This is a genomic window from Pseudomonas donghuensis, assembly GCF_000259195.1.
Lineage (GTDB): Bacteria > Pseudomonadota > Gammaproteobacteria > Pseudomonadales > Pseudomonadaceae > Aquipseudomonas > Aquipseudomonas donghuensis.
This window is the reverse complement of the sequence record NZ_AJJP01000193.1, coordinates 1-41,506: the sequence shown is the minus strand read 5'-3', so window position 1 is coordinate 41,506 and position 41,506 is coordinate 1. Positions and strand designations below refer to the sequence as shown.

The 41,506-nt window shown below is 62.7% G+C and carries 34 protein-coding genes; 7 read left to right on the top strand and 27 right to left on the bottom strand.

Annotated features, from left to right (window positions below; translation table 11 throughout):
* Positions 1-37 precede the first annotated feature (37 nt).
* On the bottom strand, positions 38-976 hold the full coding sequence (locus UW3_RS0101740) for a LysR family transcriptional regulator (RefSeq protein ID WP_010220431.1): 939 nt from the start codon (positions 974-976) through the stop codon (positions 38-40).
* Positions 977-1,114: 138 nt separating this feature from the next.
* Here UW3_RS0101740 and UW3_RS0101735 point away from each other — a divergent pair, with 138 nt between their 5' ends.
* Positions 1,115-2,344, top strand: coding sequence for an acyl-CoA dehydrogenase (locus UW3_RS0101735; protein WP_010220430.1), 1,230 nt, complete (start codon positions 1,115-1,117; stop codon positions 2,342-2,344).
* On the opposite strand, the gene UW3_RS0101730 is transcribed toward UW3_RS0101735, so the two are convergent.
* From UW3_RS0101730 to xthA, 3 genes are all read right to left on the bottom strand, one after another.
* Entirely contained in the window at positions 2,338-3,360 is a 1,023-nt protein-coding gene (locus tag UW3_RS0101730) for a TerC family protein (protein WP_010220429.1), read from the bottom strand. The two genes, UW3_RS0101735 and UW3_RS0101730, sit on opposite strands and share 7 nt — an antisense overlap.
* A 165-nt stretch (positions 3,361-3,525) precedes the next feature.
* A complete protein-coding gene (locus UW3_RS0101725; protein ID WP_010220428.1) occupies positions 3,526-4,842 on the bottom strand; it encodes a substrate-binding domain-containing protein in 1,317 nt (438 codons plus the stop codon).
* Positions 4,843-5,040: 198 nt separating this feature from the next.
* Positions 5,041-5,853 (bottom strand): exodeoxyribonuclease III, encoded by an 813-nt coding sequence (gene xthA, locus UW3_RS0101720; protein ID WP_010220427.1) that lies wholly within the window; start codon positions 5,851-5,853, stop codon positions 5,041-5,043.
* Positions 5,854-6,015: 162 nt separating this feature from the next.
* Here xthA and UW3_RS0101710 point away from each other — a divergent pair, with 162 nt between their 5' ends.
* From UW3_RS0101710 to UW3_RS0101700, 3 genes are all read left to right on the top strand, one after another.
* Positions 6,016-6,666: a GNAT family N-acetyltransferase gene (locus tag UW3_RS0101710; RefSeq protein WP_010220426.1), complete on the top strand. Its 651-nt coding sequence runs from the start codon at positions 6,016-6,018 to the stop codon at positions 6,664-6,666.
* Between the two features lie 66 nt (positions 6,667-6,732).
* The gene (locus tag UW3_RS0101705) at positions 6,733-8,475 is read left to right on the top strand and encodes an autotransporter assembly complex protein TamA (protein ID WP_010220425.1); all 1,743 of its coding nucleotides are present in this window, start codon (positions 6,733-6,735) and stop codon (positions 8,473-8,475) included.
* Positions 8,472-12,146 (top strand): translocation/assembly module TamB domain-containing protein, encoded by a 3,675-nt coding sequence (locus UW3_RS0101700; RefSeq protein ID WP_010220424.1) that lies wholly within the window; start codon positions 8,472-8,474, stop codon positions 12,144-12,146. Before UW3_RS0101705 ends, UW3_RS0101700 begins: the two co-directional genes overlap by 4 nt.
* A gap of 12 nt (positions 12,147-12,158) precedes the next feature.
* Here UW3_RS0101700 and UW3_RS0101695 read toward each other — a convergent pair whose 3' ends face one another.
* From UW3_RS0101695 to UW3_RS0101680, 4 genes are all read right to left on the bottom strand, one after another.
* Positions 12,159-12,722, bottom strand: a complete 564-nt coding sequence (locus UW3_RS0101695) for a DUF2589 domain-containing protein (RefSeq protein ID WP_010220423.1) — start codon at positions 12,720-12,722, stop codon at positions 12,159-12,161.
* A 101-nt stretch (positions 12,723-12,823) separates the two neighbouring features.
* On the bottom strand, positions 12,824-13,393 hold the full coding sequence (locus UW3_RS0101690) for a DUF2589 domain-containing protein (protein ID WP_010220422.1): 570 nt from the start codon (positions 13,391-13,393) through the stop codon (positions 12,824-12,826).
* 63 nt (positions 13,394-13,456) lie between these two features.
* On the bottom strand, positions 13,457-13,837 hold the full coding sequence (locus UW3_RS0101685; protein ID WP_010220421.1) for a Mor transcription activator family protein: 381 nt from the start codon (positions 13,835-13,837) through the stop codon (positions 13,457-13,459).
* A gap of 288 nt (positions 13,838-14,125) precedes the next feature.
* Complete coding sequence (locus UW3_RS0101680; protein WP_010220420.1) at positions 14,126-14,590, bottom strand: hypothetical protein; 465 nt, start codon at positions 14,588-14,590, stop codon at positions 14,126-14,128.
* 158 nt (positions 14,591-14,748) lie between these two features.
* On the opposite strand from UW3_RS0101680, the gene UW3_RS0101675 reads away from it, so the two are divergent.
* On the top strand, positions 14,749-14,937 hold the full coding sequence (locus tag UW3_RS0101675) for a hypothetical protein (protein WP_010220419.1): 189 nt from the start codon (positions 14,749-14,751) through the stop codon (positions 14,935-14,937).
* A 37-nt stretch (positions 14,938-14,974) separates the two neighbouring features.
* Here UW3_RS0101675 and UW3_RS0101670 read toward each other — a convergent pair whose 3' ends face one another.
* Entirely contained in the window at positions 14,975-15,361 is a 387-nt protein-coding gene (locus UW3_RS0101670) for a fe2+ zn2+ uptake regulation protein (RefSeq protein ID WP_026001149.1), read from the bottom strand.
* Positions 15,362-15,604: 243 nt separating this feature from the next.
* On the opposite strand from UW3_RS0101670, the gene pvdQ reads away from it, so the two are divergent.
* Positions 15,605-17,896, top strand: coding sequence for a bifunctional acylase PvdQ (gene pvdQ, locus UW3_RS0101665; RefSeq protein WP_010220417.1), 2,292 nt, complete (start codon positions 15,605-15,607; stop codon positions 17,894-17,896).
* Between the two features lies 1 nt (position 17,897).
* On the opposite strand, the gene trhP is transcribed toward pvdQ, so the two are convergent.
* Positions 17,898-19,217, bottom strand: a complete 1,320-nt coding sequence (gene trhP, locus UW3_RS0101660; RefSeq protein ID WP_010220416.1) for a prephenate-dependent tRNA uridine(34) hydroxylase TrhP — start codon at positions 19,215-19,217, stop codon at positions 17,898-17,900.
* Positions 19,218-19,339: 122 nt separating this feature from the next.
* Between trhP and UW3_RS0101655 the strand changes: the two genes are divergently transcribed.
* Positions 19,340-20,404, top strand: a complete 1,065-nt coding sequence (locus tag UW3_RS0101655; protein ID WP_010220415.1) for an AI-2E family transporter — start codon at positions 19,340-19,342, stop codon at positions 20,402-20,404.
* Here the strand turns inward: UW3_RS0101655 and UW3_RS0101650 are convergent.
* The 17 genes from UW3_RS0101650 to UW3_RS0101570 all read right to left on the bottom strand — a co-directional run bounded on the left by UW3_RS0101650 (position 20,401) and on the right by UW3_RS0101570 (position 41,368).
* A complete protein-coding gene (locus UW3_RS0101650) occupies positions 20,401-22,455 on the bottom strand; it encodes a TonB-dependent receptor family protein (RefSeq protein WP_010220414.1) in 2,055 nt (684 codons plus the stop codon). The two genes, UW3_RS0101655 and UW3_RS0101650, sit on opposite strands and share 4 nt — an antisense overlap.
* 165 nt (positions 22,456-22,620) lie before the next feature.
* Entirely contained in the window at positions 22,621-24,090 is a 1,470-nt protein-coding gene (gene nuoN, locus UW3_RS0101645; RefSeq protein WP_010220413.1) for an NADH-quinone oxidoreductase subunit NuoN, read from the bottom strand.
* 7 nt (positions 24,091-24,097) lie between these two features.
* Entirely contained in the window at positions 24,098-25,630 is a 1,533-nt protein-coding gene (gene nuoM, locus UW3_RS0101640; RefSeq protein ID WP_010220412.1) for an NADH-quinone oxidoreductase subunit M, read from the bottom strand.
* A 39-nt stretch (positions 25,631-25,669) separates the two neighbouring features.
* Positions 25,670-27,523, bottom strand: a complete 1,854-nt coding sequence (gene nuoL, locus UW3_RS0101635) for an NADH-quinone oxidoreductase subunit L (protein ID WP_010220411.1) — start codon at positions 27,521-27,523, stop codon at positions 25,670-25,672.
* On the bottom strand, positions 27,520-27,828 hold the full coding sequence (gene nuoK / locus UW3_RS0101630; protein ID WP_010220409.1) for an NADH-quinone oxidoreductase subunit NuoK: 309 nt from the start codon (positions 27,826-27,828) through the stop codon (positions 27,520-27,522). The genes nuoL and nuoK overlap by 4 nt, the downstream gene beginning before the upstream one ends.
* A gap of 4 nt (positions 27,829-27,832) precedes the next feature.
* The gene (gene nuoJ / locus UW3_RS0101625) at positions 27,833-28,333 is read right to left on the bottom strand and encodes an NADH-quinone oxidoreductase subunit J (protein WP_010220408.1); all 501 of its coding nucleotides are present in this window, start codon (positions 28,331-28,333) and stop codon (positions 27,833-27,835) included.
* 9 nt (positions 28,334-28,342) lie between these two features.
* Complete coding sequence (gene nuoI, locus UW3_RS0101620; protein WP_009400993.1) at positions 28,343-28,891, bottom strand: NADH-quinone oxidoreductase subunit NuoI; 549 nt, start codon at positions 28,889-28,891, stop codon at positions 28,343-28,345.
* Between the two features lie 11 nt (positions 28,892-28,902).
* Positions 28,903-29,910: an NADH-quinone oxidoreductase subunit NuoH gene (gene nuoH / locus UW3_RS0101615; protein WP_010220405.1), complete on the bottom strand. Its 1,008-nt coding sequence runs from the start codon at positions 29,908-29,910 to the stop codon at positions 28,903-28,905.
* Positions 29,907-32,621 carry an NADH-quinone oxidoreductase subunit NuoG gene (gene nuoG, locus UW3_RS0101610; protein WP_010220404.1) on the bottom strand — a complete coding sequence of 905 codons (2,715 nt, stop codon included), beginning with the start codon at positions 32,619-32,621 and terminating at the stop codon, positions 29,907-29,909. The genes nuoH and nuoG overlap by 4 nt, the downstream gene beginning before the upstream one ends.
* Positions 32,622-32,754: 133 nt before the next feature.
* Positions 32,755-34,128 (bottom strand): NADH-quinone oxidoreductase subunit NuoF, encoded by a 1,374-nt coding sequence (gene nuoF / locus UW3_RS0101605; RefSeq protein ID WP_010220403.1) that lies wholly within the window; start codon positions 34,126-34,128, stop codon positions 32,755-32,757.
* Complete coding sequence (gene nuoE / locus UW3_RS0101600; protein ID WP_010220402.1) at positions 34,125-34,622, bottom strand: NADH-quinone oxidoreductase subunit NuoE; 498 nt, start codon at positions 34,620-34,622, stop codon at positions 34,125-34,127. Before nuoE ends, nuoF begins: the two co-directional genes overlap by 4 nt.
* 2 nt (positions 34,623-34,624) lie before the next feature.
* Entirely contained in the window at positions 34,625-36,406 is a 1,782-nt protein-coding gene (gene nuoC, locus UW3_RS0101595) for an NADH-quinone oxidoreductase subunit C/D (RefSeq protein ID WP_010220400.1), read from the bottom strand.
* 78 nt (positions 36,407-36,484) lie between these two features.
* The gene (locus UW3_RS0101590; RefSeq protein ID WP_010220398.1) at positions 36,485-37,162 is read right to left on the bottom strand and encodes an NADH-quinone oxidoreductase subunit B; all 678 of its coding nucleotides are present in this window, start codon (positions 37,160-37,162) and stop codon (positions 36,485-36,487) included.
* A gap of 10 nt (positions 37,163-37,172) precedes the next feature.
* Positions 37,173-37,586 (bottom strand): NADH-quinone oxidoreductase subunit A, encoded by a 414-nt coding sequence (locus UW3_RS0101585; protein ID WP_010220397.1) that lies wholly within the window; start codon positions 37,584-37,586, stop codon positions 37,173-37,175.
* 358 nt (positions 37,587-37,944) lie between these two features.
* Positions 37,945-38,607 carry a lysoplasmalogenase gene (locus tag UW3_RS0101580; protein WP_010220396.1) on the bottom strand — a complete coding sequence of 221 codons (663 nt, stop codon included), beginning with the start codon at positions 38,605-38,607 and terminating at the stop codon, positions 37,945-37,947.
* A 181-nt stretch (positions 38,608-38,788) separates the two neighbouring features.
* Positions 38,789-40,114, bottom strand: a complete 1,326-nt coding sequence (aceA, locus tag UW3_RS0101575) for an isocitrate lyase (RefSeq protein ID WP_010220395.1) — start codon at positions 40,112-40,114, stop codon at positions 38,789-38,791.
* Between the two features lie 489 nt (positions 40,115-40,603).
* Complete coding sequence (locus UW3_RS0101570; protein WP_036995151.1) at positions 40,604-41,368, bottom strand: secretin N-terminal domain-containing protein; 765 nt, start codon at positions 41,366-41,368, stop codon at positions 40,604-40,606.
* Positions 41,369-41,506: the final 138 nt, after the last annotated feature.

Here is a 41,506-nt window from a genome sequence, read left to right as displayed (position 1 = left end):
CCTGATCAAGACAGTTGCTCCCACAATGGCTCTGTGTTCACTGCAACGGCACCTCAACCTTGGCCGCCCGCTCATCCTGCGCCACCACGCCCTGGCACAGCTCGATGATCTGTTCGCGCATCCAGCGGTTGGCCGGGTCCTGGTCGGTGCTTTCGTGCCAATACAGATGGGTTTCCAGTGGCGGTACATCCACCGGCAGGCTGACATGGTTGAGCTGGTGGCGACGGGCGAAACGCTCCGGAACGGTCATGACCATGTCGGTCTGCTGCAGCACCTGGGAAGCCATCAGGTAATGCTGGGAGCGCAGGGCAATCTTGCGCTGCACGCCCATCTTGCCCAGGGCCAGGTCGACATAACCCAGGCCGTTGCGCCGGCTGGAGATATGAATGTGGGTCATGCCCAGGTAGTCGTCCAGGCTGAGCGGGTCCTTGAACAGCGGATGGCCCTGGCGCATGGCGCAGACGTAACGGTCCTGCATCAGTTTGACGTGGCGCACCTGCGGGTCGGTGTTGAGCGGCGCATCGACGGCAAAGTCCAGGCGCCCGGCGGCCAGTTCCTTGGTGGTTTCCCGGCGCTTGCACAAAAAGCTTTCGATCGCCACCGCCGGCGCCAGGCGGCGCAGGCGCTGGAACAGCAGTGGCAAGATCACCGCCTCGGTGAGGTCGGTCATGCTGATGCGAAAGGTCTTGTTGGCCTGCAGCGGGTTGAAGATGCGGCTCTCCTGCACCGACACGCGCAGCAGCGAGAGGGCATTGCGCACCGGGCCGATGATGTTTTGCGCCATCGGCGTGGGCACCATGCCCTGGGCGGTGCGCACGAACAGCGGGTCATTGAAGGTTTCGCGCAGGCGCGCCAGGGCGTTGGACACCGCCGGCTGGGTAATGCCGACGATCTGCCCGGCCCGGGTCAGGTTGGCTTCGGTGTAGATGGCATCGAAGACGATGAACAGATTCAGGTCGACCTTGCTCAGGTTCATGGGCGCTGCTCTTATTGGTGTTATCCGTGGATCATATATAGGTTATGAATGTTTATACACGCTGAGAATAGACTAGGTGGATTTTGCCTGCTGATCTAGGATCGATATCAGATCCCTTTTCCACTGAAGGTACTGCCCATGGATTTCGCCTATTCACCCAAGGTCCAGGCGCTGCGTGAACGTGTCACGGCGTTCATGGAGGCCTATGTCTATCCCGCCGAAGCGGTGTTCGAGCGCCAGGTTGCCGAAGGCGATCGCTGGCAGCCGACGGCGATCATGGAAGAGCTCAAGGCCAAGGCCAAGGCCGAGGGCTTGTGGAACCTGTTTCTGCCCGAGTCGGAGCTGGGCGCGGGCCTGACCAACCTCGAGTATGCCCCCCTGGCGGAAATCATGGGCCGCTCGCTGCTCGGCCCCGAGCCGTTCAACTGCTCGGCGCCGGACACCGGCAACATGGAAGTGCTGGTGCGTTACGCCAATGAAGCACAGAAGCGCCAATGGCTTGAGCCGCTGCTGCGTGGTGATATCCGCTCGGCGTTCGCCATGACCGAACCCGATGTGGCTTCGTCCGATGCTACCAATATGGCCGCCCGCGCCGTGCGCGACGGTGACGAGTGGGTAATCAATGGTCGTAAGTGGTGGACTTCCGGGGCCTGCGATCCGCGCTGCAAGATCATGATCTTCATGGGCCTGAGCAACCCGGAAGGCCCGCGTCACCAGCAGCATTCGATGATCCTGGTGCCCACCGACACTCCCGGGGTGAAGATCGTGCGCCCGCTGCCGGTGTTCGGCTACGACGACGCGCCCCATGGCCATGCCGAAGTGCTGTTCGAGAACGTGCGCGTGCCTTACGAGAACGTGCTGCTCGGCGAGGGCCGCGGTTTCGAGATCGCCCAGGGGCGCCTTGGCCCGGGGCGCATCCACCACTGCATGCGCTCGATCGGCATGGCGGAACGTGCCCTGGAACTGATGTGCAAGCGCTCGGTGGAACGTACCGCCTTCGGCCGGCCGTTGGCGCGCCTGGGTGGCAACGTCGACAAGATTGCCGACTCGCGGATGGAAATCGACATGGCCCGGCTGCTGACCCTCAAGGCCGCGTACATGATGGACACCGTCGGCAACAAGGTCGCCCGCAGCGAAATCGCCCAGATCAAGGTGGTGGCACCGAACGTGGCCCTCAAGGTCATCGACCGGGCAATCCAGATCCATGGCGGCGCCGGCGTCTCGGCTGATTTCCCGCTGGCCTACATGTACGCCATGCAGCGCACCCTGCGCCTGGCCGACGGCCCGGACGAAGTGCACCGCGCGGCGATCGGCAAGTACGAGATCGGCAAGTACGTGCCCAGGGAACTGCTCCGTAGCGGTCACTGATGCTTGCCGCGCAAGCCCGTCTCTTTTCCTGGGGCGGGCTTGCCCCGCGAACGGATCGAGTACAGTGAACACAACACCCCAGCGCTAAGCAGGGCAATGGTCACCCCCAGCGACAGCATCGGCGGCACGGCACCGATCAGGCCGTGGTAGAAAATCTTGCCGCCGATGAACACCAGCACCAGCGCCAAGGCGTACTTGAGGTAAATAAAGCGGTGCATCAGCGCCGCCAGGGCAAAGTACAGCGCCCGCAACCCGAGAATGGCGAAGATGTTCGAGGTGTAGACAATGAACGGGTCCTGGGTGATGGCAAAGATTGCCGGCACGCTGTCGACGGCGAACACCAGGTCGGCCAGCTCGATCAGTACCAGGGCCAGGAACAGCGGCGTGGCATAGCGCAGCGCCTTGCTCTGCCCGGCCGGGGTGATGTGCACGAAAAAACGCGGGCCGTGCAGCTCGTCGGTGACCCGCAGGTGTCGGCGGACGAATTTGAGCACCGGATTGTTCGCCAGGTCCGGGTGGAGTTCTGTGCCGGAGAACAGCATTTTCACTCCCGTGCACAGCAGGAAGGCACCGAACACATAGAGGATCCAGTCGAACTCCTGCACCAGCGCACTGCCCAGGCCAATCATGATCGCCCGCAGCACCACTACCCCGAGAATGCCCCAGAACAGCACCCGGTGCTGGTAGCGGCGGGGGATGGCGAAGAAGCTGAAGATCATTGCCATGACGAACACGTTGTCCATCGACAACGACTGCTCGATGAGAAAGCCGGTATAGAATTCCAGGGCCTTCTGCGCGCCCAGCTCGAACCACAGCCATACGCCGAACAGCACGCCAACGCTGAAGTAGCCGGCATACAGCAGCAGGCTTTCGCGCATTTCGATTTCGTGCAATTTGCGGTGCAGTACGCCCAGGTCCAGCACCAGCAGGGTCAGGACGATGCCGAGAAAGGCCAGCCAGAACCACAGGCTGGTGCCGAGGAAGTCGTTATCGAGAAATACCTGTAGAGCTGCCATGAGCCCCTCCTTGATGTCGACGTTGCTGAGCAACAGTGACTCCGACATGGCGGCTTGGCAGCCGTCAGAGGGGCCCGGCGTCACTAAGGACAAGCCTAGCCCCGGGGAGGGTGAGCGCCCAATCGAGCCTGTAACAATTGTTTGCCCAGGCCAGCATTCGGCAGCTCAGTAGACCCACACCTCGACGCGGCGATTGCGGATCCGCCCTTGTTCGGCGGTGTTGGCCGCCACCGGCAGTTCATCGCCCAGGCCGATGATCTCGCGCAGTTCAACGCCGCTGCGGGCCAGTTCCCGACGCACCGCCATGGCTCGCAGCCGCGAGAGCAGGGCGGCGCGCTGCGGGTCATCCTTGGCATCGCCAAACCCCACCAGCACCACCTTGTTGGCCAGCTTGTGCTGCGCCTGCAGGTACTGGACCACCCGTTGCACATCGCGCAGGGCCTTGTTGTCGAGGCTGGCGTTGCCCTCCTGGAAGCGAAAATTCACCGACAGGCGCCGGGCATCGCTGGCCAGGTCAAGGTAGCGGCGGGGCATCTCCTTGCGTGGCTGTACCTTGATGCTCTGCACCTGCTGGCCGACGAAGCCGTTATGGGTAACGATGGCCTGGCCCTGGGCGCTTTGGGCGAACTCGACCAGGGCGCGGGCCAGTGGATTGGCCTGACCGGGCGGCAGATAAAAGAACAACCGTCGCGACAGCGGATAGTCTTCGCTGGCCACCAGGGCCGGTGTCGGCAGCATGGCCTGGGACGCACCGTCGGCAATCGCCACGACCTTGGCGCCATGCACCGTGGCCAGGCTGCTGAAGCCGATGGCCTGGCGATCGCCGAGCACCTGGCTGGCCAGTTGCTCGGCCGATTCGAAGCGCCGGGCAGTGTCGGCCAGGGGGTGTTGTGCTGGGTCGAGCACCAGGGCCTTGAAGGTTTCGAAGGTCCCGGAGCGGTCATCGCGGGCGTACAGGTTGATGGGGCCGCTGCCGATACCCAATTGCTCCCAATTGCGGATTTGCCCGGAAAAAACCTGTGCCAGCTGGACAGTGGTCAGCTGCGGCAACGGGTTGTCGGGGTGGACGATCACCGCGACACCATCCAGGGCAATGACCTGCTCGGCGGCGGCACTGTTGAGGTCACCCAGGGCTTGCAGCTCGCTCAGCTCAACCGGCTTGATCGGACGGGAGGAGGCAGCCAGTTCCGCCTGGCCGGACTTGAGTGCGGTGAAACCGGTACTGGATCCGTGGGCGGCGATATCGATGCGCAAGGCCTGGCCGTTACTGTCTCGGGCACGGACCTGGCGTTCGTTGGCGGCGTCGCCACTGACGATGCTGATGGCACTGGCGCCTTGTTGCTCGAGCAAGCCTGTGACCAGCGCCGGTGCCAACGCGGCACCGATGGTGTTGGAGCCCTGGATACGCAATTGCGCCTGCGGGGCAGCGGCGCCAATCAGCGGGAACAGGCAAAGCACAAGCAGGGAGAGGTGGCGCAACATGCCGTCTGGCACTCATGGGCAAAGGGTGTGCCGGGAGATTAAGACGGAAGGGTGACCAAAAGATGACAGCGTTTTTGCCAACCTGCGCCCAATCCTGTGGGAGCCGGCTTGCCGGCGATGCTTTTCCACGGCTGATACCGTGCTTGGCCAGCCGGGTCTCATCGCTGGCAAGCTGCTCCCACAGGGGCTGCGTCTGAACTAGCCCAGCTCAAGCCAGATCGGCGCGTGGTCCGAAGGTTTTTCCATCCCGCGCAGGTCATAGTCGACCCCGGCATCCTTGATCCGTGGCAGCAGCCCCTGGGAGGCCATGATCAGGTCGATGCGCAGGCCGCGTTTGGGCTCGTCTTCAAAGCCGCGGCTGCGGTAGTCGAACCAGCTGAAACGGTCAGCCACTTCCGGGTGCAGGTGGCGGAAGCTGTCGACCAGGCCCCAGCTCTTCAGACGCGCCATCCACTCGCGCTCTTCCGGCAGGAAGCTGCACTTGCCGGTCTTCAGCCAGCGCTTGGCGTTGTCGGCGCCGATGCCAATGTCGCAGTCTTCCGGCGAAATGTTCACATCCCCCATCACCAGCAACGGCTGGTCGTTCTGGAACTGGGTCTCGAGCAGTGTCTGCAGGTCGCTGTAAAAGCGCTGCTTGGCCGGGAACTTGGTTGGGTGGTCGCGGCTCTCGCCCTGGGGAAAGTAGCCGTTCATGATGGTGATCGGGGTGCCATCGGCATCAGCGAAGGTGCCCCAGATGAAGCGTCGCTGGGCTTCTTCTTCATCGGTGCTGAAACCCTTGTGCAGGCTCAGTGGCGCCTGGCGCGAGAGCAGGGCGACGCCGTAGTGGCCCTTCTGGCCATGAAAGTGCACGTGGTAGCCCAGGGCCTGGACCTCAGCGAGCGGGAACTGCTCGTCGCTGACTTTGGTTTCCTGCAGGCCGATGACGTCGGGCTGGTGCTTTTCGATCAACGCCGCCAACTGGTGGGGCCGGGCACGCAGGCCATTGATGTTGAACGAGACGATCTTCATGGGCAGCACAATCCTGGTAAAACCCAGGATCCTAGCCGACATCGGCGACGTCGGCCAGCATGGCGATCCACTCGAGAGGTTGCTAACCTGTGGCACGAGGTGAACGTTGGCACCCCGCACACCTCAAAGGCAATGAATGCCCATTTCCGGAGGTTTGCCAGCATGCCCGAATCGACTGCCGCACCGGCTGAAGTCCGTCTGCTCGATGGCGGCTACAGCCGCGAGGCGCGCTCCCTGTTGTATCACGCCTATCGCCACGAACCGACCTTTGCCTTTCTGTTCGAGGCCCAGCGTCCCGGGTTCGACCAGCGTATTCGCGCCACCGTGCGCGAGCGGGTCAAGCAGCATTTTCTCCAGGATTTACCCGCCATTGGCCTGCTGGTTGAAGACCGCTTGATCGGCATCGCCCTGATTGCCCCGCCGCAGCGGCGTCTGGGCATCACCGAAAGCTGGGCCTGGCGCATGCGCATGGTGCTCAGCACCGGGTTTCGCTGTACCCGCCGCTACCTGGATTACCAGGCTGCGCTGGCGGCCTGTCTGCCCAGTGACGCGGTGCATGTACTGCCGCTGCTGGGGATCCACCCGCAGTTTCAGGGCAAGCACTACGGCGAACAGTTGTTACAGGCTGTGCACGACTGGTGTGCCGTGGATGAGCATTCCCAAGGCGTGGTGCTGGACACCGGCAACGAGCACTACCTGGCGTTTTACCAGCGTCAGGGCTACCAGGAAATTGGCGAGATCGCTGTAGGCCCGGTCCGCGAACACGTGTTCTTTCACCCCAATCCGCAGTCGTCACAGCAGGTATCGGCCTGAATTGCGTAGCAGTGAGGAAAACCTCGGGCTCCATGCTGCCGCCAAGCTCTGGTAGCATCCGCGCCTATGACGTATTCAGGACGATTTACCTGCGGTTTGATTCTATGGGTTGCCAGCATCGGCGCGTATGCGCAAAGCGAGCTGGTTGTCCGGGTCAAACCTGCCAATAACGAACTCAAGGCCAATGTCGAAGGCTATATCGGCAGCCTTGGTAAACGCGATGAAGAGGCGCTGCTGCGCTTCAGTCGCGGCGCAGTCGAGCAGGCACGCAAGGCCTCCCAGGCCCTGGGCTATTACCAGGCGCAGATCGACAGCGAGGTCAAACCGCCGGCCAAGGCCGACAAGGGCCCGCAGCTGGTATTGACGATCGACCCAGGCGAGCCGGTGCACTTGCGTGATGTGACCATTCGCATCGATGGCCCGGCCAGTGAACTCAAGGCCTTCCGCATTCCCGACAGCAAGGCGTTGCGCTCAGGCGCGGTGCTCAACCATGGCCACTACGAAGACGCCAAGCGCCTGATCCAGAACCAGGCCTCGCGCTACGGGTTTTTCAGTGGCCGCTTCGTCCGCCAGCGCCTGGCGGTCGACCCCCAGGCTGGCGTTGCCGATATCGAGCTGATCTACGACAGTGGTCCGCGCTACCGCCTGGGCAAGGTCAGCTTTGCTGGCGATACGCCGCTCGATGAAGACCTGCTGCACCGCATGGTGCCGTTCAAGGCTGACACGCCCTACGACTCCGAGCTGATCGCCGAGCTCAACAATGCCCTGCAGTCGAGCGGCTACTTCGAAGGCGTACGGGTCGATGCCGCGCCCACTGCCGCTATCGAGCAGAGCATCCCGGTGGCCGTTCAGCTCGACACCCGCAAACCGCGGACCATGGGCCTGGGCCTGGGTTTTTCGACCGACGTCGGGCCGCGCGGCAAGGCCAACTGGACTCGCCACTGGGTCAACCCGCAAGGTCACAGCTACGGCTGGGAAACCGAACTGTCGGCGCCACGGCAGAACGTCGGCCTGTGGTACGACATCCCGCTCGACCCGCCGCTGACCGACAAACTGCGTTTTGCCGGTGGTTACCAGAACGAAGAAATCGCCGGCACCGATACCTTGAGCAAGCTGCTCACGGTCGGCCCGGAATGGCACAGCAAGCTGCCCAGCGGCTGGCAGCGGGTCATTTCGCTCAAGTACCAGCGCGAAGAGTACAAGCTCGGTGACGATTCGGGCCTGAGCAACCTGCTGATGCCCGGCATCAGCTATTCCTACCTGCGCAGCGATAATCGCATCGACCCGCACAATGGCTATCGCCTGCAGTTCGATGTGCAGGCGGCCAAGCAGGGACTGGTCTCCGACACCAACCTGCTGCATGCCAATGTGCTGCTCAAGGGCCTGACCACTCTGGGCCAGAATCATCGCTTTCTCGGCCGTGTGCAGTTCGGCGGCAGCGCCACCAACAGCTACAAGAATTCGGTTCCGCCCTCGTTGCGCTTCTTTGCCGGTGGCGACCAGAGCGTGCGAGGCTACGACTACCAGACCCTGTCACCGAAAAACTCCGACGGCGATCGTATTGGCGGCCGTTACCTGGTGGCCGGCAGTGCCGAGTACCAGTATTCGGTTGCAGAAAAGTGGCGGGTGGCGACCTTCATCGACCAGGGCAATTCATTCAATAATCTGGAGCTTCCCAGCCTCAAGACCGGTGTCGGTATCGGTGTGCGCTGGGTGTCTCCGGTCGGACCGCTGCGTCTGGATCTGGCCCGCGCGCTGGATGACGACGGCGGTTTGCGTCTGCACTTCTCCATGGGGCCGGAACTGTGAGTCGCGTTATCAAATTCATCGTTCTTGGCCTGCTGGCCTTGCTCATGCTGGTGGTGCTGGGTCTGGGCCTGGTGCTCGGTACCCAGGCCGGCAGCCGCTGGGCCCTGGAGCAGATGCCGGGGCTGCAGCTGGATAACTTCCAGGGGCGTCTGGCCGGGCAGTGGCAAGCCGAGCGCTTGCTGTGGGCACAAGGCGGCGATCGGGTCGAGTTGGTGGCGCCGGTACTGGCCTGGTCGCCGGCCTGCCTGCTGCGCATGACCCTGTGCATCGATCAGTTGCAAGCCGATCAGGTCAACCTGGCCTTCGCACCCGGCGAGCCGAAGCCTGATAGCGGGCCGTTGCAACTGCCGGCACTCAAGCTACCCGTGGCCATCGAGTTGGGCCAGGTGCGTATCGGCCATCTGCGCCTGGACGGCAATGAACAGCTCAGCCAATTGCAACTGGCCGCGCATTGGACCTCGGGCGGGCTGCAGATCGACAGCCTGCAACTGCAGCGCGATGAGCTCAAGCTGAACCTGCAGGGGTTGCTCAAGCCCGAAGCCGATTGGCCGTTGCAGGCCAAGGGGCAACTGCAGTTGCCGAGTGTCGACGGACAGCCCTGGCAACTGGCATTGCAGGTGGACGGCGACCTGCAGAAAACCCTCAGGCTCAAGGCTGACAGCAGCGGTTACCTGCACGCGCGCCTGTCCGGCGAGCTGCAAGCCCTGGCCGACAACCTGCCGGCGCACCTGCAGATCAGCAGCGAGGCCTTCAAACCCTCGGCCGAGCTGCCTGACACCCTGCAACTGAACACGCTGCAACTGAGCGCCAAGGGTAACCTGCAAAGCGGCTATCAGTTGCTGGGTTCAGCCAGCCTGCCCGCCGAGCAGGGGCCGGTGGCGCTCAATCTGCAAGGCCGGGTCGATGCCAAAGGTGCCGAGCTCAGCACCCTGGACCTCAGCGCCAGCGCCGAGCAGGCGCTCAAGCTCAAGGCCAAGGCCGACTGGCAGCAAGGCCCGAGTGCTGAAGCCAGCATCGACTGGCTGGATTTCCCCTGGTTGCGCCTGTATCCGCTGGAGCAAGCGCCCGACGTTACCCTGCGCCGCTTCAACGGCCAGGTGCAGTACCGTGATGGCAACTACCAGGGCGAGTTCAAAGGTGACCTGGACGGCCCGGCCGGCGCCTTCAGCCTGAGCAGCCCGTTCAAGGGCGACCTCAAGCAGGTCAGCTTGCCGCAATTGTTGCTCAGTGCCGGCCAGGGCAAGGCCGCCGGCAGTGTCGGCGTGCAGTTTGCCGATGGCCTGGCCTGGGATGCGGCGCTGGAGCTGTCGGCGCTGAACCCGGCGTACTGGCTGGCCGAATTGCCCGGCACCCTGGCGGGCCCGTTGCGCAGCAAGGGTGAAATGAAAAACGGCGAGTTGCGCCTGGATGCCGACCTTGACCTCAAGGGCCGCCTGCGCGGCCAGCCCGCCGTACTCAAGGCGGTGGCACAAGGGGCAGGGCAGCAATGGACCCTGGGCACCCTGGACATCCGCCTGGGCGACAACCAGATCAATGGCAGCGGCAGCCTGCAACAGCGTCTGGCCGGGCAGATCGATCTCAACCTGCCGCGCCTGGGCCAACTCTGGCCGCAGTTGCAAGGCCAGGTCAAAGGGCGGCTGGAGGTTACCGGAACCTTGCAGGCGCCCCAGGGCAGCTTCGTTCTGCAGGGCCAGCAATTGGCCCAGGCCGACAACCGTGTACAGCGCCTGAGCCTGGATGCGCGTCTGGACAACGCGCAACGCGCGCTTATCGACCTGCAGGCCGGCGGCATTCGCCTGGGTGACACCCCCCTTGGCATGCTCACCGCCAAGGGGGCAGGTGACATTCGCCAGCAAAAGCTGCAACTGGCCCTGGACGGGCCGCAGCTCAAGCTGGACCTGGGCCTGGACGGGCAACTGGACAAGGGCAACTGGCGCGGTCGCCTGGCCAGTGGTGAAATCCAGGCCGGCGGCCAGGACTGGCGCCTGCAGGCACCGGCGAAACTGCAGCGCCTGGCCAGTGGGCAAGTGGATTTCAGCGCCCATTGCTGGCGTTCCGGCCAGGCCAGCCTGTGTGGCGAAGATCAGCGTCTGGCGCCCGAGCCGCGCCTGCGCTACCACCTCAAGCAGTTCCCGTTGCAAAGCCTGGCGCAGTGGCTGCCCAAGGACTTTGCCTGGCAGGGCCTGCTCAATGCCGACATCAACCTCGATGTTCCGGCCAGCGGGCCCAAGGGCACTGTCCTCATCGATGCCAGCGGCGGTACCCTGCGGGTGCGCGAAAAGGACCGCTGGCTGGACTTCCCCTACCAGACCCTGCGCCTGCAAAGCACCCTGGGCCCGCGACGCATCGACACCCGTCTGGATTTCCTGGGCGACAAGCTCGGCGAGCTGGCGGTCAATATCCGGCTTGATCCGCTGGCCAAAAACAAACCCCTGAGCGGTGACTTCCGCCTCAGTGGCCTGGACCTGGCCATTGGCCGCCCGTTCGCGCCGATGGTCGAACGCTTGAATGGCCAGCTCAACGGCAGCGGGCGCCTGTCCGGCACTTTGCTGGCGCCCCAGGTCAATGGCAGCCTGAACCTTGCGCGTGGCGAAATCAGCGGCTCGGAGCTGCCGATCAGCCTTGAGGATCTGCAATTGCAGGCACTGATCGCTGGCGAACAGGTCCAGCTCAACGGCCGCTGGAAAAGCGGTGATGCTGGCCAGGGCAGCCTGAACGGGCAGATTGGCTGGGGCCAGGCACTGACTGTCAACCTGGCGCTGCAGGGCCAGCAGCTGCCGGTCAATGTTGAGCCCTATGCGGCACTGGAAGTCGCTCCGGACCTGAAAATCAGCCTGATTGACGACAAGCTCGCGGTGACCGGCAAGGTGCGGGTACCCAAGGGCAAAATCACCGTGCGTGAGTTACCGCCGTCCACGGTCAAGGTTTCCGACGATACGGTGATCCTTGGTCATCAGACCGAGGAGGGCAAACCGCCGATGGCCATGGCCATGGATATCGACGTCCAGGTCGGTCAGGAAAAACTCTCGTTCAGCGGCTTCGGCCTGACCGCCAACCTGCTGGGGCACGTGCACATCGGTGACAACCTCGATACCCGCGGCGAACTGAGCCTGGCCGACGGCCGCTACCGCGCCTATGGCCAACGCCTGACCATCCGCCGCGCGCGCTTGCTGTTTGCCGGCCCCATCGACCAGCCTTACCTGGACATCGAGGCCATTCGCAAGACCGATGATGTGATTGCCGGTATCCGCTTGAGCGGCAGTGCCGAACAGCCCACCACCCAGGTGTTCTCGGAGCCGGCCATGAGCCAGGAGCAGGCGTTGTCCTACCTGGTGCTCGGGCGGCCACTGGGTACTACCGGGGAAGACAACAACATGCTCGCTGAAGCCGCGCTCGGCCTGGGCCTGGCAGGCAGCGCCGGGATCACCGGCAGCCTGGCCTCGAGCCTGGGTATCGATGACTTCCAGCTCGACACCCAGGGCAGCGGCAATAGCACTGCGGTAGTCGCCAGCGGTAACCTGACCGAGCGTTTGAGCCTGCGTTACGGCGTTGGGGTGTTCGAGCCGGCCAACACCATTGCCCTGCGTTACAAGCTCAGCAAGAAAGTCTACCTGGAGGCGGCCAGTGGTCTGGCCAGCTCCCTGGATATCTTCTACAAGCGCGACTTCTAGAGGCCAGTAGTGTCAGCGCACGGTCGCCGCTTCGATGAACTCGTTGCTGTCGTCCGTGGGTTGGACAGGGGGGGACAAGCGAAGCGGGGTAATCAGTTTGGTGTACTCCTCGATCAGCCGGTTCAGCGCTTCCGGTGGTTCACAGGCCTGGAACTGCATGCGGATCTGCACTTCATCGGGGTCGCGCGGTGCTTCGCCATTGCGTTTGCTCTGGCCGCCGACCGTTACATAGAAGCGCTCGCGTTGCAGGCTCTCGCAGGCCTCGGTGGTTTCGGTGTTTTGAATCCGCACAGACAGGTCGACCTGCATGCGCTCCAGTGCCAGCCCACGCGGTGACACCAGTGCGATCAGCGGGATCTGCATCGTGTGCTGATCGTCCATCGCCACTTCGACCATCTTGGCTTTCATCGGCGTGCCCAGTGCCTCGGCGTCATAGTCGAAAAACTGGTCGAACAGCTTGATGTACTGCTGGGCAATCAGGTTGTTGGTGGCTGCGGCGGCTTCCTGCAGGCCGCGAGTGATATCGCACAGGTCGCTGGCGATGATGGGTGCGTTGTTTGGCGGGCGAGGGTCCAAGCGGTGGGCACTCCTGGGATTTTTTAGCTGAAGCCCCCTCCCGTGGAAGGGGCCAGTGGCGAAGGGGTGCGCTCAGCTACCCTGCGCTGGGACGGTGGCTGTCAGCTGGGGCTTGCAACCGGTTTGCTGGCGGCTTCGGTGAGGGCATCAATTACCCGCATCAGTGCCTCCGGCGGCTCCTGGCGGCGTATTTTGGTATTGAAGGCATAGCGCGCACGGGTATCGGTCTTGCGGGTTTGTGTCGACTTGTGGCTGACCTGGCCTTTGAGCTCCATCTTGAACTTGCCGAAGCCGAAGGAGGCAGCGGTACTCGCTTCGCCTGCGGTTTCGCGACTGGATTCAGCCTGTTGGCTGATGGTCACTTCGAACTCGACGTTACCTTCTTCGATGACAATGTTGGGGTGGGCGATCGCCGCCATCAGCGGGATGCGCATGGTTTTGGAAACGGTTCCCTTGGCCGCCCCCTGCTCATCGGTGACGGTTTCGTCGTAGTTGAACTCGATGGCAACTGCTTTGCCATTCTCGACACAGACACCCATGAGGAAGTCGGCGTAGGACTGGCTAGCGGCTACCTGTGCCTGGACCATTGCCTGCAGCGGTCCGGCAATCATCCGGTCCAGGGGCAGGGAGTTCATGACCGAACCGATCAGATCGTTGTCGATTGTTGCCATGGGTGATTTCCTTATCGTGGGTCCACACCTTGTGTGCAGTATTGGGGTTCATGTTTGCCGTACTCAGCGCGGACAAGCTTCCTGACGACGGATGTTGCCGATCTGGCGCAGGCTTAAGCCGTACTTGTTGGCCAGCATGCTACGAGACTGGCCATCGGCACTTTCTTGCTGGATCTGTTGATTGCGCAGTTGGCGCAGGAAATGGTCGACCTTGGGGATTTCCAGGGCCATGCCGGCGAAGCGCCGGATCAGCGCATCCAGCGCCGGGGCGGGAAGGATCTGTGCCAGGGCGGTGCGCTCTCGATGCTTGGGGATGTACTTGGGGCGCCCACCAAAGGCACAGGTAAGGTTGTAGGCATTCTCGATACCCAGGCACTCGATCAGCATCTGCAGCGAGTGGGGCAGTTGCGCGACATCAATACGGTTCAGTTCGCTCAGTTCCATGATGACTTCCTTGTAGGCGATGGTTTGGCACCCAGATGCTTGAGCATCCGTGCCAAGCGGCTCGAGCCATTTCAGGCCATTTCGCACCTGACCGGCTTGAACTGAATTTTCGGCCAGCATGAAGAAAGCAGGCTAGGCAGCAAGTGGGGCGGTTAGGGTGGCCTTTTTGCACGCGGTTTGTAGGTTGTTAGGCTCACCCCGGTGGGAATGGGGTTCAGGGCATCGCGCAGGGCCTTGATTGCTGGCACATGCGAGAGTTTTGACTCGACCTGATTGGCCGACCCATGCTCATTCGCACGGGCGCGCCAGTAGCAGGCTGACTTGGCCCAGGAAACTGGCTGGACGGGTAACGCCGTGGAGGGGAAAGCTGCGCCAGTCGACCCATACGCACAGGGCGGTAAATTCCTGGGCCGAGGCCTTGCCGATGACGCTGGGGTGAAAATCCCGGCGATACAGGACCTGGGTCTGTTTCAGTGGCTGGGCTTGATCGGCTGTCGCCAGGGCGTGTACCACCAGTTGCGCAAGCTGTGCCTGGGGTACGGTGAAGTGCGTCGTGGCGGTGCCTGTGCCCAGGTGGCCGGCTTGTCGGGTCCGCTGCCACAGCTGTTGCCATTGGCTACTGCCGGCGTTGTTGGCCAGTTCGGCGCCGAGTGTCAGGAGCAGCGCCTGAGGCTGATTTTCGGTGGGCAAGGCCTGAACCTTGAGGGCGGCGCCCAGGAGCAGCAGGCTGCCCAGCAGTGTTCGCATCAACATGGTGAGCTTCCGTTCGTCTGGGCATCAGCCCGGGACACCATGGTGGCGACGGGGCGGCGACAACAGAAGCGGGAAATTGTCCGCTGACCGGCGGGGGACGTTGTATCATGCGCACGGCCCGCTTCGGGCCTTTTCGCCGATGTCGCAAGGAACTACCAATGACGCAAGGTCAACGCCTGAAATACTCCATCCTGATCTCCCTGCTGGTGCTGGGGATCATGCTCGGACTGTCCTACCTGCAAAAACAGGGGACGATCAGCGAGCAGGTGTTCCAGTACATCGCCATCGGTGTGGCGGTGGCAGTGGTGGTGATCAATGGCGTCATGCGCCGCAAGGTCAAACCCTGAGGGTTTAAGCGCGGCCGGCTATGGGCCGGCCGGTCGCTCAACGTGAGCTGGCTTGCTCCAGCACGGCACGGGCCTGGGGATTGAGGCTGTAGCACTTGTCGCTGCCAAGGCTGATGACGCCTTCGGCGCACAAGCGCTTGAGTACTTCGCGAACGCTGAGGAATGACAGGGGGATATCCAGCTGTTCGAGCTGGCTGTGCACACCGCGTACACCAATGCTGCGACCGTTGCGATCGGCCATGTGCAAGGCATCGATGACCTTCAGGCGAATCAGGCTGGTGCGCAGGCCAAAGGCCTTGAGCAATTCGCGGATGTGCTCATTGCCGGGGCGTTCATTTTCGCCGGCTTCGGTATTTTCAGCCACAGGTTGGTTATTTGTGCGTCCAGGCTCAGCTATTGCCGCTGAATGTTGCTGGTTGTACATGTGAATGCTCCATTTCATGGTCTGTCCAGATAAGCAAAAGTGCTTGCCTATACCTATAAGACGAATGAGCGCGGCAAAACTGCAGTACCTGACAAAAAAAAACTGCAAGCTCACCCTCAAATGACGTTTTGACCGGGCCAATCCAGTAAATTTTCACGCAGAAATTCGTTCAGTCAGAGTGACCTTTCCCCTGATTGAGCCGGAGTACGCGTGATCAAACCTCGTCCTTTTGCAACCCTCTGTATGGTCGGGCTGCTCGCCGGCCTCAGCCTTCCCGCCCAGGCGCGCGTAGTCGCGGGCGATGCGTCTGCCCAGATCCGCCGGACCAGTTTTGGTGTGCCGCATATTCTGGCCAAGGACGAACAGGGCCTGGGCTACGGCATTGGCTATGCCTATGCGCAGGACAACCTGTGCCTGCTGGCGAACGAAGTGGTCACCGTCAATGGCGAGCGTTCGCGTTACTTCGGCCCCGGGCAGCGCACCTTCGAGCAGCGCGAAAACCTGCCAAGCGACCTGTTCTTCAATTGGCTGAACACGCCAACCGCCGTGTTCGGCTTCTGGCAGGCGCAACCGGCGGCCATGCGCGCACGGCTTGAAGGCTATGCCAAGGGCTACAACCGCGCGCTGGCCGAGCTCAAGGCCCAGGGGCAGGGCGCGCAATGCCTGCAGGCTGAGTGGCTGCGGCCGATCACCACCCTCGACCTGGTCAAGCTGACCCGCCGCTTGCTGGTCGAAGGCGGCGTCGGCCAGTTTGCCGAAGCCCTGGCCGGGGCAACGCCGCCGAATGTCGTCGCCCAGCTGCGCCCCGACCTCAGCGTTGCCCAGGCACGCCAGGAACAGTTTGCCGTCGAGCGTGGCAGCAATGCGCTGGCCATCGGTGCCGAGCGCTCGTTCAATGGCCGCGGCATGCTGCTGGCCAACCCGCACTTTCCCTGGGCTGGCGGCATGCGTTTTTATCAGATGCAGCTGACCCTGCCGGGCACGCTCGATGTCATGGGCGCAGCCTTGCCTGGGTTGCCGCTGATCAATATCGGTTTCAACCGCCATCTGGCCTGGACCCACACGGTCGACACCTCCAAGCATTTCACCCTGTACCGGCTGGAGCTGGACCCCAAGGACCCGACCCGCTACCTGCTCGACGGCAAGTCGCTGGCCTTGACCCACCAGCGCCTGAGCGTGACGGTCAAGGGCGAGGACGGCCAGCTCAAGCCGGTGACCCGCGACGTTTACAGCTCGGTGTTCGGCCCGATCGTGCAGTGGCCGGGGCGCCTGGACTGGAACAGGCAGTACGCCTTCAGCCTGCGTGACGCCAACCTCGACAACACCCGGGTGCTGCAACAGTGGGATGCGCTGAACCGCGCCGACAGCCTGAAAGGCCTGCAGGCTTCGGTACAGCGCCTGCAGGGCATCCCTTGGGTCAACACCCTGGCGGTGGACGCCAAGGGCCAGGCGTTGTACCTGAACCAGTCGGTGGTACCGTACGTCGACGCCGCTCTGCTGGCCCAGTGCAGCGACCCGGCTGCCGGCCAGGAAATGATCGTGCTCGACGGCTCGCGCAGTGCCTGCAACTGGAAGATCGACCCGCGTGCCGCGCAGGCGGGTATCTTCCCTGCGCAGCTGCAGCCGAGCCTGAGCCGTAGCGACTTCGCCCAGCATTCCAACGACTCGGCCTGGATGGTCAACCCGGCCAAACCGTTGCAGGGCTACTCGCCGTTGATCAGCCGCGAGGGGCAACCCCTGGGCCCGCGCAGCCGCTTTGCCTTGCAGCGCCTGGCGAGCCTGAGCGAGAAGGGCAAGATCAGCCAGGCGCACCTACAGCAGATGGTCATGGATAACCAGGTTTATCTCGCCGAACTGGTCATGCCCGACCTGCTCAAGTGGTGCGCCGGGCAAGCGGCCGATGCCCAGCTCAGTGTGCTGTGCGCCAGCCTCAAGGCCTGGGACCAACGCGCCAACCTCGACAGTGGTCTTGGCCTGGTGCACTTTCAGCGCATCATGCAGGCGTTGCAGGGACGCAAGGATATCTGGCGGGTCGGTTTCGATGCCGCCGACCCGCTGCACACACCGCGGGGGCTGGCAGTTGATCAGGCCGACGTGGCCAACGCCTTGCGTGAGGCAGCCCTGGCTTCAATCGCTGAAGTGACCAAGGCCGGGTTCGCCGAGGACGCGCGCTGGGGGCAGATCCAGCAGGCTGCCGATGGCACGCCGATACATGGCGGTCCGGCGAGCCTTGGGGTGTACAACGCGATCCAGAGCGTACCGGTCGCGCCGGACAAACGCCTGGTGGTCAGCGGCACCAGCTACCTGCAACTGGTGACCTTCGATGACCAAGGGCCGCATGCCCAAGGGATGCTGGCGTTCTCCGAGTCCAGTGAAGCGGGCTCGGCCCATGCCGGTGACCAGACCCGGGCGTTTTCGGCCAAGCAGTGGCAGGTGATTCCGTTCACCGAGGCGCAGATCAAGGCCGATCCGCAGTATCGCTTGCAGGTGGTTCACGAGGTTGAGGGGGCGGCGCTGGCGAAGTCTGCGCCTTGATTCAATGAATCAAATCCCTGAGCAGCAAGCCGAAGGCCAGATCGACCTGCTCAGGGATTGGCAGGTACACCGTATGCCCATCCCCCGGCGCCACCTCGATTGCGCCGCCCTGGCGATCACGCAACTGATGCAGGTCGAAGTGGTAGTTACCTTTGGGCGTCATCAGTTCCAGATGATCACCCACCGCAAAGCGGTTCTTCACCCGCACCTCTGCCAGGCCATTGACCCGCTCGCCACTTAGCTCGCCAACGAATTGCTGGCGCTCGGACACCGAGTTGCCGCGTTGGTAGTTCTGATATTCGTCATGCACATGCCGGCGCAGGAAGCCTTCGGTATAGCCGCGCTGGGCCAGTGATTCGAGGTTGAGCATCAGGTTGCGGTCGAACGCGCGCCCGGCTGCCGCGTCATCGATGGCCTGGCGATACACCTGGGCAGTGCGTGCACAGTAGAAGTGCGACTTGGTCCGGCCCTCGATCTTCAGCGAATGCACGCCCATGCGCGCCAGCCGCTCGACATGCTGCACCGCCCGCAGGTCCTTGGCGTTCATGATGTAGGTGCCGTGCTCGTCTTCGAAGGCTGGCATGTCTTCATCGGGGCGGTTGCTTTCCTGCAGCACGAACACCTGCTCGGTGGGGGCGCCGAGCCCCAGGGTCGGTTCTACCTCGCGAACGATTTCGCCGGTGACATTCTCGCGGGCCGCAGTGGCCTTGTACTGCCAGCGGCAAGCATTGGTGCAACTGCCCTGGTTGGCATCGCGGCGGTTGAGGTAGCCCGATAACAGGCAGCGGCCGGAGTAGGCCATGCACAGGGCACCGTGGACGAACACCTCGAGCTCCATCTGCGGCACTTGCTGGCGAATCTCCTCGATCTCTTCCAGCGACAGCTCGCGCGACAGGATCACCCGGGTAAGGCCCTGGCTGCGCCAGAACTCGACGCTGGCCCAGTTCACCGTGTTGGCCTGCACCGACAGGTGGATCGGCATGTGCGGGAAGTGCTGGCGCACCAGCATGATCAGGCCGGGGTCGGACATGATCAACGCATCCGGGGCCATGTCGATCACCGGCGCCAGGTCCTTCAAGAAGGTCTTGAGCTTGGCGTTGTGCGGGGCAATGTTGACCACCACGTAGAAGCGCTTGCCCTGCGCCTGGGCTTCCTTGATGCCCAGCGCGAGGTTGGCGTGATCGAATTCATTGTTGCGCACGCGCAGGCTGTAGCGCGGCTGTCCGGCATACACGGCATCGGCGCCGTAGGCGAAGGCGTAGCGCATGTTCTTCAGCGAGCCGGCGGGGGCGAGCAGTTCGGGTTTGGCGAGAAGGGTCATGATCGGGTCGCGGCAAAAGGCGCGGATGCTACGCCGCTTGTGGCGACTTTTTATTGATCTGCATCAATGGCACTTTTACCACTGTCCGGCGCACTAACGAATAGACCGTACAAGGAGCGCACATGAACGAAACCGTCATGCAACACAAGGCGCTACTGGCGTTGCTGGTGCTGGTGACCATCGCCTTTGTCTGGATTCTCCTGCCATTCTATGGCGCCGTGTTCTGGGCGGTGATCCTCGGTATCGTCTTCGCCCCGCTGCAACGCCGCCTGTTGGCGCGCCTGGGCTGGCGGCGCAACCTGGCGGCCGGGCTGACTCTGTTCATCTGTCTGGTGATCGCAATCTTGCCGGTGATCATCATCAGTACCCTGCTGGTGCAGGAAGGCGCTGCGCTGTACAAGAGCATCGAGAGCGGCGAGCTGGACCTGGCCGGTTATATCGAGCGTTTCAAGAACATCCTTCCGGCCTTCGCGCAGAACTTTCTTGAGCGCATGGGCATGGGTGACCTGGCAGGCCTGCGCGACAAGATCGCCAAGGGCGCAATGCAGGGCAGCCAGTTCTTTGCCTCCCAGGCCTTCAGTTTTGGCCAGGGCACCTTCGATTTTCTGGTCAGCTTCGGCGTCATGCTCTACCTGCTGTACTTCTTCTTGCGTGATGGCGCCGAGCTGGTGCGCAAGATCCGCACGGCGGTGCCGCTGGCCGAGCAGCAGAAGCGTCGCCTGCAACTGAAGTTCAACCGCGTGGTGCGCGCCACGGTCAAAGGCAACCTGGTGGTGGCGGTGACCCAGGGCGCCCTCGGCGGCATCATTTTCTGGATTCTCGACATCCCCAGTGCCCTGATCTGGGGGGTACTGATGACCTTCCTGTCGCTGCTGCCAGCGGTGGGCGCGGGGATCGTCTGGGCGCCGGTGGCGGTGTATTTCGTCGCTACCGGTGCGTTCTGGCAAGGCGCTGTGCTGACGGCCTACGGTGTGTTCGTGATCGGCCTGGTGGACAACGTGCTGCGCCCGATCCTGGTGGGCAAGGACACCAAGATGCCCGATTTCCTGATCCTGCTGTCCACCCTTGGCGGGTTGGCGGTATTCGGCCTCAATGGCTTTGTCATCGGCCCGCTGATCGCCGCGCTGTTCATCTCCAGCTGGGCGATCTTCGTCTCGACCAAGCCGCAGGTGCAATTGCCCAGTTAGCGGAAGCTGTACGACACCCCGGCGTAGACGCCGAAGCCTTCGCCCGGGGTCGAGCGGGCGGCGTCCGCCTCCTTGTCGTCGTAGCCCGGGGTAACGGTGGCGGCGTAGCGCTTGTTGGTCAGGTTGCGCAGGTCGAGCCAGGTTTGCCAGTCCTGTTTCGGCGAGTTGTAGCCCAGGGTGGCGCCGAGAATGGCATAGGCGTCGGCCGGGTAGCTGTTGGCGTAGTCGACCTGGACCTTGGACGCCATCTGCGTGTTGATCCCTGCATACAAGCCGCTGGGCAGGTCGAAGCGCAACTCGGCCTGGTAGTAGTGCATGGGGATGCCCGGCAGACGGTTGTCGCCAAACGTATCGTCGTCGCGGTAGTGGAAATCGCTGAAGGTGTAGGCCTGGCGCAGGGACAGCTTGCCGACCGCGGCGCGCTCCCAGAGCAGGCTGTCGAGGCCCGCCTCGATGCCCTGGTGCACGGTTGGGCTGGCGTTGAACTCCTTGGCGGGCTGGCCTTGCACGATCTCCACGGCCAGCAGCTCATGGCGCACCTGCGAGTAGTACCAGGCCAGGTCCCAGCGACCGATGGACGACTCGCCGCGGGCACCCAGCTCCAGGGTGGTGGCGGTCTGGTTGTGCATTTCAATCGGTTGAGTGGCGCTGGTCGAGCTCCAGATCAGCGACCACGGGTGCGGCGGCTCCACCGAGCGGCTGAGGTTGCCATAGACCTGCAACTGCGGGCTGATGTCATAGCGCAGGCCCAGGCGCGGTGCGTAGTCCCAGTCACTCTGGCTGACCTTGCCGCCGTTGTCCGGATAGGTCACCGCGCTCTCGCGGCGAGTGTAGATCGCCGCCAGGCCGCTGGTCAGCCACAGGTCCGGGATCAGTTCCAGTTCGTTGCCAACATGCAGGACGCTGTCCGAACCCTGGTAGGTGAAGTCACGAGTTTTCTCACCGAATACCCCATTGACCCGCGAGTATTGCGAAGCACCGCTGTTGGGCAGGTGCTTGGTGGTACGCCAGCCGATGGTGGTTTTGCTCGCGTGTCCGAACAGGGTGTGGCGGCGCTGATAATTCAGGGTGCCGCTGACGTCGGTGTAGGCGACCTTCAGGCGCATCGGGCCTTCACGCAGATCCATCGGATAGTCGTGATAGACAAGGCCTGCTTCCAGTTGCGAATCGTCATCGAGATAAAAGGTGGTCTTGTTTCCCAGCCAGGTACTGCCCGGCTGCGGACGGCTGTCATCACGTGTCAGGTAGGCCGGGTTGGCCGCACGCGGATGGTGCTTGATCTGATCCTTGGTCAGGCGCCCGGCCAGGTCGTTCTCGGTTTCCCGGTAGCGCAGGTAGAAGCGGGTTTCCAGGTTCGGGTTGAAACGGTAGCCGACGTTGGCGGCGACGCCCTTGCTGCTGCCGCTGCTGTGATCCTGGTAGCCGTCGTATTCCGAATCGGTCAGCGCTACGTAGTAGTCCAGGTCACCCAATACCTGGCCGGAGCTGATCTGGCGCTTGGCGTAGCCGCGGCTGCCGAGCTCGTAGCGCAGTTGCAGCGGTGCGGCGTCGCGGCCGGTGTGGGAGATGTAGTCGATGGCGCCGCCCAGGGCCAGTGAACCCTTGTCGAAACCGTTGGCGCCGCGCAGCACCTCGGCGCGGTTCAGCCACAGCGGTTCGAACAATTCATAAGGGGTGCCGCCGGGGCCGGTGAGCGGCAGGCCGTCGAACATCGTGTACACGCCCGAGCCATGGGCGCCGGGGGCGCGGTTGATGCCGGAGCCGCGGATCGACAGCTTGATGCCGTCGTTGCCGGCCGACTGGGCGAACACCCCCGGCTGGTAGGCCAGTACGTCCTGGTTACTGGCGACCCGGCCTTGCTCCACTCGCTGCATGTCGATCAGGTTGCTGGCGCCGGGCACCTGCTGCAGGCGTTCGCGAGCATCCTGCAGCTCGCTGTGTTCCTGTTCCTGGATCAGCACCTGGCCGAGTTCGATGCCATCGCCGGCCTGGGCCGACGCGGCACAGGAGATCAGCAAGGCGAGGGCGGAGCGGGGTAGGGTGGGGCGCATCGAGGGGGTTCCGGGACTGTGAGCGGGTATCTGACGTCGCAACTATCAGACGAAGCACAGTCGCCGATCTGTACCGGCCTCATCGCTGGCAAGCCAGCGATGGTTGCAGAGCGGCCCAAAACAAAACACCCCGCCGAAGCGGGGTGTTTGTCAGTGCCTGATCGATCAACCGATCAGTTGCAGGCCTGCATGCTGGACCATGTCCAGCAGTGGCTGCGGGTACACACCCAGCACGAAGGCGAGGATGGCGATGGCCAGCAGCATGACGCCGCCGGTGCGCTGTTCCCAGTTCAGCGGGGCGTCGTGGCGACGCAGGTTTGGCTCGATCAGGAACAGGGTGACCATCACGCGCAGGTAGTAGAACACGCCGATGGCACTACCGATCACCAGGGCACCGACCAGCCACCACAGCTGCGACTCGACGCCGGTAGCGATGATGTAGAACTTGCCGATGAAGCCTGCGGTCAGTGGAATACCGGCCAGCGACAGCATCATCACGGTCAGCACCGCGGTCAGGTACGGACGGCGCCAGAACAGGCCGCGATACTCGTACAGGGCGTCAGCGTCGCGACCGTTGTATGGCGACGACATCAGGGTGATCACGCCGAAGGCACCGAGGCTGGTGATCACGTAGGTGACCAGGTACACGCCGATGGCTTCAACCGCCAGGCCCTTGCTTGCCACCAGGGCGATCAGCAGGTAACCGAAGTGGGCAATCGAGGAGTAACCGAGCAGACGCTTGAGGTTGCTCTGGGTCAGCGCCAGCAGGTTGCCGATCAGGATCGAGGCGACAGCGATAATCGACAGCACGGTGGTCAGCACGCCGCTGCTGGCAGCAGGGGAGAGCATGAACAGGCGCACCACGACGGCGAACACGGCAACCTTGCTGGCGGTGGCCAGGAAGGCGGCGACCGGTGCCGGAGCACCCTCGTAGACGTCCGGGGTCCACAGGTGGAACGGCACCAGCGACAGTTTGAAGGCCAGGCCGACCAGCATCATGCCCAGGCCCAGTTGGGCGAGCATGCTCGGCATGCTGGTGGTTGCCAGGGCCTTGCCGATGCCGTCGAAGCTCAGGCTGCCGGCGTCGGCATACAGCAGCGCCATGCCGAACAGCAGGAAGGCGGAACCGGCGGCCGAGAGCACCATGTATTTGATGCCGGCTTCCAGCGAGCGCTTGTTGAAGAAGGCATAGGCAACCAGGCCATAGACCGGTACCGACAGCAGTTCCAGGCCGATGAACAGGCCTGCCAGGTGCTGCGCGCTGACCAGTACCAGGCCGCCCAGGGCCGACATGAGGATCAGCAGGTACAGCTCTTCGCGGTTGCCTGGGTAGCCCTTGCCGCCATCACCCAGATACGCATGGGCGAGGGTGACGCAAGCCAGGGTGGCGACCAGGATCAGCGCCATGTACAGGCAGGCGAAGTTGTCGATGGTCAGCAGTGGGGTGACTGCCAGCGGCGCGACCTTCAGGGCCGGGATGATCGACAGCAGGGCCAGGTTCAGGCCCACGATAGACAGCAGGAAGGTTTGCGAGTGGTTGCGCCGCCAAGCGATCGCCAGCATCACCACAACTGTGGTGATGGTGGTGATCAGCAGCGGCGCAAGCGCGATAAAGTGTTGAATCGTCAGGTCCATAGCGCTCTTACCGGGCCGAAGCGAGTTGAGTGAAAGCGGTACCGAACCACTGCTGCACACCGCTCATGGTGGCGGCAGAAGTGTCCAGGAACGGCTGCGGGTAGATGCCCAGCAGGATCAGCAGGCCAGCCAGGCCCAGTACCATGATCATTTCGCGGGTGTCCATGCCAGCCAGGACTTCATCGGATTTGGCCGGGCCGAAGTAGGCGCGGTGAATCATGATCAGCGAGTACACCGAACCGAACACCAGGCCGCAAGTGGCGAGGACAGTGACCCATGGCGAAGCGACAAAGCTACCGATCAGGATCAGGAATTCGCCAACGAAGTTACCGGTGCCCGGCAGGCCCAGGGACGCGGCGGCGAAGAACAGGCTGATGGCCGGCAGGTAGGCGATGCGGTGCCACAGGCCACCCATCTGACGCATGTCACGGGTGTGCAGGCGCTCGTACAGCTGGCCGGCGAGGATAAAGAGTGCCGCAGCCGACAGGCCGTGAGCCAGCATCTGGATCACCGCACCTTGCAGCGCTTGCTGGCTGCCGGAGTAGATACCGATCAGCACGAAGCCCATGTGCGAAACGCTGGAGAAGGCGACCAGACGCTTGATGTCGGTCTGGGCGAACGCCAGGAAGGCACCGTAGAAAATCCCGATCAGACCCAGGGTCATGGCGATCGGCGCAAACTCGGCCGAGGCATTCGGGAACAGCGGCAGGGCGAAACGCAGCAGGCCGTAGGCCGCGGTCTTCAGCAAGATACCGGCAAGGTCGACGGAACCTGCGGTCGGTGCCTGGGCGTGAGCGTCAGGCAGCCAGGAATGGAACGGTACCACCGGCAGCTTGACCGCGAAGGCGATGAAGAAGCCGAGCATCAGCAGGTATTCGGTGCCAGCCGGCAGTTCGGCCTTGAGCAACTGGGTGTAGTCGAAGGTGATCACACCGGTGTTGCTGTAGTTGACCAGGACCAGGCCAAGGATCGCCACCAGCATGATCAGGCCGCTGGCCTGGGTGAAGATGAAGAACTTGGTCGCGGCGTAGATCCGGGTCTTCTTGCCGTCCGAGGAGCTGTGACCCCAGAGCGCGATGAGGAAATACATCGGCACCAGCATCATTTCCCAGAAGAAGAAGAACAGGAACAGGTCCAGGGCCAGGAACACACCGACCACGCCGCCGAGGATCCACATCAGGTTGAGGTGGAAGAAGCCGACGTGACGCTGGATCTCTTTCCAGGAGCACAGTACCGAAAGCACACCCAGCAGGCCGGTGAGCAGGATCATCAGCAGCGACAGGCCGTCGAGGGCCAGGTGCAGGCTGATGCCGAAGCGCTCGATCCACAGCACTTTGAATTCGACCGCCCACTCAGGCGCAGCGCCCGGTGCAGGGGCCAGGGTGTAGTCCCCGTTGGCCCACAGCCAGAGGCCGATACCAAGCAGCAGGGACATGGTCAGCAGCGCAATCCAGCGTGGCAGGGTGGCGCCGAAGCGCTCACCCAGCCAGCACAGCAGGCCGCCGATGAAGGGGATCAGGATCAGCCAAGGCAAAATCATGACGGGCTCAATTCCTTTCGCAAAGTCGCAAGGTTCATATCAGACCGCAGCCATTACAACGGCACCGAGCACAAGCACGGCACCTACGGCGATCGAAGCGGTGTACCAGCGCAGCTGACCGGTTTCGGTTTTGCTCATGGCGGCATGACCGCCCTTGGCCATACGCGGAATCAGGCCAATACTGCGGTCAACCGGATCCTTGCGCAGGATGTGGGCGATCAGCAGGTAAGGTTTGACGAACAGCTTGTCGTAGATCCAGTCGAAGCCCCAGGCGGCGAACCACCAGGCCGACAGCACGCGACCGATGCCGCTGCTGGCAATCGCGGTGACCAGGCGACGCTTGCCCAGGAACAGCACCGCGGCCAGCAGGATACCGGCAATGGCGATGGCGCCCGAGGCGATTTCCAGGCTGTGCTTGGCTTCGCCGCCGGCATGGCCGACGCTCTGCGGCAGCACGCCCGCCAGTGGTGGATGAATCCAGGCACCGACGAAGGTCGACAGCACGATCAGCACGCCCAGCGGCAGCCAGTGGGAAATCCCGTGGCCGGCGTGAGCTTCGGTCTTGGCTTCGCCGTGGAAGGCGATGAAGATCAGGCGGAAGGTGTACAGCGAGGTCATGAAGGCACCGACCAGGCCGGCGTACAGCAGACCGTTGTTGCCGCTGGCAAAGGCTTCCCAGAGGATCTCGTCCTTGGAGTAGAAGCCTGCGGTCAGCAGCGGCAGGGCAGCCAGGGCGGCACCACCGACGATGAAGCTGGCATACGCCAATGGCAGTTTCTTCCACAGGCCGCCCATCTTGAAGATGTTCTGCTCGTGGTGGCAGGCAACGATCACCGCACCGGAAGCAAGGAACAGCAGGGCCTTGAAGAAGGCGTGGGTCATCAGGTGGAAGATCGCGCCTTCCCAGGCACCAACGCCCAGGGCCAGGAACATGTAGCCGATCTGGCTCATGGTCGAGTAGGCGAGGATACGCTTGATGTCGGTCTGTACCAGGGCGGCAAAACCGGCCAGCACCAGGGTCACGCCGCCAACCACACCGACCAGGTGCAGGATGTCGGGAGCCAGGGCGAACAGGCCGTGGGTACGGGCAATCAGGTAGACGCCAGCGGTCACCATGGTTGCCGCGTGGATCAGTGCCGAAACCGGAGTAGGGCCGGCCATCGCGTCGGCAAGCCAGGTCTGCAGCGGCAGCTGGGCGGATTTACCGACCGCACCACCGAGCAGCATCAGGGTCGCCAGGACCATCCAGAAATCACCCGCCTGGAACTTCTGCGGTGCCAGTACCAGCAGCTCCTGCACGTTCAGGGTGCCGAGCTGGGCGAACAGGATGAACAGGCCGATGGCCATGAACACGTCGCCGATACGGGTAACGATGAAGGCCTTGAGTGCGGCGTTACCGTTGTTGCGGTTGCTGTAGTAGAAACCGATCAACAGGTACGAGCACAGGCCCACGCCTTCCCAACCGAAGTAGATGAACAGCAGGTTGTCGCCCAGCACCAGGAACAACATGCTGGCAATGAACAGGTTGGTGTAGGCGAAGAAGCGCGAGTAGCCGGCTTCACCACGCATGTACCAGGAGGCGAACAGGTGGATCAGAAAGCCCACACCGGTGACCACGCCGAGCATGGTGATCGACAGACCATCCACGTACAGGGTGAAGTTCGGCGTAAAGCGGTCCACCGACATCCACTGCCACAGCAGCTGGCTGTACGCGCCGCCATCCGGCGGGGCGACGTTGAACTGCCAGATCACGTAGGCGGCCACGGCGGCCGAGAGGCCCACCGAACCGACGCCGACCAGCGCCGACAGGTTCTCGGACCAGCGACCGCGCGAGAACGACAGCAGCAGGAAGCCGATCAGGGGGAATACGAACGTCAGGAAGATAAGGTTCATCCGCGCATCTCACTGGCTGCATCGATGTCGAGAGTGTGGAAGCGGCGATACAGCTGCAGCAGGATCGCCAGGCCGATACTGGCCTCGGCGGCTGCCAGGCTGATCACCAGGATGAACATGATCTGTCCATCCGGCTGCGCCCAACGGCTACCGGCGACAATGAACGCCAGTGCCGAGGCGTTCATCATGATTTCCAGGCTCATCAACACGAAAAGAATGTTGCGGCGCACCATCAGGCCGACAAGGCCGAGGCAGAACAGGATGCCGGCGACTGCCAGGCCATGCTCGAGAGGAATTGCAGACATGTGATTACTCCTTCGCCTCGTTGCGGCCGAGGTGGAAAGCCGTCACTGCTGCGGCAAGCAGCAGCATCGAGGCCAGTTCCACCACCAGCAGGTAAGGACCATACAGGCTGATGCCGACGGCCTTGGCGTCAACGGTAGTGTGGCCAATGCCGCCGCCGCTTTCGCTGGCGAACAGCACGTACAGCAGCTCGACCAGCAGCAGTGCGCCAAGCACCACCGGGCCAAGCCAGATGCCCGGCTTGAGCCAGCCACGTTCCTGGGCGACCGAAGCCGGCCCGAGGTTGAGCATCATCACCACGAAGACGAACAGCACCATGATGGCGCCAGCGTAGGCGATCACTTCCAGAACACCGGCGAACGGAGCGCCGAGGGCGAAGAAGGTCATCGCCACGGAGATCAGCGAAATGATCAGGTAGAGCAGGGCGTGCACGGGGTTGGTGTTGGTGATCACCCGAAGGGTGGACACCACAGCGACACCGGATGCGAAATAGAAAGCGAATTCCATCTTTCTTCCTTAAGGGAGCAAGCTCTTCACGTTGATCGGCTCGGCTTCGTTCTGCGCGGCGCCTTTCGGCTTGCCGGCAACAGCCATACCTGCAACACGGTAGAAGTTGTAGTCAGGGTTCTTGCCGGGGCCGGAGATCAGCAGATCTTCTTTCTCGTACACCAGGTCCTGACGTTTGAACTCGGCCATCTCGAAATCCGGCGTGAGCTGGATCGCGGTGGTCGGGCAGGCTTCCTCGCAGAGGCCGCAGAAAATGCAACGGGAGAAGTTGATGCGGAAGAACTCCGGGTACCAACGACCGTCTTCTGTTTCGGCTTTCTGCAGCGAGATGCAACCGACCGGGCACGCCACGGCACACAGGTTGCACGCTACACAGCGCTCTTCGCCATCCGGGTCGCGGGTCAGGACGATGCGGCCACGGTAGCGTGGCGGCAGGTAGACCGGCTCTTCGGGGTATTGCAGGGTGTCACGTTTGCGAAAACCGTGAGAGAACACCATCACCAGGCTGCGCAGCTGAGTGCCTGTGCCCTTAACGATGTCGCCAATATACTTGAACATGGGTCAAATCCTCACTGGGCCGCAACAGCTGGCGTGTTGAGCAACACGAGCGCAGCGGTCACCAGCAAATTGATCAGGGTCAGCGGCAGGCAGAACTTCCAGCCGAAGTCCATCACCTGGTCATAGCGTGGGCGCGGGATCGAGGCGCGCAGCAGGATGAACAGCATGATGAAGAACGCGGTCTTCAGGGCGAACCAAATGAACGGGATCTGCGGCAGGAAGCCGAACGGACCGTGCCAGCCACCGAAGAACAGGGTCACCAACAGCGCCGAGACCAGGATGATGCCGATGTATTCACCGACGAAGAACATGCCCCACTTCATGCCGGCATATTCAATGTGGTAACCATCGGCCAGTTCCTGTTCCGCTTCCGGCTGGTCGAAGGGGTGACGGTGAGTCACGGCGACGCCTGCGATGAAGAAGGTGCAGAAACCGAAGAACTGCGGAATGATGAACCATAGGTTCTGGGCCTGGTAGTCGACGATGTCGCGCATGTTGAACGAGCCAGCCTGGGCAACGATGCCCATCAGCGCCAGGCCCATGAACACTTCGTACGACACGGTCTGGGCCGAGGCCCGCAGGCTGCCGAGCAGGGCGTACTTGTTGTTCGACGACCAGCCGGCGAACAGTACGGCGTACACCGACAGACCGGCCATGGCGAAGAAGAACAGCACGCCGATGTTCAGGTCCGCGACACCCCAGGTCGGGGTGATCGGGATGATCGCGAAGGCGATCAGCAAGGCGCTCATGGCCACCACCGGCGCCAGGGTGAAGATCACCTTGTCGACGAAGGGCGGGTTCCAGTCTTCCTTGAAGAACATCTTCAGCATGTCGGCAGCGATCTGGAACATGCCGAACGGGCCGACGCGGTTCGGACCGTAACGGTCCTGCCACCAGCCCAGCAGGCGCCGCTCGACGAAGCTGAGCAGCGCACCGCAGACCACCACGGCCAGCAAGACCACGACGGCCTTGATGACGGTGATGATCACATCGATCACTTCAGGGGTGAACCAGGTCATTGTGCTGCCTCCTGCAGGCCTTCGACGGATGCACCGAAGATGGCTGGCGGAATGCCGGCCAGGCCTTTCGGCAGGGCAACCAGGCCTGCGCCCAGTTCTTCATTGATGCGCAGCGGCAGCCGCAGGGTCTGGCCTGCCACGGTCAGGCTAAGCATGGCGCCGTCGTTGACACCCAGGCGGTCGGCTTCGGACTTGGCCAGGGCCACGTAGGCCGCTGGGATGCGCTCTTGCACCGGGGCGGCGCGCGAGGAGTTCTCTTCGCTGCCGAACAGGTGGTAGAACGGCACCGCTTGCCAGGTGCCACGGGCCGGGGCGAAGGCCGCCGGTACGCTGGCGAACCAGTTCAGCTTGTCGCCCTGGGTTTCGATCAGGCGGGTGCCCGGGTCGCCTGCGCGCAGGTGACCGCCGACCTCGTCCTGGAACTTGTTCCAGGCTTGCGGCGAGTTCCAGCCCGGCGACCAGGCGAACGGCACTTGCGAGCGCGGTTCGGCCGAACCCGAGTAACCTTCCATCGAGAAGGCGAACGCGGAGTCTTTGTCTTGCGGGGTACGCGGCTCGTGCACGCTGATGTCGGCGCGCATGGCAGTACGGCCGGAGTAGCGCAGCGGCTCACGCGCAAGCTTCATGCCCTTGATGCGGAACGAAGCGGACGGTGCGGCGTTGACGATGCCGGTCAGTTGCGGCGCGGCAGCGGCGCAGGCGTTGGTAACGTGATCCAGCTGGGTCCAGTCGACCGGCTTGTTGAGCAGGGTGGCACGCAGGGCGTGCATCCAGCGCCAGCCTTCGTGAACCAGGATGCTGCTGTCCAGGTAGGTAGGGTCGAACACCTGGAAGAAGCGCTGGGCACGGCCTTCCTGGCTGACCAGGGTACCGTCGCCTTCGGCAAACGATGCAGCCGGCAGCACCAGGTGGGCGCGGTCGGTAGTGGCGGTCTTCTGGTGATCGGCAACGATGACTACTTTGGCAGCGGCCAGGGCAGCGTCGACCTTGGCAGCGCAGACGCGGCTGTACAGGTCGTTTTCCATCACGACGATGGCGTCGGCCTTGCCTTCGATCACCGCATCCAGGGCGGCATCGATCGACTCGCCGCCGAGCATGGCCAGGCCGAGGCTGTTGGCCTCAGGGACCACCAGGCTCAGCGAGCCGTTCTTCTCGCGCAGCTTCAGGGCCTTGGCGATGTTGGCCGCCGCCTCGATCAGGGCGTTGGAGCCCAGCGAGGTACCGGCAACCACCAGCGGACGGTTGGCGGTAACCAGGGCGTCGGCGATGCGCTTGGCCAGGGCCAGGGCTTCGGCGTCCAGGCCTTCGACGGCTGGCGCGCTCGGGTCGATGGCGTGAGCCACGGCAAAACCGATGCGGGCGAGGTCGTCCGGCGCTGCGTGCACGCACTCTTCGGCCACGTCATCGAGCTTGGTTTCGGCCAGGCTTGCGATAAACAGCGGGTACATGGCGTGCTGGCCGATGTTCTTCACCGCGGCGTCGAGCCAAGGCTGAACACGCATGGCATCGGCCATGGCTTCGGCCTTGCCCTTGACCGACTGGCGCAGGGCCAGGGCGACACGGGCGGCGGTCTGGGTCAGGTCTTCGCCGAGGACGAATACCGCGTCATGGTCTTCCATGTCGCGCAGGGTCGGGACCGGCAGCGGGCTGTCGTTGAGTACTTGCAGGGCCAGGCGCACGCGGGCCAGCTCACCGGCTTCCATACCCGAGTAGAAGTGCTCGGCGCCGACCAGCTCGCGCAGGCCATAGTTGCTTTCGAGGCTGGCGCGCGGCGAGCCGATACCGACGATGTTGCGCCCGCGCAGCATGTCCGCGGCCTTGTCCAGGGCGGCATCCAGGCTCAGCTTGGTGCCGTCGGCCAGCAGCGGCTGACGTGGACGGTCGGTGCGGTTGACGTAGCCATAGCCGAAGCGGCCACGGTCGCAGAGGAAGTACTGGTTGACCGAACCATTGAAGCGGTTTTCGATCCGGCGCAGTTCGCCGTAACGCTCACCCGGGCTGATGTTGCAACCGCTGGAGCAGCCATGGCAGATGCTTGGGGCAAACTGCATGTCCCATTTGCGGTTGTAGCGCTCGGAGTGGGTCTTGTCGGTGAACACACCGGTCGGGCAGACCTCGGTGAGGTTGCCGGAGAACTCGCTCTCGAGGGTGCCGTCTTCAACGCGACCGAAGTAGACGTTGTCGTGGGCACCGAACACGCCCAGGTCGGTACCGCCGGCGTAGTCCTTGTAGTAACGCACGCAACGGTAGCAGGCGATGCAGCGGTTCATCTCGTGGGAGATGAACGGGCCGAGCTCCTGGTTCTGGTGGGTACGCTTGGTGAAACGGTAGCGGCGCTCGTTGTGGCCGGTCATTACCGTCATGTCTTGCAGGTGGCAGTGACCGCCTTCCTCGCACACCGGGCAGTCGTGCGGGTGGTTGGTCATCAGCCATTCGACGACGCTGGCACGGAATACCTTGGCTTCTTCGTCTTCGATGGAGATCCAGCTGCCATCGGAGGCAGGGGTCATGCAGGACATGACGATACGACCACGGGTGTCGTTCTCGTCGGTGTACTGCTTGACCGCGCACTGGCGGCAGGCGCCGACGCTACCGAGCGCCGGGTGCCAGCAGAAATAGGGGATGTCGAGGCCGAGCGACAGACACGCCTGTAACAGGTTGTCTGCGCCGTTGACTTCGAGCTCTTTGCCGTCTACGTGGATAGTGGCCATGGTTCAAAGTTCTTCGTTGGCCCGCGTCTGCGGGCGTGGCTAATGGAAATCTGTGTGCCTGCAGCCCGCTACAGGTGTCCCCGGGCGAGCTGGGCAGGCAGCGGGCGGCACGGACCGCCCGCGTTGTTATTCGTTATGCGCCGACGACGATCGGCTTCGCCAGGTCCGGGCGCAGGCCGGCAGCGGCAGCGACCGGTGCCTGGGCGGCAATGCCAGCCTCGAACTCAGGGCGGAAGTACTTGATCGCGCTACCCAGCGGCTCAACGGCGCCCGGTGCGTGTGCACAGAAGGTCTTGCCTGGGCCGAGGAAGCCGACCAGACCCAGCAGGGTCTCGATGTCGCCCTGCTGGCCCTGGCCTTTTTCGAGGGCGCGCAGGAGCTTGACGCTCCACGGCAGGCCGTCGCGGCACGGGGTGCAGAAACCACAGGATTCACGGGCAAAGAACTCTTCCATGTTGCGCAGCAGCGAGACCATGTTGATGCTGTCGTCCACGGCCATGGCCAGGCCGGTACCCATGCGGGTGCCGACCTTGGCGATGCCACCGGCGTACATTTGTGCATCCAGGTGCTCGGGCAGCAGGAAACCGGTACCGGCGCCGCCTGGCTGCCAGCACTTGAGCTTGAAGCCATCGCGCATGCCGCCGGCGTAGTCTTCGAACAGCTCGCGGGCAGTGACGCCGAACGGCAGCTCCCACAGGCCAGGGTTCTTGACCTTGCCGGAGAAGCCCATCAGCTTGGTGCCGTGGTCTTCACTGCCTTCGCGGGCCAGCGACTTGTACCAGTCGATGCCGTTGCCGACGATGGCCGGCACGTTGCACAGGGTCTCGACGTTGTTCACGCAGGTCGGCTTGCCCCACACGCCAACGGCGGCAGGGAAGGGCGGCTTGGAGCGCGGGTTGGCGCGGCGGCCTTCGAGGGAGTTGATCAGCGCGGTTTCTTCACCGCAGATGTAGCGCCCGGCACCGGTGTGGACGAACAGCTCGAAGTCAAAGCCGCTGCCGAGGATGTTCTTGCCCAGCAGGCCTGCAGCCTTGGCTTCCTCGACCGCGCGGTTGAGGTTGCGCGCTGCGGTGGTGTATTCGCCACGCAGGAAGATATAACCGCGGTAGGCTTTCAGCGCGCGGGCGCTGATCAGCATGCCTTCGATCAGCAGATGGGGCTGTTGCTCCATCAGCATGCGGTCTTTCCAGGTGTTGGGTTCCATTTCGTCCGCATTGCACAGCAGGTAGCGGATGTTCATGGATTCGTCTTTGGGCATCAGGCCCCATTTGACGCCGGTGGGGAAGCCCGCACCGCCACGGCCCTTGAGGCCGGAATCTTTAACGGTCTGGACGATATCGTCCTGGGACATTTGCGCCAGGGCCTTGCGGGCGGCGGCGTAGCCGTCCTTGGCCTGGTACTCGTCGAGCCAGACCGGCTCGCCGTCGTCACGCAGGCGCCAGGTCAGCGGATGGGTCTCGGCCGAACGCGCAATGCGGTTGGCCGGGCCGAAGGAAGTGATGGTCATGCGTAACCCTCCAGCAGTTTGGCGACGCCAGCAGGCTGCACGTCGCCAAAAGTGTCGTCGTCGATCATCAGCGCCGGGGCCTTGTCGCAGTTACCCAGGCAGCACACCGGCAGCAGGGTGAAACGCCCGTCCGCGGTGGTCTGGCCAAGGCCGATGCCCAGCTCGCTCTGGATCTGGCTGACCACCGACTCGTGGCCGCCGATGTAGCAGACCATGCTGTCGCAGACGCGGATGATGTGCCGGCCAACCGGCTGACGGAAGATCTGACTATAGAAGGTGGCCACGCCTTCGACGTCGCTGGCAGGAATGCCGAGCACTTCGCCGATGGCATAGATGGCGCCGTCCGGCACCCAGCCGCGTTCCTTCTGGACGATCTTCAGGGCTTCGATGGACGCCGCGCGCGGGTCCTCGTAGTGATGCATCTCGTGCTCGATGGCCGAGCGCTCGGTTTCGCTCAGGGCGAAACGGTCGGTTTGGATAAGCGTGCTGTTCATGCTTAGCGGTCCACGTCAGCCATAACGAAGTCGATACTGCCCAGGTACGCAATGAGGTCCGCGACCATGCTGCCGCGGATCACCGAAGGGATCTGCTGCAGGTGCGGGTAGCTCGGGGTACGGATCCGGGTGCGGTAGCTCATGGTGCCGCCGTCGCTCGTCAGGTAGTAACTGTTGATGCCCTTGGTCGCCTCGATCATCTGGAAGGACTCGTTGGCCGGCATGACCGGGCCCCACGAAACCTGCAGGAAGTGAGTGATCAGGGTTTCGATGTGCTGCAGGGTGCGCTCTTTCGGCGGCGGCGTGGTCAGCGGGTGATCCGCCTTGTACGGGCCTTCCGGCATGTTGCGCAGGCACTGGTCGATGATGCGGATACTCTGGCGCATTTCCTCGACACGGACCATGCAGCGATCGTAGGCATCGCCGTTGTGGGCCAGCGGTACTTCGAACTCGAAGTTCTCGTAGCCGGAGTAAGGGCGGGCCTTGCGCAGGTCGAAGTCAAGACCGGTGGAACGCAGGCCGGCACCGGTGACGCCCCATTCCAGGGCCTCTTTGGTGTTGTACTGGGCAACGCCGATGGTCCGGCCCTTGAGGATGCTGTTCTGCAGGGCGGCCTTGGTGTACTCGTCGAGGCGCTTTGGCAGCCAGTCGACGAAGTCCTTCACCAGTTTTTCCCAGCCGCGCGGCAGGTCGTGGGCAACACCACCGATGCGGTACCAGGCCGGGTGCAGACGGAAGCCGGTGATGGCTTCGATCACGGTGTAGGCGCGCTGACGGTCGGTGAAGGTGAAGAACACCGGGGTCATGGCACCGACGTCCTGGATGTAGGTACCCAGGAACAGCAGGTGGCTGGTGATGCGGAAGAACTCGGCGAGCATGATGCGGATCACGTCAACCTTCTGCGGCACCTGGATGCCGGCCAGCTTCTCCACCGCCAGTACGTACGGCAGGTTGTTCATCACCCCGCCGAGGTAGTCGATACGGTCGGTGTAGGGGATGAAGCTGTGCCAGGACTGACGCTCGGCCATTTTCTCGGCACCACGGTGGTGGTAGCCGATGTCCGGGACGCAGTCGACGATCTCTTCGCCGTCCAGCTGCAGGACGATACGGAAGGCACCGTGGGCCGAAGGGTGGTTCGGGCCCAGGTTGAGGAACATGTAGTCCTCGTTGGTGCCCTGGCGCTTCATGCCCCAGGCTTCAGGGTTGAAGCGCGCGGCCTCTTCCTCGAGCTGCTGCTTGGCCAGGGTCAGGCTGTACGGATCGAATTCGGTGGCGCGAGCAGGGTAGTCCTTGCGCAGCGGGTGACCTTCCCAGGTCGGTGGCATCATAATCCGGGTCAGGTGCGGGTGGCCGGCAAAGTCGATGCCGAACATGTCCCAGACTTCACGCTCGTACCAGTTGGCGTTGGGCCAGATGCCGGTGACGGTCGGCAGGTTCAGGTCGCCTTCGCTCAAGGCCACCTTGATCATCACGTCGCTGTTCCGCTCCACCGACAGCAGGTGGTAGAAGACGCTGAAGTCGGCGCCCGGCAGGCCGCGGCGCTGGGTGCGCAGGCGCTCGTCGACGCCGTGCAGGTCGTAGAGCATGCTGTACGGCTTGGCGACATTGCGCAGGAAACCCAGCACGTCCTTGAGTTTTTCGCGGGTAACCCAAAGCACCGGCATGCCGGTGCGGGTTTCCTGGGCGACGAACGCTTCGGGGCCGAATTTGTTGTTCAGTTCGACGACCACATCCTGGTCGTCAGCCTTGTAAGGCGGGATATAAATAGCGGTGTCCGCTGTCATGGTCTCGGTCGCTTTCGGTCAACGTAGAGAATGAAGCCAGGCTGCCTGTCGCGCATGCGCAGGCAACAGGTCGCTGGATCAGACTTCGTCGGGGCTGCGCAGGTTGGTGACCTGGATGCGCTGTTCACGGCGTTGCTCTTTCTGCGACGGCATCTCGGCACGGTAAATGCCTTGATCGCCGACAACCCAGGAAAGAGGACGACGCTCCTGGCCAATCGACTCCTGCAACAGCATCAGGCCTTGCAGGAAGGCTTCAGGGCGAGGCGGGCAGCCAGGCACGTAGACATCCACGGGGAGGAACTTGTCGACCCCCTGAACGACCGAGTAAATGTCGTACATGCCGCCGGAGTTGGCGCACGAGCCCATGGAAATGACCCACTTGGGCTCGAGCATCTGCTCGTACAGGCGCTGGATGATCGGCGCCATCTTGATGAAGCAGGTGCCGGCGATGACCATGAAGTCGGCCTGGCGCGGCGAAGCCCGGATGACTTCGGCGCCAAAGCGGGCGATGTCGTGGGGCGCCGTGAAGGCCGTGGTCATTTCCACGTAGCAGCAGGAGAGGCCGAAGTTGTACGGCCACAGGGAGTTCTTACGCCCCCAGTTGACCGCGCCACTGAGCACATCTTCAAGTTTGCCCATGAAGATGTTCTTGTGGACCTGGTCCTCTAGCAGCGAATCGGAGACGGTTTCCCGCTCTCCGATTGGATATTGCTCGTTGGGAGCATCCGGGTCGATTCTGGTGAGATTGTATTGCATTGCCAAAGCCTCATTGTTTCAGCTTCGCTTGCCGCTTGCGACGACCTTCGGGAGCCCAATCAAGTGCCCCGACGCGCCATAGGTAGACAAGACCTGCCAACAGAATTGCTATGAAAACGAGTGCTTCGACGAATCCGGTCCAGCCGCTTTCGCGGACGGACACAGACCATGCAAAGAGAAAGAGGGCTTCGATATCGAAGATCACGAACAGCATCGCGACCAGATAGAATTTGGCTGACAGGCGCAAGCGGGCGCCGCCAGTGGGCAGCATGCCGGACTCGAAGGGTTCGTTCTTGCTGCGGCCCCAGGCCTTGCTGCCGAGCAGGGCGGACAGACCGAGCATGAAGGCGCACAGGCCTACGACACCCAAAAGGAAAATGGCAAAGCCCCAGTTGTGGGCGATGAGTCCTGTCGAATCGGGCATGCTGAAAATCCTTATACAGAGACCAGGCTCTGCGGCTTGAAAAGAAGTAGAGCAGTGACGATATGTCGCAGCGGAATCTATCGCGCTGATTTTATGGGTAAACCCGGTGCAAGTAAAATTTCTGCAGCAAATTTATTCGTAAGATTAAGAACAAAAATCTTTCGTAACAGGCTGCAGGCCACGTGGAACGGGCATTGCCCCGGGTTCTGTTAATTATGTTTCTTGCAACGCGTAATGAACCCGAAACTTCGTAATGATAATTAATATCATTTGAGGGTGCGCGATTAGCCCTACTGTTCGAGTCAACTACAAAGTTGTGCAACATAGGCGTCACCTGCAAGTTTCCACACCTTGTGTTTTAACCTGTTTTTTCTTGCCTTGCCGCGCTCTGGATCAAGGCTTTTGCCGATTGCCTGGTGTAGGCCGAGGCGGCGATAGCCCACTGGCCCAGCCAGTAGGCGAGGATAATCAGGTACTGGGCGGCAGCGAACGGGCTGACGAAGCGGTCGATCCCGATCAGGCTGTCGGAAAACACAAACGCCAGCGCGCCCAGCGCCGCCAGGCCGCCACAGGCCAGGGCGCGCCAGAGCATGGCGCTGATGGCCAGGGCATAAACGCTGACCGGAATCAGCAATTCACCCAGGCCGGAACTGATCAGCAGCCCCAGCAGCGCCGCACCGACAATCGCCGAACCCAACAGCGCAGCGGGCGCCAGTTGGCGGTTCTCGCCCAGGTAGCCGCGCAGATAGGCCAGGTGTGCACAGAGAAAGGCCGCCAGGCCAAACACGAACAGGTCGCCAGGCACGGCCAGCAGAATGTCGCCAAGCAGTGAGAAACCCAGGCCAATAATGATCCAGCGCCGGTAGGCGGTGGGCTCGGCGCTACTCAGCCAGCAGATCAGCGCCAGCACCGGGATCGGTTTGACCGCCAGGCCCAGCAGCGCGTTGCCGCTGGCCAGTGCATATAGATAGAAGGCAGCACCCGGCAGGGCCAGGCAGAGCAGGGTGACAGGGCGGGGCATGGCCGATCCTTGGTGTTGTTGTGCACCTAGCATAGCCAATGGCAATTAATAAGGAAGCCCTGTGCATTTGCTGGGGACCCTATCGCTGGCACCACCAAGTCCTGATAAAAAACAAAACCCGGAGCCCCATCACAGGCCCCGGGTTTTGCGTGTTACCCGAATGTCAGCAACCGATCAGCGATCAGTGGAACTGTTCTTCTTCAGTCGAACCGGTCAGTGCGGTTACCGAAGACTTGCCACCCTGGATCACGGTGGTCATGTCGTCGAAGTAACCGGTGCCGACTTCCTGCTGGTGGGCCACGAAGGTGTAGCCTTTCGAGGCGTCAGCGAACTCTTGCTCTTGCAGCTTCACGTAGGCGGTCATGTCGTTGCGGGCGTAGTCGTGCGCCAGGTTGAACATGCCGTGCCACATGTTGTGGATACCGGCCAGGGTGATGAACTGGTGCTTGTAGCCCATGGCCGACAGTTCGCGCTGGAACTTGGCGATGGTTGCGTCGTCCAGGTTCTTCTTCCAGTTGAAGGAAGGCGAGCAGTTGTACGACAGGATCTGGTCCGGGTATTCCTTCTTGATCGCTTCGGCAAAGCGGCGAGCTTCGTCCAGGTCCGGCTTGGCGGTTTCACACCAGATCAGGTCGGCGTATGGCGCGTAAGCCAGGCCGCGGGCGATGGCTTGATCGAGGCCGGCGCGAACCTTGTAGAAGCCTTCCTGGGTGCGCTCGCCAACCACGAATGGCTGGTCGTACGGGTCGCAGTCGCTGGTCAAGAGGTCCGCGGCGTTGGCGTCGGTACGGGCCAGGATGATGGTCGGTACACCGGCTACGTCAGCCGCCAGGCGGGCAGCGGTCAGCTTCTGTACGGCTTCCTGGGTTGGAACCAGTACCTTGCCGCCCATGTGGCCGCACTTTTTCACCGAGGCCAGCTGGTCTTCGAAGTGAACGCCGGCGGCGCCTGCTTCGATCATGTTCTTCATCAGCTCGTAGGCGTTCAGGACGCCGCCGAAACCGGCTTCGGCGTCAGCCACGATCGGGGCGAAGTAGTCGACGTAGCCTTCGTCGCCCGGGTTCTTGCCGGCTTTCCACTGGATCTGGTCGGCGCGACGGAACGAGTTGTTGATGCGCTTGACCACGGTAGGAACCGAATCCACCGGGTACAGCGACTGGTCTGGGTACATGGACTCGGCCGAGTTGTTGTCGGCAGCCACTTGCCAGCCGGACAGGTAGATTGCCTGGATACCGGCTTTGACCTGTTGCACGGCCTGGCCGCCGGTCAGGGCGCCCATGCAGTTGACGAAATCTTTCTCTGGACGGAAGGACGGGTGTGCGCCCTGGGTGACCAGCTTCCACAGCTTCTCGGCACCCAGGCGGGCCAGGGTGTGCTCAGGCTGGATCGAGCCACGCAGACGAACGACATCAGCGGCGGTGTAGGTACGGGTCACGCCTTTCCAGCGCGGGTTCTCGGCCCAGTCTTTTTCGAGGGCTGCAATTTGCTGTTCGCGTGTCAGTGCCATGGAAATAAACCTCGTCGCATCGGTCTTTGGTAAAAATTCGCGCTCTCTACTGCGCAGATCAGAAGCCTGGCAAAGGTCAGTATGGGCGAAATATGCGACGGTCGAACGATGGGGGCTCGAAGGGGGAAGTGGGCAGGTGGGCGAGGTTTTCGTTGCAGGGTGGCTCGTGGTTGCCGAACTGCAAAGAACAGTGCTGCCGGGTACCTTTTGATGCGCTTCCGTCCCTCGGGACAACTTCGTTCCAGTCGCAATCTCGTCAAACTGCCTTGTGGGCGGTACAGACACGAGCCGGCTCAGGTGGGTGGGTTAGAGCGCGGCTCGAAGGCCCTTGCCAGGGCCTCTGATCAGCGGGAGCGGGGCCATCATGCCTCGACGTTTCGGGGTCGTCAAATGTTTTGTAGTGGTTTTTTATCACCACTACATCTTTGGTCTAATACGACTCGTCAGTCAGTTTCGAGGCCTTTGGTCGAGGCCTTGATTTGTCTGGGTTCAGTCCAAAGCGTCGACTTTTACCCGCAATGTCATGTTTTCACCGCGCTGGGTGCTGTAGCTGAGGGCCGAAGCACTGCGTTCGGACTGACTCTGCTGGTTGACCCCTGCCAGCGTGATCCACTCACCGAGCTTGCCGGTGACTTTTGTGTCGGTACTTTGCACCTTCACTACATCGGGACGTTCCTGGCTCATCCGGTCATTGTTGGTACTGATGTTCAGGTGCACGGTGTCGCCAGTGACGCTGGCAGTGACGTAAAAACCCTGGGTGACGTTGCGGTATTCAGTGTCGCTCTGCACTCGACCATCGCTGTCGGTGCTGGTACTGGTGATCGGGATGCTCTGGCCGACCTGGATCAGTGCCGGGCTGCCCTCGCTGGCCTGGACCTGCTGCAGGCCGCCTTCGCGGTTGCTGGTGCCGTAGCGAATGACCCGGGCATTGCCGCGGTTGTCCTGGAAATTGCTGTCGTTGTTGTCGACGCTGATCAGCAGTCGACGCGGCGCGGTATCCAGCTGTTGCAGCAGGGAGCGCAGGTCGTCGATGCGCTCGGGTTCGGCGTTGACGATCAGTTTGTTCTCGAAGGCGCTGACGCTGCCGTCCTTGCCGATGAAGGCTTGCGCGGTGGGGAGGATTTCAGCGCTGGTGCGATGGTTCAGCGGCAGGACTTCAGTGGCGGCCAGCGTACTCAGGCTGAACGACAGAAGCAGGGAGGCGAGAAGGGGGCGTAGCGGCATGTCCATGATCTCCGCGAGTGGAGTGGACATGATGGCAAATTTGTAGCAGTTATGGGAGCGAGGTTGTCAGGCTGAGGACTGCTTCGCAGCCCATCGCCGGCAAGGCCGGCTCCCACAAGGATCAGGTTGGCATCGAGCCTGTGGGAGCAACTGTCTTGATCAGGCTGT

Excerpts from the sequence above, each read along its gene's own strand:
- nuoL (WP_010220411.1), bottom strand. The coding sequence starts at position 27,523 with ATGAACCTTATCTTCCTGACGTTCGTATTCCCCCTGATCGGCTTCCTG.
- nuoE (WP_010220402.1), bottom strand. The coding sequence starts at position 34,622 with ATGAACAGCACGCTTATCCAAACCGACCGTTTCGCCCTGAGCGAAACC.
- nuoI (WP_009400993.1), bottom strand. The coding sequence starts at position 28,891 with ATGTTCAAGTATATTGGCGACATCGTTAAGGGCACAGGCACTCAGCTG.
- aceA (WP_010220395.1), bottom strand. The coding sequence starts at position 40,114 with ATGGCACTGACACGCGAACAGCAAATTGCAGCCCTCGAAAAAGACTGG.
- UW3_RS0101710 (WP_010220426.1), top strand. The coding sequence starts at position 6,016 with ATGCCCGAATCGACTGCCGCACCGGCTGAAGTCCGTCTGCTCGATGGC.
- UW3_RS0101690 (WP_010220422.1), bottom strand. The coding sequence starts at position 13,393 with ATGGCAACAATCGACAACGATCTGATCGGTTCGGTCATGAACTCCCTG.
- UW3_RS0101570 (WP_036995151.1), bottom strand. The coding sequence starts at position 41,368 with ATGTCCACTCCACTCGCGGAGATCATGGACATGCCGCTACGCCCCCTT.
- UW3_RS0101740 (WP_010220431.1), bottom strand. The coding sequence starts at position 976 with ATGAACCTGAGCAAGGTCGACCTGAATCTGTTCATCGTCTTCGATGCC.
- nuoF (WP_010220403.1), bottom strand. The coding sequence starts at position 34,128 with ATGACCATCACTTCCTTCGGCCCGGCCAACCGCATTGCGCGTTCGGCC.
- pvdQ (WP_010220417.1), top strand. The coding sequence starts at position 15,605 with ATGGTCGGGCTGCTCGCCGGCCTCAGCCTTCCCGCCCAGGCGCGCGTA.
- UW3_RS0101670 (WP_026001149.1), bottom strand. The coding sequence starts at position 15,361 with ATGTACAACCAGCAACATTCAGCGGCAATAGCTGAGCCTGGACGCACA.
- nuoG (WP_010220404.1), bottom strand. The coding sequence starts at position 32,621 with ATGGCCACTATCCACGTAGACGGCAAAGAGCTCGAAGTCAACGGCGCA.
- nuoK (WP_010220409.1), bottom strand. The coding sequence starts at position 27,828 with ATGTCTGCAATTCCTCTCGAGCATGGCCTGGCAGTCGCCGGCATCCTG.
- UW3_RS0101735 (WP_010220430.1), top strand. The coding sequence starts at position 1,115 with ATGGATTTCGCCTATTCACCCAAGGTCCAGGCGCTGCGTGAACGTGTC.
- nuoH (WP_010220405.1), bottom strand. The coding sequence starts at position 29,910 with ATGACCTGGTTCACCCCTGAAGTGATCGATGTGATCATCACCGTCATC.
- UW3_RS0101730 (WP_010220429.1), bottom strand. The coding sequence starts at position 3,360 with ATGGCAGCTCTACAGGTATTTCTCGATAACGACTTCCTCGGCACCAGC.
- UW3_RS0101685 (WP_010220421.1), bottom strand. The coding sequence starts at position 13,837 with ATGGAACTGAGCGAACTGAACCGTATTGATGTCGCGCAACTGCCCCAC.
- nuoM (WP_010220412.1), bottom strand. The coding sequence starts at position 25,630 with ATGATTTTGCCTTGGCTGATCCTGATCCCCTTCATCGGCGGCCTGCTG.
- xthA (WP_010220427.1), bottom strand. The coding sequence starts at position 5,853 with ATGAAGATCGTCTCGTTCAACATCAATGGCCTGCGTGCCCGGCCCCAC.
- UW3_RS0101680 (WP_010220420.1), bottom strand. The coding sequence starts at position 14,590 with ATGTTGATGCGAACACTGCTGGGCAGCCTGCTGCTCCTGGGCGCCGCC.
- trhP (WP_010220416.1), bottom strand. The coding sequence starts at position 19,217 with ATGACCCTTCTCGCCAAACCCGAACTGCTCGCCCCCGCCGGCTCGCTG.
- UW3_RS0101725 (WP_010220428.1), bottom strand. The coding sequence starts at position 4,842 with ATGTTGCGCCACCTCTCCCTGCTTGTGCTTTGCCTGTTCCCGCTGATT.
- nuoC (WP_010220400.1), bottom strand. The coding sequence starts at position 36,406 with ATGACAGCGGACACCGCTATTTATATCCCGCCTTACAAGGCTGACGAC.
- UW3_RS0101705 (WP_010220425.1), top strand. The coding sequence starts at position 6,733 with ATGACGTATTCAGGACGATTTACCTGCGGTTTGATTCTATGGGTTGCC.
- nuoN (WP_010220413.1), bottom strand. The coding sequence starts at position 24,090 with ATGGACCTGACGATTCAACACTTTATCGCGCTTGCGCCGCTGCTGATC.
- UW3_RS0101585 (WP_010220397.1), bottom strand. The coding sequence starts at position 37,586 with ATGCCCGATTCGACAGGACTCATCGCCCACAACTGGGGCTTTGCCATT.
- UW3_RS0101655 (WP_010220415.1), top strand. The coding sequence starts at position 19,340 with ATGAACGAAACCGTCATGCAACACAAGGCGCTACTGGCGTTGCTGGTG.
- UW3_RS0101675 (WP_010220419.1), top strand. The coding sequence starts at position 14,749 with ATGACGCAAGGTCAACGCCTGAAATACTCCATCCTGATCTCCCTGCTG.
- nuoJ (WP_010220408.1), bottom strand. The coding sequence starts at position 28,333 with ATGGAATTCGCTTTCTATTTCGCATCCGGTGTCGCTGTGGTGTCCACC.
- UW3_RS0101580 (WP_010220396.1), bottom strand. The coding sequence starts at position 38,607 with ATGCCCCGCCCTGTCACCCTGCTCTGCCTGGCCCTGCCGGGTGCTGCC.
- UW3_RS0101590 (WP_010220398.1), bottom strand. The coding sequence starts at position 37,162 with ATGCAATACAATCTCACCAGAATCGACCCGGATGCTCCCAACGAGCAA.
- UW3_RS0101650 (WP_010220414.1), bottom strand. The coding sequence starts at position 22,455 with ATGCGCCCCACCCTACCCCGCTCCGCCCTCGCCTTGCTGATCTCCTGT.